The sequence below is a fragment of the Delftia sp. WSY_12 genome (assembly GCF_043104645.1).
GTDB classification, from domain to species: Bacteria; Pseudomonadota; Gammaproteobacteria; order Burkholderiales; family Burkholderiaceae_C; genus Comamonas; species Comamonas tsuruhatensis.
The window spans coordinates 57,209-114,879 of the sequence record NZ_JBICKW010000006.1; the positions used below are offsets into that span (position 1 = coordinate 57,209).

47 protein-coding genes and 1 pseudogene (2 of these 48 running past the window's edge) are annotated in these 57,671 nt (G+C 62.7%); 37 read left to right on the forward strand and 11 right to left on the reverse strand.

What is annotated here, in order from left to right; translation table 11 throughout:
• The 12 genes from tssE to ACF8LI_RS03245 form a co-directional block, all read left to right on the forward strand.
• Positions 1-14, forward strand: partial view of a type VI secretion system baseplate subunit TssE gene (gene tssE / locus ACF8LI_RS03190; RefSeq protein ID WP_016453373.1) — the end only. It extends 541 nt beyond the left edge of the window; only the last 14 of its 555 coding nucleotides appear in the window; the start codon falls outside the window, past its left edge; its stop codon occupies positions 12-14.
• Between the two features lie 23 nt (positions 15-37).
• On the forward strand, positions 38-1,912 hold the full coding sequence (gene tssF, locus ACF8LI_RS03195) for a type VI secretion system baseplate subunit TssF (protein ID WP_016446993.1): 1,875 nt from the start codon (positions 38-40) through the stop codon (positions 1,910-1,912).
• Entirely contained in the window at positions 1,909-3,081 is a 1,173-nt protein-coding gene (gene tssG, locus ACF8LI_RS03200) for a type VI secretion system baseplate subunit TssG (protein WP_392411999.1), read from the forward strand. The genes tssF and tssG overlap by 4 nt, the downstream gene beginning before the upstream one ends.
• 24 nt (positions 3,082-3,105) lie before the next feature.
• On the forward strand, positions 3,106-3,939 hold the full coding sequence (locus tag ACF8LI_RS03205) for a hypothetical protein (RefSeq protein WP_017405318.1): 834 nt from the start codon (positions 3,106-3,108) through the stop codon (positions 3,937-3,939).
• 5 nt (positions 3,940-3,944) lie between these two features.
• Entirely contained in the window at positions 3,945-4,577 is a 633-nt protein-coding gene (locus tag ACF8LI_RS03210; protein ID WP_026062366.1) for a hypothetical protein, read from the forward strand.
• 334 nt (positions 4,578-4,911) lie between these two features.
• Positions 4,912-5,166: a hypothetical protein gene (locus ACF8LI_RS03215; RefSeq protein WP_392453849.1), complete on the forward strand. Its 255-nt coding sequence runs from the start codon at positions 4,912-4,914 to the stop codon at positions 5,164-5,166.
• Positions 5,167-5,216: 50 nt separating this feature from the next.
• Positions 5,217-7,958 (forward strand): type VI secretion system ATPase TssH, encoded by a 2,742-nt coding sequence (gene tssH, locus ACF8LI_RS03220; RefSeq protein ID WP_392412003.1) that lies wholly within the window; start codon positions 5,217-5,219, stop codon positions 7,956-7,958.
• Positions 7,955-10,225 (forward strand): S41 family peptidase, encoded by a 2,271-nt coding sequence (locus ACF8LI_RS03225; RefSeq protein ID WP_392412005.1) that lies wholly within the window; start codon positions 7,955-7,957, stop codon positions 10,223-10,225. Before tssH ends, ACF8LI_RS03225 begins: the two co-directional genes overlap by 4 nt.
• Before the next feature lie 99 nt (positions 10,226-10,324).
• Positions 10,325-11,221, forward strand: a complete 897-nt coding sequence (locus ACF8LI_RS03230; protein ID WP_223275298.1) for a hypothetical protein — start codon at positions 10,325-10,327, stop codon at positions 11,219-11,221.
• Positions 11,222-11,223: 2 nt separating this feature from the next.
• Positions 11,224-12,381, forward strand: a complete 1,158-nt coding sequence (locus ACF8LI_RS03235; protein ID WP_312840962.1) for a hypothetical protein — start codon at positions 11,224-11,226, stop codon at positions 12,379-12,381.
• Between the two features lie 110 nt (positions 12,382-12,491).
• Positions 12,492-14,786, forward strand: a complete 2,295-nt coding sequence (locus tag ACF8LI_RS03240) for a type VI secretion system Vgr family protein (protein ID WP_287169639.1) — start codon at positions 12,492-12,494, stop codon at positions 14,784-14,786.
• 10 nt (positions 14,787-14,796) lie between these two features.
• Positions 14,797-15,246 carry a hypothetical protein gene (locus ACF8LI_RS03245; RefSeq protein ID WP_392412007.1) on the forward strand — a complete coding sequence of 150 codons (450 nt, stop codon included), beginning with the start codon at positions 14,797-14,799 and terminating at the stop codon, positions 15,244-15,246.
• An 8-nt stretch (positions 15,247-15,254) separates the two neighbouring features.
• On the opposite strand, the gene ACF8LI_RS03250 is transcribed toward ACF8LI_RS03245, so the two are convergent.
• A complete protein-coding gene (locus ACF8LI_RS03250; protein WP_061287877.1) occupies positions 15,255-16,247 on the reverse strand; it encodes a DUF2169 domain-containing protein in 993 nt (330 codons plus the stop codon).
• A gap of 74 nt (positions 16,248-16,321) precedes the next feature.
• On the opposite strand from ACF8LI_RS03250, the gene ACF8LI_RS03255 reads away from it, so the two are divergent.
• The 12 genes and pseudogenes from ACF8LI_RS03255 (at position 16,322) to ACF8LI_RS03310 (ending at position 30,006) form a co-directional block, all read left to right on the forward strand.
• The gene (locus ACF8LI_RS03255) at positions 16,322-17,605 is read left to right on the forward strand and encodes a hypothetical protein (RefSeq protein WP_244451633.1); all 1,284 of its coding nucleotides are present in this window, start codon (positions 16,322-16,324) and stop codon (positions 17,603-17,605) included.
• On the forward strand, positions 17,602-18,732 hold the full coding sequence (locus ACF8LI_RS03260) for a 3-oxoacyl-ACP synthase (RefSeq protein ID WP_046239312.1): 1,131 nt from the start codon (positions 17,602-17,604) through the stop codon (positions 18,730-18,732). The genes ACF8LI_RS03255 and ACF8LI_RS03260 overlap by 4 nt, the downstream gene beginning before the upstream one ends.
• Before the next feature lie 8 nt (positions 18,733-18,740).
• Complete coding sequence (locus ACF8LI_RS03265; protein WP_392412010.1) at positions 18,741-23,531, forward strand: RHS repeat-associated core domain-containing protein; 4,791 nt, start codon at positions 18,741-18,743, stop codon at positions 23,529-23,531.
• Entirely contained in the window at positions 23,531-24,058 is a 528-nt protein-coding gene (locus tag ACF8LI_RS03270; protein ID WP_392412011.1) for a hypothetical protein, read from the forward strand. Before ACF8LI_RS03265 ends, ACF8LI_RS03270 begins: the two co-directional genes overlap by 1 nt.
• A gap of 359 nt (positions 24,059-24,417) precedes the next feature.
• Positions 24,418-24,960 (forward strand): RHS repeat-associated core domain-containing protein, encoded by a 543-nt coding sequence (locus tag ACF8LI_RS03275; protein WP_392412013.1) that lies wholly within the window; start codon positions 24,418-24,420, stop codon positions 24,958-24,960.
• Positions 24,932-25,276, forward strand: coding sequence for an AHH domain-containing protein (locus ACF8LI_RS03280; protein WP_392412014.1), 345 nt, complete (start codon positions 24,932-24,934; stop codon positions 25,274-25,276). The genes ACF8LI_RS03275 and ACF8LI_RS03280 overlap by 29 nt, the downstream gene beginning before the upstream one ends.
• A 10-nt stretch (positions 25,277-25,286) precedes the next feature.
• Positions 25,287-25,949 carry a hypothetical protein gene (locus tag ACF8LI_RS03285; RefSeq protein ID WP_392412016.1) on the forward strand — a complete coding sequence of 221 codons (663 nt, stop codon included), beginning with the start codon at positions 25,287-25,289 and terminating at the stop codon, positions 25,947-25,949.
• Between the two features lie 215 nt (positions 25,950-26,164).
• Positions 26,165-26,272, forward strand: a pseudogene (locus tag ACF8LI_RS03290) (hypothetical protein); the annotation flags it as partial.
• Between the two features lie 132 nt (positions 26,273-26,404).
• Positions 26,405-27,673 carry an RHS repeat-associated core domain-containing protein gene (locus ACF8LI_RS03295; protein ID WP_392412018.1) on the forward strand — a complete coding sequence of 423 codons (1,269 nt, stop codon included), beginning with the start codon at positions 26,405-26,407 and terminating at the stop codon, positions 27,671-27,673.
• Position 27,674: 1 nt separating this feature from the next.
• Positions 27,675-28,208: a hypothetical protein gene (locus ACF8LI_RS03300; RefSeq protein WP_288898439.1), complete on the forward strand. Its 534-nt coding sequence runs from the start codon at positions 27,675-27,677 to the stop codon at positions 28,206-28,208.
• 371 nt (positions 28,209-28,579) lie between these two features.
• Positions 28,580-29,176 (forward strand): hypothetical protein, encoded by a 597-nt coding sequence (locus ACF8LI_RS03305; protein ID WP_074931730.1) that lies wholly within the window; start codon positions 28,580-28,582, stop codon positions 29,174-29,176.
• A gap of 116 nt (positions 29,177-29,292) precedes the next feature.
• On the forward strand, positions 29,293-30,006 hold the full coding sequence (locus tag ACF8LI_RS03310; protein WP_016447012.1) for a hypothetical protein: 714 nt from the start codon (positions 29,293-29,295) through the stop codon (positions 30,004-30,006).
• A gap of 116 nt (positions 30,007-30,122) precedes the next feature.
• Here the strand turns inward: ACF8LI_RS03310 and ACF8LI_RS03315 are convergent, their stop codons facing one another.
• From ACF8LI_RS03315 to ACF8LI_RS03325, 3 genes are all read right to left on the reverse strand, one after another.
• Positions 30,123-30,851 (reverse strand): DUF4198 domain-containing protein, encoded by a 729-nt coding sequence (locus ACF8LI_RS03315; RefSeq protein ID WP_016447013.1) that lies wholly within the window; start codon positions 30,849-30,851, stop codon positions 30,123-30,125.
• Positions 30,852-31,045: 194 nt separating this feature from the next.
• Positions 31,046-32,962 carry an AMP-binding protein gene (locus ACF8LI_RS03320; RefSeq protein WP_203400960.1) on the reverse strand — a complete coding sequence of 639 codons (1,917 nt, stop codon included), beginning with the start codon at positions 32,960-32,962 and terminating at the stop codon, positions 31,046-31,048.
• A gap of 4 nt (positions 32,963-32,966) precedes the next feature.
• Complete coding sequence (locus ACF8LI_RS03325; protein ID WP_203400959.1) at positions 32,967-33,983, reverse strand: tripartite tricarboxylate transporter substrate binding protein; 1,017 nt, start codon at positions 33,981-33,983, stop codon at positions 32,967-32,969.
• 123 nt (positions 33,984-34,106) lie between these two features.
• Between ACF8LI_RS03325 and ACF8LI_RS03330 the strand changes: the two genes are divergently transcribed.
• From ACF8LI_RS03330 to ACF8LI_RS03360, 7 genes are all read left to right on the forward strand, one after another.
• The gene (locus ACF8LI_RS03330; protein WP_203400958.1) at positions 34,107-35,057 is read left to right on the forward strand and encodes a LysR family transcriptional regulator; all 951 of its coding nucleotides are present in this window, start codon (positions 34,107-34,109) and stop codon (positions 35,055-35,057) included.
• 55 nt (positions 35,058-35,112) lie between these two features.
• On the forward strand, positions 35,113-35,694 hold the full coding sequence (locus ACF8LI_RS03335) for a TetR/AcrR family transcriptional regulator (protein ID WP_016453354.1): 582 nt from the start codon (positions 35,113-35,115) through the stop codon (positions 35,692-35,694).
• Positions 35,695-35,809: 115 nt separating this feature from the next.
• Positions 35,810-36,910 carry an alkene reductase gene (locus ACF8LI_RS03340; protein WP_016453353.1) on the forward strand — a complete coding sequence of 367 codons (1,101 nt, stop codon included), beginning with the start codon at positions 35,810-35,812 and terminating at the stop codon, positions 36,908-36,910.
• Positions 36,911-37,128: 218 nt separating this feature from the next.
• Entirely contained in the window at positions 37,129-37,761 is a 633-nt protein-coding gene (locus ACF8LI_RS03345) for an NAD-dependent dehydratase (protein ID WP_203400957.1), read from the forward strand.
• A 47-nt stretch (positions 37,762-37,808) separates the two neighbouring features.
• Entirely contained in the window at positions 37,809-38,393 is a 585-nt protein-coding gene (locus ACF8LI_RS03350) for a flavin reductase family protein (RefSeq protein WP_016453351.1), read from the forward strand.
• Between the two features lie 157 nt (positions 38,394-38,550).
• On the forward strand, positions 38,551-39,318 hold the full coding sequence (locus ACF8LI_RS03355; RefSeq protein ID WP_244388188.1) for a hypothetical protein: 768 nt from the start codon (positions 38,551-38,553) through the stop codon (positions 39,316-39,318).
• A 320-nt stretch (positions 39,319-39,638) separates the two neighbouring features.
• Positions 39,639-41,135 carry a hypothetical protein gene (locus ACF8LI_RS03360; RefSeq protein WP_203400956.1) on the forward strand — a complete coding sequence of 499 codons (1,497 nt, stop codon included), beginning with the start codon at positions 39,639-39,641 and terminating at the stop codon, positions 41,133-41,135.
• Between the two features lie 72 nt (positions 41,136-41,207).
• On the opposite strand, the gene ACF8LI_RS03365 is transcribed toward ACF8LI_RS03360, so the two are convergent.
• Together ACF8LI_RS03365 and ACF8LI_RS03370 are read right to left on the reverse strand one after the other, a co-directional pair.
• Positions 41,208-42,329: a helix-turn-helix transcriptional regulator gene (locus ACF8LI_RS03365; protein WP_203400955.1), complete on the reverse strand. Its 1,122-nt coding sequence runs from the start codon at positions 42,327-42,329 to the stop codon at positions 41,208-41,210.
• A gap of 4 nt (positions 42,330-42,333) precedes the next feature.
• Positions 42,334-43,473, reverse strand: a complete 1,140-nt coding sequence (locus ACF8LI_RS03370) for a helix-turn-helix transcriptional regulator (RefSeq protein ID WP_203400954.1) — start codon at positions 43,471-43,473, stop codon at positions 42,334-42,336.
• Between the two features lie 118 nt (positions 43,474-43,591).
• On the opposite strand from ACF8LI_RS03370, the gene ACF8LI_RS03375 reads away from it, so the two are divergent.
• The gene (locus tag ACF8LI_RS03375) at positions 43,592-44,392 is read left to right on the forward strand and encodes a SprT-like domain-containing protein (protein ID WP_046239085.1); all 801 of its coding nucleotides are present in this window, start codon (positions 43,592-43,594) and stop codon (positions 44,390-44,392) included.
• 66 nt (positions 44,393-44,458) lie between these two features.
• Here ACF8LI_RS03375 and ACF8LI_RS03380 read toward each other — a convergent pair whose 3' ends face one another.
• The 5 genes from ACF8LI_RS03380 to ACF8LI_RS03400 form a co-directional block, all read right to left on the reverse strand.
• Positions 44,459-44,896, reverse strand: a complete 438-nt coding sequence (locus tag ACF8LI_RS03380; protein WP_016447025.1) for an OsmC family protein — start codon at positions 44,894-44,896, stop codon at positions 44,459-44,461.
• 158 nt (positions 44,897-45,054) lie between these two features.
• Positions 45,055-46,458 (reverse strand): MFS transporter, encoded by a 1,404-nt coding sequence (locus ACF8LI_RS03385; RefSeq protein ID WP_392412021.1) that lies wholly within the window; start codon positions 46,456-46,458, stop codon positions 45,055-45,057.
• Positions 46,459-46,578: 120 nt separating this feature from the next.
• Complete coding sequence (locus ACF8LI_RS03390) at positions 46,579-47,877, reverse strand: hypothetical protein (RefSeq protein ID WP_203400953.1); 1,299 nt, start codon at positions 47,875-47,877, stop codon at positions 46,579-46,581.
• A complete protein-coding gene (locus ACF8LI_RS03395) occupies positions 47,874-50,291 on the reverse strand; it encodes a hypothetical protein (RefSeq protein WP_392429730.1) in 2,418 nt (805 codons plus the stop codon). The genes ACF8LI_RS03390 and ACF8LI_RS03395 overlap by 4 nt, the downstream gene beginning before the upstream one ends.
• Before the next feature lie 101 nt (positions 50,292-50,392).
• A complete protein-coding gene (locus ACF8LI_RS03400; RefSeq protein ID WP_392412025.1) occupies positions 50,393-51,631 on the reverse strand; it encodes an alpha-xenorhabdolysin family binary toxin subunit A in 1,239 nt (412 codons plus the stop codon).
• 487 nt (positions 51,632-52,118) lie between these two features.
• Between ACF8LI_RS03400 and ACF8LI_RS03405 the strand changes: the two genes are divergently transcribed.
• The 5 genes from ACF8LI_RS03405 to ACF8LI_RS03425 all read left to right on the forward strand — a co-directional run.
• Positions 52,119-53,054, forward strand: a complete 936-nt coding sequence (locus ACF8LI_RS03405; RefSeq protein ID WP_392412033.1) for a restriction endonuclease — start codon at positions 52,119-52,121, stop codon at positions 53,052-53,054.
• Positions 53,055-53,353: 299 nt separating this feature from the next.
• Complete coding sequence (locus ACF8LI_RS03410) at positions 53,354-54,367, forward strand: nucleoid-associated protein (protein ID WP_392412026.1); 1,014 nt, start codon at positions 53,354-53,356, stop codon at positions 54,365-54,367.
• Between the two features lie 2 nt (positions 54,368-54,369).
• Positions 54,370-55,305, forward strand: coding sequence for a hypothetical protein (locus ACF8LI_RS03415; protein WP_392412027.1), 936 nt, complete (start codon positions 54,370-54,372; stop codon positions 55,303-55,305).
• Between the two features lie 2 nt (positions 55,306-55,307).
• A complete protein-coding gene (locus ACF8LI_RS03420; protein ID WP_392412029.1) occupies positions 55,308-56,435 on the forward strand; it encodes a hypothetical protein in 1,128 nt (375 codons plus the stop codon).
• A 579-nt stretch (positions 56,436-57,014) separates the two neighbouring features.
• Positions 57,015-57,671: the 5' portion of a hypothetical protein gene (locus tag ACF8LI_RS03425; protein ID WP_392412031.1), read on the forward strand. The gene runs 387 nt beyond the window's last position; the window shows 657 of its 1,044 coding nt (coding positions 1-657); its start codon is at positions 57,015-57,017; the stop codon falls past the right edge of the window.

The window sequence follows — 57,671 nt, forward strand, 5'->3', positions numbered from 1 at the left end:
ACCTCAGGGCCTGAGCCCGGACGCCGCCACACACACCATGAATCCCCGCCTCGTCGAGTACTACAACCGCGAACTGGCCTATCTGCGCGAGCTGGGCGCCGAGTTCGCTGCCGCCTTTCCCAAGGTCGCGGGCCGTCTTTCGCTGCACGACACCGATGTGGCCGACCCCTATGTGGAGCGCCTGCTGGAGGGCTTCAGCTTTCTGAGCGCACGCATCCAGCTGAAGATGGACGCGGAGTTCCCGCGCCTGTCCCAGCGCATGCTGGAAATGGTCTGCCCCCATTACCTGGCGCCCACGCCATCCATGGTGGTGGTCCAGCTCAAGCCCAGTGCCAAGGAAGGCAACCTGGTCGATGGATTCACCCTGCCCTCGGGCAGCGTGCTGCGCACCCACAAGGTGCAGGAAGAGCAGACCATCTGCGATTTCCGCACCGGCGGGCCGCTGACGCTGTGGCCGCTGGAGATACGCCAGGCCCGCCTGGGCGGCCCGGCGCTGGACCTGCCCCATGCGCTGGTGCCCCAGTTGGGCGAGGCCGGCGGCCACCTGCGGCTGCAGCTGGCCACGCTGGATGCCTCGCAGTGCATGCAGGTGGCGCTGGACCAGCTGTGGGTGTACATCCATGCGGGCGACGTCGTCGCTTCCCATCTGCAGGAGCTCATCCACACGCAGACGCTGGCCATCGTGGTCCACCACCCGCAGGACCCGCGCCAGGTCTGGGACGTGCTCCCGCCCGATGCGCTGCGCGCCGAGGGCCATGACAGCGAACAGGCCCTGATTCCCTATTCGCACCGCGCCTTCCAGGGCCACCGGCTGCTGCACGAGTACTTCGCGTTTCCCGCGCGGCAGCGGTTCTTCTCGATCAACGGCCTGTCGCGCAGCATGCGCCGCATTGCCCACGACGGCGTGGGCATCACGCTGCTGCTGCGCCGCGCCGCGCCCACGCTGGAGCCGCAGATCGACGCGGCCAAGCTGCTGATGCACTGCATTCCGGCCATCAACCTGTTCGAGTACACGGCGGACCGCCTGCACGTGGCCTCCAACGTGCACGAATACCACGTCGTTGCCGACCGCATGCGGCCGCTGGACTTCGAGGTCTACGGCGTGCAGGCCGTCACCGGCCACCACGAAGGCAAGACGCAGGACCGTGAATTTGCGCCGCTGTACGCATCCACTCACGGCCTGCACTCCACCGAGCAGGCCTACTTCACCACGCGGCGCGAGCCCCGGCTGTTTTCCGAACGCAGCCTGCGCAGCGGCCCGCGCACGCAGTACCTGGGCTCGGAAGTCTTCATCTCGCTGGTGGACCAGCGCGAGGCGCCGTTCTCCGACGAGCTCAAGCAGCTGTCCATGCATACCCTGTGCACCAACCGCGACCTGCCCCTGCTCATGCGCGTCAACCAACCGGGCGGCGACTTTGCCCTTCAGGAGTCGGCACCGGTGGACTGGGCCCGCGTCATCGCCGGCCCCAGCGCCCCTATACCGGCCGTGGCCGATGGCGGCCTCACCTGGCGGCTGATCTCCCACCTGAGCCTGAACTACCTGGCCATGACCGACCTGTCCGACGAGGAAGGCGCGGCCACGCTGCAGGAGCTGCTGCGCCTGTACCTGGACCTGGGCAACCACCAGCTGGCCGGACAGATCGCCGCCATCCAGGGCATGCGCATCGAGCCCATCACGCGCCGCCTGCCCCAGCACCGCCAGCTCGTCTACGGGCGCGGCGTGGGCGTGCACCTGAGCGTGGACGAGCCGGCCATGGCCGGTGTCAGCCCCTGGCCCCTGGCCAACATGCTGGAGCGGTTTTTTGCCCGCCACGTGGGCGTCAACAGCTTCACCGAGCTGCAGCTGCACTCTCGCCAGCGCGGCCCCGTCGCGCACTGGGCGCCACGCCCCGGACAACGGCCCGGCATATGAGCAACGCCGCGCACGCTCCCCTTGCCCAGCCGGTGCCCGATCAGGACCCGGAGCTGCCCACCGTGCAGGCGAACGCGTCCGAGGACGCCCGGGCGCGCCTGTTCTGGCAGCGCCTGAGCGCCAGGCCCTACCAGTTCGACCTGATGCACAGCCTGCGCTACCTGCAGGCGCGCCACCCCGGCCTGCCGCGCCTGGGCCAGGCCACGCGCCCCAAGGACGAACCGCTGCGCCTGGGCCAGGACCCGTCGCTGGCCTTCGCGCCCGCCACCATCGCCGAGATCCTGCCCTCGCGCGCCGGCGAGCCCGAGCGCATGACGGTCTGGAACTTCGGCCTCTACGGCCCCAACGGACCGCTGCCCACGCACATCACCGAATACGTGCGCGAGCGCCTGCGCCAGCATGACGACGCCACGCTGGCGCGTTTTTCCGACATCTTTCACCACCGCATGCTGCTGCTGCTGTTTCGCGCCTGGTCGGACGCCCAGCCCACGGCATCGCTGGACCGCCCCGGCGAGGACCCCTTCGGCCGCTACATAGACAGCTTCATCGGCACCGGCCTGCCCAGCCAGCGCGCACGCGACGACGTGCCCGACCACGCCAAGCGCTTCATGGCCGGCCACCTGACCCGCTGGACACGCAATCCCGAAGGCCTGTGCCAGGCCCTGTCGCACTACTTCCAGATCCCCGTGCGGCTGGAAGAGAACTGCCTGCACCACCTGGAGCTGGAACCCGGGCAGCAGACCCGGCTGCAAAGCCGCCCCTGCAACTCGCGCCTGGGCGTGGATGCCGTCGTGGGCTCGCGCGTGCCCGATGCGCAAAGCAAGTTCCGCCTGGTGCTCGGCCCGCTGGGCCTGGAGCAGTACCGGCAACTGCTGCCCCAGGCCGCACTGTTCCAGACCCTGGTGGACTGGGTGCGCAACTACCTGGGCATCGAATACGCCTGGGACTATGTGCTGGTGCTGCGCCGCCAGGAAGTGCCTGCCGCCCGGCTGGGCAGCAGCACCCAGCTGGGCTGGACCACCTGGCTCACGCATGCCGAGCCCGCACAGGACGCGCGCGACTTCCGCCTGGACCCCGAAGCCTGGCTGCGCCAGCGCCGCCAGTCCGTGCGGGGCCGGCGCCCCGGCCCCGGCCCCAGTCCTCGAGCCACTGAATCACCGAACCACTGAATCACCACTTCCCTGTTCGCACACATGCCCACCGTACAGATCAAGTTCCCGCACAACGCACCGGTTCCTTCCACGCTGACGCTGGTCGAAGGCAACCGCCTGCGCGTCAAGATCGAGGCCGTCGCAAAGGCCTACAAGCTGGGTGCCAGGATCGATGCGCCCAGCATTCTTGCGGCCCAGCCCCCCGTACACAACGCCCGCGCCGACAGCTGGCAATTCGACTTCGTGGCGCAGCAGCCCGGGCTCACCAAGCTCAGCATCGTGGCGGTGCAGGGAAGCGGGCTCAGCGTAATGCCCGCAGCCATCACCGTGCAGGTGGAGAAGAGCATTTCGCTGCCTGCAGAGAGCACGACGGAGGGGATGCTGGCAAGGCTGTTCCTGGCGGAGAACACCTCGCCCGCACTCGGTGGCTCAAGCTGGCGAATTGAAGACATTCGGACTTCCATGCAATGGATGCGGCGCGTGATCGAAAACCGCCTCAAGAGCCCGAATCCCGGGGATTTCATGGCACGTGGCGCCACCAGCGAAAAAGACATCGTCATGGCAAACGACCGTGGATCGGTCCAGTTCCACGGGTTCAACCTGTATCCCACGCTGCCATCCGAAATGGCAGGAAACCTTCAAAAGTATCTCCAGAACGCCAACAACGGCCTTCACCCGCAGCGCAAGGCCTATCTGGATTTTGTGCAGGCCGCCATCGACATCGCCCAGGCGCCAGTGCCCCCGGACCCCACATCCACAGGGCTCTTCGGTTGGAAAACCACTGAAGCCCCCCAGCCAGGCCCCGAATTCCGCGAACACAAGACCCTGTCCGGCAACACGTTCTACACCCATACCCGCTTGCGCAAGAAGGACTGAAGCCCATGCCTGAACTTCAACAAGCCCTCCAGCGACTGGGCTCCCCCAGCCACCACGGCCATTGCGCAATGCCTGCCCTTGCCAAGCCGGCCAGCGTCTCGGTCGGTCTCGCACGGGCAGCGTGCCTGACCCTCCTCGCAGTCGCAAGTTGGCACGCTGTCGCTGCAGCACCGGCAGACACAGCCGATGCCGCACCAAAACACGCCGCGGCCGCCGACTTCTCGCGCCCGGCCTCTCACCACGTGGCATCGGTTGCGGCCCTTCGCAACTATCTGCAAGCCAAGGACGAAGCCAACAACACCCGGAAAGCCCAGAGCAGGCAGCACTTTTGCTTCGTGCAGCAGCACAACCGCACCGTAACCCCTGCGCGCTCATCGGTCTGGATGGTCTGGCTGGAAGGCGGCCAGATCGCCAATCTGGGGCAGCGCCGCTTCACCGCCAAACCATCGCCGGATGAAGCGCAATGGGACGGAGATGCCTTGGCCGAAGCCAAGGCCATCCACCTCGCGACCGACGTTCGTGAAACGGCGCAGGAAACGACCGGCAGCAGCATCCTCGTCGAGCGTGCCTGGGTGGACCTGCTGCTGGCGCAGTGCAAGGCCAAGGGCCGCACCATCAAAGTGGCTCCTGCCCGATAGCCGAATGCCGCATCTCCACCAATCCTGGTTGCCGCCCAGCCGGATGTGCCGGATGGCCTGTCTGGTGGCTGCGCTGGCCCTGCCCGCAACAGTCCTGGCTCAGGCCAATGCTGCGGCAGACAACGGCAGCCCTGCGCCAGCAACCTCCCAGGGTCTCCCTCCTGACGACTTCTCACGTCCCGTCAAGGCCAGCATCCCTTCGCCTGCCGTACTGCGCGCCTACCTTCGACTCAAGCTGCAGTACGCAGACACCTCCTTGGCGGGAAGGCGTCAGCACTTTTGCTTTGTCCAGCAGCGCTCCGCGCCGCCCGAAGATCCAAGCCCCTTCGTCTGGATGATCTGGCAAGACGGCGGCGAGATTCTCAGCCTGGGCTCGCTGTTGGCCCCGGCACATGCAACGCCGCAGGAGGCCGAGGAGCACGGCGAAGGCATGGCGCGCAACAAATCCATCCGCCTGGCCACTGGCGTCCGTGAAACGGCGCAGGAAATCACCGGCAGCAGCTTCCTCGTCGAACGCGCCTGGGTCGACCGGCTGCTGGCGCAGTGCCAGGCCAAGGGCCACAAGGTCGAAGTCCGCCCCCGCCGCTAGCCGGCATGCCCGGCCCCCATTCATCCACTCTTTTTCCGCACCCAAGACCCATGACAGAAATCAGCCGCCAATCCCTCTTCGGCAAGCTCAACCCGCTGCTGTTCAAGTCGCTGGAAGGCGCCACCGTGTTCTGCAAGCTGCGCGGCAATCCCTATGTGGAGCTGGTGCACTGGCTGCACCAGCTGCTGCAGGAAAACGATTGCGACCTGATCCGCATCCTGCGCCACTTCGACATCGCCTCCGACCGCCTGGCCGCCGATGTGCTGCGCCGCCTGGACCAGCTGCCGCGCGGCGCCACCTCGATCAGCGACTTCTCCGAGCACATAGAGACCGCCATCGAGCGCGGCTGGGTCTATGCCACGCTGATGTTCAACGACAGCCAGATCCGCAGCGCCTATCTGCTGTCGGGCATGGTGCGCACGCGCTCGCTGGCCAATGAGCTGCGCTCCATCTCGCGCGAATTCGACAAGATCTCCGAGCCCGCGCTCAGCGATGCCTTCGCCCGCCTGCTGCCCGACTCGCCCGAGGCACGCATGCGCGCGGCCGATGGCAGCGGGCTGGAAGGCACGCCAGGCGAAGCCAGCCAGGCCACGGGCACCGCGCCCGGCCAGGGCGGCGCGCTGCAGCAATACACCGTGGACCTGACGGCCCGCGCCAAGGCGGGCGAACTGGACCCCGTCACCGGCCGCGACGACGAAGTGCGCCAGATGGTGGACATCCTGCTGCGCCGCCGCCAGAACAACCCCATCCTGGTGGGCGAGGCCGGCGTGGGCAAGACCGCCGTGGTCGAAGGCCTGGCCCTGCGCATCGCCCAGGGCGACGTGCCACCGCCGCTGCAGGGCGTGGAGTTGCGCGTGCTGGACGTGGGCCTGCTGCAGGCCGGCGCCAGCATGAAGGGCGAGTTCGAGAACCGCCTGCGCGGCCTGCTGGACGCCGTGCAGTCCAGCACCACGCCCATCGTGCTCTTCATCGACGAAGTCCACACCCTGGTGGGCGCGGGCGGCCAGGCCGGCACGGGCGATGCCGCCAACCTGCTCAAGCCCGCCCTGGCGCGCGGCACGCTGCGCACCATCGGCGCCACCACCTGGGCCGAGTACAAGAAATACATCGAAAAAGACCCGGCCCTGACCCGCCGCTTCCAGCTGGTGCAGGTGCACGAGCCCGACGAGCCCCGCGCCGTGGACATGCTGCGCGGCGTGGCCGCCAAGCTGGAAAACCACCACCAGGTGCGCATTGCCGCAGACGCGGTGGCCGCGGCCGTCAGCCTGTCGCACCGCTACATTCCCTCGCGCCAGCTGCCCGACAAGGCCGTCAGCCTGCTGGACACGGCCTGCTCGCGCGTGGCCATGGCCCTGCATGCCACGCCCGCCCAGCTGGAAGCCGTGCAGCGCCGCATCGAGGCCCTGGGCGTGGAGCAGGAAGTGCTGCTGCGCGAGGCCGCCCTCGGCCTGCCCACGGCCGAGCGCCTGCAGGCGCTGGAAACCGACCTGGCCAGCCTGCGCGAGCGCCAGGCCACGCTGGCCGAGCGCTTTGGCCAGGAAAGCGCGCTGGCCCGCCGCATCCTGGAAACCGAGGCCGCCCTCATGGGCCTGAAGCCGCCCGTCTTCTCCACCGGTGCCGCCGCAGCCCCGTCCGCTGCGGCACAGGAAACGGCCGCCGAAGCCACCGCAACCGAACCTGCCGAGCCCCCCAGCGTGGCCACGCTGGAAGCGCTGCGCCGCCAGCTCGCCGAGCTGCAGGGCGATGCCCCGCTGCTGCAGCCCGTGGTCGATGCCGGCGTGGTCGCCGCCGTCGTGGCCGAGTGGACCGGCATTCCCGTGGGCCGCATGGTGCGTGACGAGGTGCAGTCCGTGCTCTCGCTGGCCGACACGCTGGAGAAGCGCGTCATCGGCCAGCGCCACGGCCTGGAGGCCATCACGCGCCGCATCCAGACCTCCCGCGCGCGGCTGGACGATCCGGGCAAGCCCATCGGCGTGTTCCTGCTGGCCGGTCCCTCGGGCGTGGGCAAGACCGAGACGGCGCTGTCCCTGGCCGAAGCCCTGTATGGCGGCGAGCAGAACCTCATCACCATCAACATGAGCGAGTTCCAGGAGGCGCACACCGTCTCCACCCTCAAGGGCGCGCCGCCCGGCTACGTGGGCTACGGCGAAGGCGGCGTGCTCACCGAGGCCGTGCGCCGCCGCCCCTACAGCGTGGTCCTGCTCGACGAAATCGAAAAGGCCCACTCCGACGTGCACGAGATGTTCTTCCAGGTCTTCGACAAAGGCTGGATGGAAGACGGCGAGGGCCGCTACATCGACTTCAAGAACACCGTCATCATCCTGACCTCCAACGTGGGCTCGGACCTGATCGCCAACATGTGCCGCGACCCGGACCTGGCGCCCACGCCCGAAGGCCTGGCCCAGGCCGTGCGCCAGCCGCTGCTGCAGACCTTCCCTGCCGCGCTGCTGGGCCGCCTGACGGTGGTGCCCTACTACCCCATCTCCGACGCCATGCTGGAGCAGATCATCCGGCTGCAGATGCTGCGCATCCAGCGGCGCATCGAGGAACGCCACGGCGCGCAGTTCAGCTTCGATGAAGCAGCCGTGGACCTGGTGCGCCGCCGCTGCAGCGAGGTCGAATCGGGCGCGCGCATGGTGGACGGCATCCTCACCCAGAACCTGCTGCCGCGCATGGCTGCCCACTTCCTGCAGGCCACCGTGCAAGGCCAGGAACTGCAAAGCCTGCATGCCGGCGCCAGCGGCGACGACTTCACGCTGGACGTGCGCACCCGCGCTGCGGAGCCGGCATGAGAAGGCACCGCCTGCCACGCGCCGCCACGGCAGTGATCGCAGCAGCTCTGCTGGCCGCCCCGGCTGCGCAGGCGCTGGACCTGGGCGCCATCGGCCAGGCCGCCGACACCGTGCAGCGGGCCTCGGGCGCCGCCACAGCCGGCCAGCAGGCGCTGGAGGCCGGCCGCAGCGCAGCCAGCACGGCCACCAACGCGGCCACCGGTGCCGCCAGCGAGGCCCGTGCCTGGTGGGAACGCAACCAGGCCCAGCCCGAGGCGGCACAGTCGCCGCCCTCCGGCGCCGCCCCCGTGCAGGACGACCAGGGCGGCCCACGCCGCGTCATGGCCGTGCTGGGCGACGCCTGGACGGACAGCGCCCGGCGCGGCCAGGCCGTGGTCGCGCTCATGGACCAGGGGCCGTACCTCGTGCAGCGCCAGGCCGCCCATGTGGCGCCGGCCAAGTCGCAATGGCTGGCCCTGCCGCGCGGCGACAGCACCGGCGTGGCCATCGAACTGCCCGGCGACCCCGACGGCACGACCTATGACCTGTCCACCGGCCGTGCCCGCCCCGGGGGCCGGGGCGTGCGCATCTTCGCCCTGTCCGTCCACGCCGACGTGCCCCAGCGCGCGGGCCGGCGCAGCCTCGACGCCATAGAGCAGCACGCCATGCTGCGCGCCAGCTCGGTGCGCACCGAATGGCCGCGCCAAAGCGGCGACATCCTGGAGCCCACGGGCGGCAAGCTGCTGGTCTGGGCCAGCGATGCCACGCAGCGCTTCCCTTCCGGCTTTGGCGCCGACGGACGCCTGTTCACCGCCGACGATCCCATGGTCACCCTGCCGCGCGGCTACACCGTGGTCACGCTGGAGCCGCAGGGCCTGCGCTTCGACCGTGCCCGGGAAATCGCCCTGGCCTTCCATGCCGTCCAGCCCGCGCAGGACATCGACCTGTCCCGCCTGGGCGCAGGCGATGCGGCCCAGGCCCTCATCGGCCTCATTGCCGAGCGCCACCCGCTGGCCGCTGCCAGCGGCTTTGATGCCGGCAAGCTGCGTGCCGACTACGGCCAGCGCCTGCAGACCGCCGCCGAGCGCGGCGACAGCGCCGCGCAGGCCCAGGCCCTGGCAGAAATGGGCCAGCGCCTGGGCGATGGCCAGTACCGCGTTCTGCTGCCCGGCGGCCAGGCCTGGCCTGCCCGCACAGACCGGGGCCTGTCCCCGCAGCTGCTGGCACGCGGCAGCGTCAACCTGCCCATGCCGCGCACCTGGCTGCGCGAGGACGGCCGCATCGCCATCACCGGCGTGGCGCCAGGCTCTGCCGCCGCCAAGGCGGGCCTGCAGCCCGGCAGCGACATCCTCGCCATCGAAGGGGAAAGCCCGACCCGCTACCTGGACCGCATTGCCCCCGCCTCGCTGCGCGCCGATGCCGACGCCCGCCGCGCCGACCTGCTGGCGCTGGACCTGGGCACGCCCGCCACGCTGAGCCTGCGCACCGCAGCCGGCGCGCCCCCGGCCAGCCAGGAACAGACCCTGCGCCTGGACACCGCCCCCGCCGCAACCACGGCCCTGCCTGCGGCCGAGCCCGCCCTCGCCTCCTTCCTGCTGCGCAGCGCCCAGGGCGGCAACCTGGCCTACATCGCCCTCGACAGCTTTGCCGACGGCGCCACCGGCCAGCTCAGCCGCTGGGAGGGCGCCCTGGCCGCAGCCACCCAGGCCAGGGTCACGGGCCTGGTCATCGACCTGCGCGCCCACCGGGGCGACGACGCCTACCAGCTGCTGCCCCACATGCTGGCCTCGCTCTACACACGCGACAAGCCGCTGCGCATGCAGGACGCCGCCCAGCGACTGTTCGACCCCGCCGCCCGCGTCTGGCGCAGCCGTGGCGGCCTGGGCCTGCCGGCCCAGCTGCCGCTGGCCGCCTCGGGCACGCCCTTCACGGCACCCGTTGCTGTGCTTACGGGGCCCGGCTGCTCGGGCCCCTGCGAACTGTTCGCTGCCTGGCTGCAGCACAGCCAACGTGCCGACATCGTCGCCACCAGCGCCACGGCTGGCGCCACCGGCCCCGCCACGCGCGTGCACCTGCCGGCCGGCTTCATCGTGCAAGTCCCCCTGCTCGCAGAAACCGGCCCCTCTGGCGGCAACAACCCCGCCGCACAGGCCCAAGGCGTGACCCCGCGCCTGCGCGTGCCCGTGGACGCGGCCTTCACCGCCTCCATCCAGGCCGGCGGCGACCCGCTGCTGGACGCCGCCGTGCTCCACCTGGAACGCGCCCGCGCTGTGCAGGCATCGCGCTAGGACCAGCCATCCATCGTCTTACGGAGACCCCTGAACATGCCACTTGCCATTACCAGCCAGCCCGCAGGACCGCAGTTCGCCATCACGGCCGATGCCCAAATGCCCACCATCACGGTGACTGCCGTCCTGCAGAACGAAGCGCTGCCTGCAGGGAGCACGCCCATCTTCGAATGGTCGGCCACGCTGACGTTCGAAGGCGGCACACCGCCTACCAACACCGCGTATGGAAGTGGCCGAAGCACTGCACACAGCCCTCTGCCACCGCAGACCAGCGCCAGCCCGAGCTGGCGCATCCCGTTCACCGAAGTCCGTGGAGGCCTGCTGACCGTGCAGGTCACGATGCGGGCGGCCGGTGTGGAGCGCCGGGCGCGCGCCACCTGGACCATCGTCGGCACCAATCCCACGAGCACCGCCATCCGTGCCTTTGCCAACAGCATTGGCGCCGACAGGATCGTGTTTCGAAAAAAAATGCGGCAGGAAAGCTCGCTGCAACAATTCCGCACTCCCGGCAATTGGCCGAAATACAGCAGCGATGGCCTGGGTGGCGTGGGCCTGTGCCAACTCACCCGACCGGCACCGACCGCCAATCAGACCTGGAACTGGAAGGACAACGTGCGCGGCGGCTGGAAGCTCTTCCTGGAAAAGGAGGCCTTCGCAAGGGCATATCCTGGCAAGCAGCGCAAGGGCGAGCGGTTCAAAGGTCTGGTCAGAGCCTGGAACCAGGCCCGAACCGCACAAGGATTGCCAGCCATTCCCGTGGAACTGCCGGACTACACGGCCGAGCAGCTCGAACTCGACACCCTGCGCGGCTTCAACGGCTATGCCAACAATCTGCATGAGTACCGCATACGCATGCAAGGCGATCAACTGTGGGTGACGGTCAGCGCCGACGGCAATACGGCCCGCGCCGAATGGGAAAGGATTCCCGCCGCCGAGCGCGGCGCCGTGGGCGATCGCAACTATGTCGACAACGTGCTTGCCCGCGAGGACTTCTAGCCATGCCCTGGAGTGCTACTTCCCGCCGCTTCGCGACCATTGGCGTAATGCTGGCCAGCGCTTTGCTGTCGGTCGCATGCACGCGCAATGCGGATGACAGCCCTGCCGTCTCGTCCGGGCAGGCGAAGCCGGCCAGCTTCGCCTCGTCGAACGACCAGGACCCGTACCGCTATCTCTATACCGTTTACTGCAACGGCACCGTTGATCGCCTGGACCTCGTCCAACGATCCAAAGTGGGCAGTTTCCAGCTGTCCGAGCGCAGCGGCAGCCCCCCTGCCGTTGCGGCGCTTGCACAGCCGGGAGTGCGCCCCGGCGGTTGCCTGGCCCGCTCCGTGGCCACGGACGATGCGCAGGATCGCACTGCCGCAATGGTCCACATCGTTGCCAGCAGCCATGTGGATCCCGATGCCGACGGCCGCAAGCCGTATCAGTTGCTGACATTCGAGCTGCCCCAATGGACACTGCAGCAGACCCGCAACCTGGGCAGCCTGGATGCACCGCCCCGTCTGACCATCTCCGCCAACGCAAGCCTGACCGTGCAGCCCCGGGACGAGGACCCGGCTGCAGCCATGGCCGCGCAGGTTCAGTCCTGGGCGGGAGCCGATGCGATGACCTGGGCCAATGCCATCGAATGGTCAGCAGGCAATGTGCTGTTGACCTATGCCTTGCCCGATCAGCGCGGCACGGGCGCAGCGCTGGCGCTGCGCACGGGTGCGCGCATCGTGCGCCTGGCCGAATTCCGCCATGGCTCCGGCGACATCCCCCCGGACCTGCGTTTGGCGCCGGGCGGCCAGTTCGTGCTGGCCACCATGAAGCGATCCGTCCCCCTTGGCGAGGGCCTCAGCAAGGTCGAAGCCACCGGAGAGCTACGGCTGTATGGCGCTGACGGCCGCCAGCTCAGCGTTCTGAACCTGGAAAGCCTGGCAGGCAGCGTGCTTGCACTGAGCCAGTCCGGCAAGCTGGACCTGGACCAACCGCGCACCGACAACGACTGGTTCAACGTGGCCTTGACGCCTGGCGGCCTGGCTGTTTTCACCGACCGGCGCGGCAACTACCAGTTCATCGCGCTGGGGCACACCTTTCGCCCCGATCCCGTCATCGATCCAGCCCTGGATGACGCAGACGGCGCCCGTCCAGGGCTGGTGTACGCAGCCCGATAGCAGCAAAGGCACCTCTCCACCCGATCCACCGCCGGCGCACGCAGGTCCGCCCACCCGGACCTGACGCCCCCGCCCCTTGTCTACATCCAAGCACCGCGAGAACCGACACCATGACACGCAGAGTCACCATCAACACCCCCCTGGCAGACCAGCTGCAGCTGCGCCGGCTGCAGGGGCGCGAGGAAATCAGCCATCTGTTCGCCCTGGAGATCGACCTGCTCAGCGAGGACGACAGCATCGACCCCAAGGCCCTGCTGGGCAAGGGCGCCACCGTGGTGGTGGAGACCCAGGACGGCGGCAAGCGCTACATCGACGGCCTGGTCACGGCCTTCGGCATGCGCGGCCAGGACGAGCACCGCAACTTCCTGTACCGCGCACGCCTGTCGCCCTGGCTGTGGCTGGCCACGCGCCGCAGCGACTTCCGCATCTTCCAGAACAAGACGGTGCCGGACATCATCAACGAGGTCCTGGGCATCTACGGCCACCCCATGCAGCAGCGCCTGACGCGCTCCTACCGCACCTGGGAGTACTGCGTGCAGTACAACGAGACGGACTTCCAGTTCGTCTCGCGCCTCATGGAGCACGAGGGCATCTGCTACTACCACCAGCACAGCGCGGGCCAGCATGTGCTGACATTGGGCGACGATGTCATCGCCTCGCACGACCCGCTGCAGGGCGGCGCCGTCATCCCCTTCCACCCGCCGGGCAAGGCCGCCGTGGCGCGCGAGGAATGCATACACGCCTGGGAACTGCACCAGCGCGTCAAGCCTGGCCGGCACTACAACGACGACTACGACTTCAAGAAGCCCCGCGCCGAGCTGTCCAACATGCGCCGCAACCCGCCCGGCCACGCGCACGACGCCTACGAGATCTACGAATGGCCGGGCGGCTACACCGAGACCGGCGACGGCGAGGACTACATCCGCGTGCGCCTGCAGCAAAGCCTCACGCGCCAGAGCACGGTGCAGGGCCGCTCCAACCACCGCGCCATGGCGCCGGGCTACACCTTCACGCTGGACAACTATCCGCGCGGCGACCAGAACCAGACCTACCTGGTCACGGCGGTCGACTATGCCTTCGAGGAGAACCCGCGCGTCAGCGACGGCGGCAGCGGCGAAGGCTCGGTGCAGAAATTCGTGCTCCAGGCCCAGCCCACCAGCCTTCCCTTCAAGCCCCAGCGCATCACCGCCAAACCACGTACCACGGGCCCGCAGACCGCCGTCGTCGTGGGCCCCGCAGGCGAAGAGATCTGGTGCGACCAGTACGGCCGCGTCAAGGTGCAGTTCCACTGGGATCGCATCGGCGGCATGAACGAGAACTCCAGCTGCTGGATGCGCGTGGCCACCAGCTGGGCCGGGCCGGGCTTTGGCGCCGTGCACATCCCGCGCATCGGCATGGAAGTCATCGTGGACTTCCTCAACGGGGATCCTGACCACCCCATCGTCATGGGCTGCGTCTACAACGCCTCCAACATGCCGCCCTGGGCACTGCCGGCCAACGCCACGCAATCGGGCATCAAGACCCGGTCGAGCAAGGGCGGCGCCCCAGGCGCGGGCATGAAGAACGGCCAGGGCGACGCCAACGCCATCCGCTTCGAGGACAAGGCTGGGCAAGAGCAGCTTTGGCTGCACGCGCAGAAGGACCAGCTCACCGAAGTCGAGAACGACGAGGACAAATGGGTGGGCAACGACCGGCGCAAGACCATCGACCGGGACGAGACCAACGTCATCCACCGCGACCGCACCGAGACCGTGGACCGTGACGAGACCATCACCGTGCACAACAACCGCACGGAGCGGGTGGACCACAACGAGAAGATCAGCATCGGCGACAACCGCAATGAAGACGTTGGCATCGACGAGAACATCTCCATCGGCAAGAACCGCAGCAAGACCATAGGCCGCAACGAGAAGGACAAGATCGGCAACAACTGGTCGATCAAGGTGGGCAGCTTCAAGACAGAGACCATCGGACTGGCCTACATGCAGAACGTGGGCCTGGCCAAGATGGTGAACATCGGCGCCGCCTACAACGTCAACGTGGGCGCGGCCATGGTGGTGAATGTGGGGCTGAGCCAGAGCACGACGGTGCTCATGAACCGCAGTGTTTCAGTGGGTCAGAACCAGTCCACCAGCGTGGGCAAGAACCGCACCGACGACACGGCCGACAACCATACGGCGACGGTCGGCAAGAACTCCGCCACCACCGTGGGCGAGGTGCAGACGATCACGGTAGGCAAGGAAATGGCCATCACCGTGGGTGACGCCATCGAAATCAAGTGCGGCAAGGCCGTGTTGCGCATGACCAGCGACGGCACCGTGCAGGTCAACGGACAGACGATCTCCATCAGCGGCAGCTCCAAGGTGACCGTTTCCTCCCCTGACAGCCACATCAACCCCGCTTGAAGGAAATCCCATGGCAATCGCACAAAAACGCCTTCCTGCCAAGCCATCCGACGTCGATGAGGCGCAACGCCTGCCGTCCAACGTACAGCTCCTGGCCGGGCAGGTCGTCGAGGTACTGGGGCAAGACCTCTATCTGGTGGCGTACACGCACGATCCCGCACTTTCGGTGCAAGCGCCTGCGGGCGTGCTGCTGCCGGTTCTGGTTCCGGGAGATGAGGTTTTGCTGGCAATCCAGCCGACGGGGCGTGCCACGATCACCGCAGTGCTCTCACCCGCACCCACGGCGCCATGGGGACAAAGGAGCATCCACCTACAGTCGCAGGACTGCATCACGCTGGCCTGCGGGCAGGCCACGCTGAAACTCACGGCCCAGGGGCTTGCTCGCCTGGTGGCATTAACGATTGAGCAAGATGCGCGGGATCTGCTTGATCTGGACGCGGCCGAAGTCCGCATCAATTGAAGGCTGGCTCAGAGATGGATCTGAACACTTTCAAGACCACTGAGCACATGCGCGGCAAGCGTGTGTCGCCATATGAGGATCAGGTGCCCATGCTCGGGCTCGATGATCAGCGTGTCGAATTCCGGGCGTGCAGTGCCACGTTCACCGCGGAGCACCCAGCTCAGTTGCGGCCGGATCGCAGGCACGACGGTAGTGCCCATGCCCTGCGCGCTCAGGTTCATCCAGGCGATCTTCGTTCCTGGCTGCACCTGCTCGCGCCTGAACTGCATCCGGGGATGGGCGCAATTCCACGCGGCGGGATCAAACGAAGCCGGCATGCGCGTGAGAAGGCCTGGCGATGCGTCAACCTCCTTGCCCGTATAGCTGCCCCAGAGGGCGCGACGCGGCAACCAACTACGGCCTATGCAGCCGAAGCCGGCCGGCGAAACCCGGTCGACTGCAGAGCGAACCGGATCGTCAGGCCATTCGAGCTGATGCATGGGCTCGCCCTCCCGGGGCAGTCCTGCACTGAAGCCTGCTCCGATCGGATTGGCTCCGTGGAATACCTCCGGCTTTTCGGCATCCGCTCCCCCGAAGGCAAGGTTATAGGTAACAGGGACTTTCAAGGCGGGCTCCACCTCCTGTGCCAGGGGCAGCACTCCCAGGCGTCGGCGCCAGACCCGCTTGCCAAAGACTCTTATGACGCGGCTTTCACCGCCCACGGCCAGACCCGCATCGAAGTGGGCAGCGGGCTTGCCACCAGGAGCGTAGGCATAGCCGTTGAACAGCACATCCACCCGAGACTTGAGCGGAGCGATATCGGCCTCGTGGCGTACCACACCCATGGGTCCCTCCGCGCCAAAGAACTCATCGCCGCGAAACACAGGTACTGCATTGCCCTGGGCCACCGCGCGCCCTTCGAAATCCAGCGTGGCCTTGATCACCACGGTGGAGCACAGGGTGCCGTCGGCGCCATGTCCCGGCAGTATTTCCGCAGCAAACGGCGTCAGATTGTCCAGCATCGCTTGGGTTCCTCCTGGGGCGCATTGTCCCCCATGCATTCTCTTTCCGAGGGGGCTGCCAGGCTCTTTTCATCATGACCGTCATCGACCTTCCCATTCCCAGAGCCATCGACATTCCTGTGTCGGCCCAGCCGGCAGTGCGCATGGCCCGGACCCTGGTAACCCAGTACTGGCGCCGCTCCCATTTGCTCCAGCGTCCCGCGTCGCGCCCCGACGCATTTGCCGTGTTCGACGACAGCATCGTGCAGGCGCTGAGCGGCCTGAAGCAGCACCTGATGCACGCACCCGAGCTGGACCATGCCTGCCAGCACGCAATCGAAACAGCTGGCGCTGAAATCCTGGATGAGCCCTCCCGCATCTTCGCGCTGGCCTGCCTGCAAGCCCTGCACCTGCAACGCAAGCACATTCACGATGGGCTGGAGCGAACGCTGGGAGCCCATCTCCAGGCCCAGCCGAACGCGGTATTCAACGCCATGCGGTTTTGCTTCGACAACACCGTCGCCGAATACTTCACCTGGCTGCTCTCCCAGGGACAGCACAGGCAGAGCGCGCCATTGGCACAGTTGCTCCAGCGCCTCGCAATTTCCCGGCCGGCTGTCAGCGACGAATTCGCACAAGCCATCTCTGCATGGACATCCGGTCTGCCGGGCGGCCTGGCGGCCCTGTGTGATTGGCGATGCACCGGGCGTGGCGATGAAACCAAGGCCATCGCAGCCACGCAACAAGACAGCGATGCGCAGGCCGCCTTGCTGGCGCTGGCGCTCATGGGCAGCCGGCAGGAAACGCCTGTGGCACGCACTCTTTTGGCCCGGATGCCGCATTCCACCGTGGCCTTGGCCCTGCTGGCCGCCAGGGATGGACATGCGCTGGCAAGCGCCTTGCGGGAAGGCCGGCATCCCCAAATGCCCTGGGGCCTGCAGGTATATGCGGCCTCACTTGTGGGAGACGTTCCCCTGCTTCGCCAGCTCGCTGCCCATACGGCCTGGGACGACGAAGAGGCATGCCGCACCCTGGCTGACGCCACGGCCCTGCTCACAGGAGAACCCGCCGACATTGCCTTTGACTTGGGTCACGAGGCATCGGGCCGCTCCGCCACCATCGACGCCGCTTTGGCCGCACTTCCTCTGTCAGGGCCGGCCCTGCGTCTCGGACGCCCCCGCACGCAAGTGGTTCTGCAGGAGGCCGTGGCCATGGTAGGCGCGCCCTTGCGCCACCTGCTCTATCTGGAGCACCTCTCACGCGTGGGCGCAGCGCTGTGGATCGAGGCCGACGATCTGGCCGTCGTTCAGGCCCTGGCCTGCAGCACGGCCTCCGTGATCGAACGTGCGGCATTCAACATCGGCAGGGCACAACCATGAACCCTCTCGTCATCGCGGCCACTGGTGCATGCACCCCCATCGGGACCCGGGCCTGGCAGACCGGCTGCGGCTTCTTTGCTCGCCAGTCGAGCTTTACCCGGCAGGCCATCACCGGTCAGGCCGAGCACCGTGCCACCGTATCCCGGGTGCAAGCCATTGATGCAGCCTGCAAAGGAACGGAACGCCTGATCCGGCTCGCAGCCCCTGCCCTGCACGAAGCGTTGCGCGGCCAGCCGGCGCCTGCCGCAGGCTGGCCGCTGCAGCGGCCCATCCCCCTCTTCGTGGCACTGCCCGACTCCTTGCCTGAACTGCCGGGCTGGATAGACGCCGGCCGATTCGCACTGGAGCTTCCCCGCGCACTGGACCTCGCCGCAGAGTTCCTGCCCATCAAGGTCTACCCGGGCGGCGCAGTGGCAGGCGCCGATGCGCTGTCGCAGGCCTATCGTTTCATGCACGACAACCCCTCGGTGCCCGAAGTGATCATCGGCGGAGTGGACAGCTTCGTGGACACGGAGATCGCGGACGTGCTCTACCAGCGTCGCTGGGCCAAGGTCAACGGCGTCTGCGAAGGCTTCATTGCCTCGGAAGGCGCAGCATTTGTACGGCTGTCCCGCAAGCCGGCCACTGCAGATTTCGTCACGGTCTATCCACCATTCTTTGCAGACGAGCCACGCTCACGCCTGGACAGCGACACCCTGCCCGATGGCCGCGCACTGATCGAGGCCAGCCACGGTGCGCTGAAGGCAGCGCACATGCCGGTCAACGCCCTGCACTCCTATTGGTCCGACATGGATGGCTCGGCATGGCGGGGCGCAGAGCTGGCCAGCCTCTCCGCGGCGCTGGCGTCACAGGGCGGCCTGCCGCAAGCCCAGGACCCGGCAGCATTGCTTGGTCAAATGGGCGCGGCCTGGGCGCCTCTCATGCTCAGCCTGTTCCATGAGATGCGCCAGTGGCTGACGCACCCCGTCATGCCGTCGCCCCTGGCAGGCCACGCAGGCCTGCTCACGGTCACCGGGCTGAACACCCGCGTGGCCGCCTGGAGCGCCACCTGGAATCGCCATGCCCGCACGGCAGGAAGATCTTCCGCAGCCGGGCGGCGCCAATCCTCCATTTCCCAAGAGTCCTGAGTCCATCCATGGCCACCTACGTCAACGACCGCCGAGCCATACACGAAGGCCGCAATCCGGCCATGATTCCTGGCCCGATCAACCCCGTCTTTCCCAAGCCCCAGGGACCACCGGTTCCCATCCTCAACATGGCCCATGGCCCGGGCCTGAAGAACGGCACGGCCACGCTCAAGATCGATGGGCACCCCGTGGCCGTTGCCGGCAGCCGCTTCGAGTCCATACCCGCCACGCCCGACAAGCTCGGTGGTATCGCGGGCGTGCGTTCTGGCGTTGTCGGCGGCGCGGCCGAGCCCACCAGCTACAGCAGCGATACCAAGTTCGAGAGCCGGGGCAGCGTGCGGTCCTTCGACACGACCAAAAGCAACGCCATGGTCATCAATCCTGGCTGGGCCATGCGCCTTGCCATGAAGGCGCTGCCCGGGCCGTATGACCAATTGGCGCAGAAGGTGATCGAAAAGCTGCCGGGCGCCTTCTCCAGCCAGCTGTCGGCCCTTGGAGAAAGCCTGACCGATCCCAGCGCGCTGATCGGACCCGCCCTCAAGCTCGTGGGCAAGCTCATTCCCGGCGTCAACCTCGTCGTCGGAGGGGCCGCCATGGCCCAGGCGGCCGAGCAAGTCGCCGAACTCGCCCAGGAAATCCAGGAGCTGCTGACACCGCCGCTGACCGACGAAAAAATCGACCAGATCGCCGAAGTGATCGCCGATGGCGTGGCCGCCATCACCATCGGCTTTGTCCTGGGCAAGATCGCCCAGCGCGCCAAATCGCGCCGCAACCCCGTGGCAAAGCGCGCGGACAACAGCGTCAATCCCAACACGCAGGGCAACATCATCGATAACGCCTCCAAGGGAAGCATTGCCACGCCACCGACCTGCGAGCTGGGCACATGCCATCCCGTGATCTTTGCCACAGGCACCAAGATCCTGCGCGACACGGATTTCGAATTGCCCGGCCCCATGGCCCTGACCTGGCAGCGGTACTACCGCTCCAGCGACCGCCGCCCCGGCTGGCTCGGATGGGGATGGAGCACGCCCCTGTCCACCGAACTGGTGCTGGTCCACGATGCGGTGCACTACTACGACGCCCGCGGGCGCCGCATACAGCTGCCCGTGATTGCCGCCGGGACCAGCCACTTCGACCCGCGCGAAAAAATCACCGTCACCCACCACCAGCAAGGAGGCTGGAGCGTTGAAAGCGCCGATGGCACCCGGCACCTGTTCGCCCCCCCGGCCACCGGTCAATGGCGTCTGCCACTGGTGCACCTGGTGGACCGCAATGGCAACACCATCAGCCTTCACTACCCGGCCTACACCGCCACAGGCATCGATGGCCGCGCGCCCCGCCCGCTGGGACTGACCGACAGCGCTGGCCGCAAGCTGCGCTTCACCTGGAGTGAAGACCAGGGACCCTCCGGCCCGCTCCTGCAGGAGATCCACCTGGAATCCCGTGTGATCGACGGCGTGGAACAGGTCGGCGGCCTGCTGGCACGCTATGCCTATGGAACGGATGGCAACGTCCCGGATGACGCCCACGCCAACCTCCAGTCCGCCACGGATGCCATGGGCGGCGTGGCGCACTATCGCTATCGCCAGCACCTGATGGTGGCCTACAGCAGCCGCACCGGCTTCACCTACCACCAGGAATGGAGCCGGCTTGACGCGGGCGGCCGCGTCGTGCGGACCTGGACCGACGAGCCCGGCACGCTGGACACCCGCTTCGACTACGACCTGGGCCGCCGCACCACCCATGTCACCGACGCCCTGGGCCGGCGCAGCAGTTACGAATACAACGCCCGGCATGAGGTCATCGCCATCGTCGAACCCGGGCCGGATGGCCAGCCCGTCCGATCCGAGACGCGCATGGACGCCGCCGGCAACCCGCAACAGGCGCGGGACGCCATGGGCCGCATCACCCGCTGGCAATTCGACGGCCAGGGCAACCTGCTGGCCGTCACGGACGCATCAGGTGCCACCACCCGCCTCAAATACAACCAGCTCAACCTGCCCGAAGAAGTCACCGACGCGCTGGGCCATGTCTGGCGGCAGGCCTACGACGCCCAGGGTAACCTGGTCGAGCGCCTGGACCCGCTTGGCCACGCCACGCGCTGGAAATACGACACGCGCGGCCTGCCCGTCGCCATAGAAGACGCGCTGGGCAAAACCCGCCATCTGCAGTGGGACGAAGCCGGACAGCTCGTGGCCTACACCGACTGCTCGGGCCAGGTCACGCGATATGCGTGGGACATCCTGGGCAACCTCGTGGCCTCCACCGACGCCCTGGGCCAGACCACCCGCTACCTTCACGACGCGCTTGGACGCCTGCGCCGGATGTGGGGCGCCGATGGTTCCGAACATCACTATGCCTACGACCCCCAGAGCAACCTGCTTTCCTACACCGACCCGCAAGGCGCCATCACCCGCTACACCTACAACGGCCTGGACCAGCCCGTGGAGCGCCGCGATGCGCTGGGCGGCACGCTGCGCTACCGCTATGACGCCGTGGGCAGGCTCATCGCCCTGCAGAACGAAAACGGCGCCGTCACCAGCTTCACCTACGACGCCGCAGACAACCTGATCGAGGAAACCGGTTTTGACGGCCGCATACAGCGCTACCGCTACAACGCCGCCAGCGAACTGACCGAACTGCACGAGCGCGATGCCCACCTGCCCCCGGATACGCCCTACGATCCACGGCCCGACGCAGCCCTGCCCAAGCGCACGCTGTTTCGCAGGGATGTGCTGGGCCGCCTTGTCGCCAAGATCCACGTGGGCAGCGACGCGGCAGGTAATGGAGACGGAGGAACCACCACCTATGGCTACGACCTGCTGGGCCGCATGCTGCATGCCAGCAACTCCGATGCGCACGTGCGCTTCGCCTACGACGCTCTATCGCGGCTGGTGGAAGAGACCCAGGTGCACATGGCGCCCAGTGCAGACGAGCAAGCGCTGGCGACCTACAGCTATCGGCACGCCTACGACGCGCTGAGCAACCGCACGGACTGCTGGCTGCCCGGTGGCCGCCACGTCCAATGGCTCTATTACGGCTCGGGCCACCTGCACCAGATCCTCGCCGACGGCCAGGTGCTCAGCGACATCGAACGCGACGCCCTGCACCAGGAAATCGAACGCACCCAAGGCACGCTGACCAGCCGCTATGGCTGGGACCCCATGGGCCGCCTCACCTCGCACAAGGTCAGCCAGCAAGGCGCACTCCAGGGTCAGCCCGGCAGGCCTTCACCCCAGGCCCTCTGGGACCGGGACACTCCCCTGCCCTCCGGCCAGCGCATCGCCCGCCTGTACCAGTACGACCCCACAGGCAACCTCGTCGCCACGCGCGACGGCCTGCGCGGCGACAGCCAGTACCGCTACGACGCCCTGGGCCGCATCCTTGCCGCCCAGAAAAATGCTGCAGGTGGATTGCCCACCTCGGGCCGGAACCTGGAAACCTTCGCATTCGACCCCGCAGGCAACCTGCTCAACCCCAATCGCGGCGGAGACCTCAGCAGCGGCGGCACCAGCAACGAACGCGAACAGGTGCCCACCAACCGGCTCACCGTCTACCAGGACCTGCGCTTCCAGTACGACCTGCACGGCAACATCGTGGAACGCCGCATCGGCTGGCACACCGTGCAGCGCTTTCGCTACAGCGCCGAGCACCAGATGCTCGAATCCACGGTCACGCGCTACCACGACAGGCCCGAACCGAAGATCGCCGGATCGAATGCGCAGCCAGAGCCTGCCGCCACCGTCCAGACCACGCGCTACCGCTACGACGCGCTGGGCCGGCGCATCGACAAGCACGATGCCTTCGGGCGCACCACCTTCCTCTACGACGGCGACCTGCTCGCCGGGGAAATCCGTGGCTCACGCCTGAGCGAATACCTCTACGAGCCCGACAGCTTCGTGCCCCTGGCCAAGCTGGAGTCGGAATGGAAGAGCGAGGAAAACCGCAACGCACAGGCAGAAGCGGACAAAGCCAGCTTTGCCACCTACTACTACCACTGCGACCAGATCGGCGCCCCCCAGGAGCTCACCGACGAAACCGGCCACATCGTCTGGGCCGCCAGCTACAAGGTCTGGGGCCAGACCCAGCAGTTGCAGTACCTGCGCACCGGCACGGACGATGCAGCGGTGTTCACCCACGACCAGCGCCCGCTGGCCCTGGCCGCCCAGGGTGAGGTACAAAGCCTTGCGCTGGTGGAGCAACCGCTACGGTTCCAGGGACAGTACTTTGACGGCGAGACGGGGCTGCACTACAACCGGTTCAGGTATTACGATCCTGTGGTTGGGAGGTTTGTGCATCAGGATCCGATTGGGTTGTTTGGCGGTGAAAATTTCTATGCATACGGTGTCAATCCAACTGAATGGATTGACCCAAATGGTTTAAGCACTCATAGAAATAGAATGAATAAGGCCGCAGGGTTGGCACCCAAACATCAAACTCATCACAAAATTCCACAAGCATTGTTCAAAAAACGCCCAATATTAAAGTGCATAGATCAAGATTCTCTTGAAAATCTTATTAATCTACCTAAATATGCCGGAAAATTTGACGGTAAAAAAGGAAAATATTATGGCAAATCAACTCACAGAGGAAGTCACAACGAATATAGTGATGCGCTGCTAGATGCCATTGATAGAGAAATATCTTCTGCCGGCGGCTGTCCAAAGAAACTATCCAAAAGACTTGGTGATATGCAAAAACTTCTGCACAAAGAATTGAAGAAGGGCACTCCAATAAGAAAATCTGAAGGATCTAATTTCAAGTTGTGGGATGATATATTAAAGAAAGGCGGTTTCTAATGATTTCAGAAAATGATTTCCCCATTAATGTCCAAGAGATTTTTCAACTCATGAAAGATGGGCCATTACTTCAAACAACAGATAGAATTTCAGAAGAGCGAATATTAGATATTCATAAAGCGATGTATATGCAGCAAGATGAAGACATAAAAAAACCTTATCGCTTCATCATTGACATTACCGAAGATGCATCCGGAGAAATAGAGTCCCCGCCTTTTGATGAGAAAAGGAAAAAATTAATAGAATTAATTGGAAACACCAATTATTTTGACCATCTCAGGGAATATTTCTCAAAACATGCCATTAGCGAAATTTTGGATCCCCAAGAAATCACTGACATATCAGAAGCCATTTATGAAGATCTGATATTATGTGCGAAAGCGAGATTGATGATGCCTAACTCTCATCCATATTTCGAAAAAATGCTAGATGTTTATATAAGGCAAGGATTCCCGTGCGCATGGATTGGTGGTAAAAATTGGAAGAAGGGAGATTTTGTAGTTTACTCACGAGAAGTATTAGTGTAATAAAATCTATCAAAATGATCAGACTGATACGCGGGGCTGCTGCCTGATTAAATCAGGCAACGCAGCCTGTCACACGGCTACGACGAACTGAGCAACCGCACGGACTGCTGGCTGCCCGGGGGCCGACACGTCCAATGGCTGTACTACGGCTCGGGCCACCTGCACCAGATCCTCGCCGACGGCCAGGTGCTCAGTGACATCGAACGCGACGCCCTGCACCAGGAAATCGAACGCACCCAAGGCACGCTGACCAGCCGCTATGGGCCTCCTCACCTCCCACAAGGTCAGCCAGCAAGGCGCACTCCAAGGCCAGCCCGGCAGGCCTTCACCTCAGACCCTCTTGGAGTCGGAATGGTGGGATGAAGAACACCGTAACGGAAGCAGCTCAGGCCAGCTTTGCCACCTACTATTACCAATGCGACCAGGTCGGAGCCCCCCAGGAACTCACTGACGAAACCTGCCGCATCGTCTGGGCTGCCAGCTACAAGTTCTGGGGCCAGACCCAGCAGTTGCAGTATCTGCGCACCGGCACGGACGATGCGGCGGTGTTCACCCACGACCAGCGCCCGGTGGCCCTGGCCGCCCAGGGTGAGATACAAAGCCTGGCGCTGGTGGAGCAACCGCTACGGTTCCAGGGACAGTACTTTGACGGCGAGACGGGGCTGCACTACAACCGGTTCAGGTATTACGATCCTGTGGTTGGGAGGTTTGTGCATCAGGATCCGATTGGGTTGGAGGGGGGGTCCAATTTTTATATATTTGCCGTAAACCCACAAATATGGGCGGACATACTTGGCTTAACAGCAGCAAAATTGGGACGAAACCTTAGAAACTCTGGTCGCCCACTTCAACCAGGTCAAACCCCGCATCATATTGTTCAGGAAAATTGCAAAAAAAAATAGGCACGTCCAGAATTCCAGAGATATTTTAGGCCGAAATAATATTGGAATAGACAGCGCATCCAATGGCGCCAGATTATGGGGAACAAATCCATCTCAGACTGCGATGGCCAACCATCCAGGCAAAGCGGCGAGCATCAGCACGGGAAACTATCATGCCGGGCCTCACGTGCACAGTGATATGAACGATAAACTGATATACCAGATACTGAAAGGTGTTGAAAAGCGAGGAGGCAATGTTGAGGCTGCCCTAGAGGATATAGGGCGACGACTTGAAAATGGTAGTTGGAAAGCAGCCTTTTCCTGCTGTTGCTTATAAGGAAATTTAAATGATAAATGAACGCGCAGATATAAAGAAAATCCTAGATACATTATTGATCAATTTTAAAGACGCATCTAATAATATTTCACAAAATGCACATATTGAATCATTTCCAAAAGTCGATGAATGGCGTTATTCAAAAGGTGATTTTTTTAATCCGATTCCTTATCGTTCAGAAATAGACGGGTTCAATTCACCAAAGCTTCTGAAGAAAAAATATGATTCTCCTTTTGAAGCCATCGAAAAAGGCAATTTCTCAACAGCATTTAATAATAATCATCCAACAATAATCATTGCCCCGAAGGAAAAGTCTTGCAACTTCATATCCACAAGTTTATATGGGGAATATTTATCATCAGATATCGCCAATGTACATCACATTGATCTTCCATATAAAGATTCTGTAAAGAATCTTCCACGACTTAATGGTTACGGGTATTCATCCAAAGAAAAAGACGGAAGCTTAGTCAGTATAATTGTTGGAAGAAATAATAATTATTCCATAAATATAATAGAAGCCATTGATAATCTGCCATCTAAAGAAACAGCCTATGCATCAGGATGGGCAGATGATATAGAATACCATTATCACCACGATAATAATGGTCTTTTCAAGATAACGACCCATGCAAAAAATGGTGGCCTTGCAGAAATATGGAGCAGATCTTAATTATATTTTATTGAAAAAGTAATTTTATTTTCAGTAAAATATGTCGCCACAATGAAATTTTGAAATATATTTCACATTAAAGAATAGCTTTCATTTTACAATAAAAATGACCTTATTTTTATTCTTCAGAAGAATTACATAAATCCCTGGCCATGCACTGTTATTTCAGTGCATAAATGAATTGACAAGCTCGGTCCGGCCAGCGCATCGCCCGCCTGTACCAGTACGACCCCACAGGCAACCTCGTCGCCACGCGCGACGGCCTGCGCGGCGACAGCCAGTACCGCTACGACGCCCTAGGCCGCATCCTTGCCGCCCAGAAAAATGCTGCCGGCGGATCGCCCACCTCGGGCCGGAACCTGGAAACCTTCGCATTCGACCCCGCAGGCAACCTGCTCAACCCCAACCGTGGTGGAGACCTCAGCAGCGGCGGCACCAGCAACGAACGCGAACAGGTGCCCACCAACCGGCTCGCCGTCTACCAGGACCTGCGCTTCCAGTACGACCTGCACGGCAACATCGTGGAGCGCCGCATCGGCTGGCACACCGTGCAGCGCTTTCGCTACAGCGCCGAGCACCAGATGCTCGAATCCACGGTCACGCGCTACCACGACAGGCCTGGCCCGAAGATCGCCGGCTCGAACGCGCAGCGAGAGCCTGCCGCCACCGTCCAGACCACGCGCTACCGCTACGACGCGCTGGGCCGGCGCATCGACAAGCACGATGCCTTCGGGCGCACCACCTTCCTCTACGACGGCGACCTGCTCGCCGGGGAAATCCGTGGCTCACGCCTGAGCGAATACCTCTACGAGCCCGACAGCTTCGTGCCCCTGGCCAAGCTGGAATCGGAATGGAGGAACGAGGAAAACCGCAACGCACAGGCAGAAGCGGACCAAGCCAGCTTCGCCACCTACTACTACCACTGCGACCAGATCGGCGCCCCCCAGGAGCTCACCGACGAAGCCGGCCGCATCGTCTGGGCCGCCAGCTACAAGGTCTGGGGGCAGACCCAGCAGCTGCAGTACCTGCGCACCGGCACGGACGATGCGGCGGTGTTCACCCACGACCAGCGCCCGCTGGCCCTGGCCGCCCAGGGTGAGGTACAAAGCCTTGCGCTGGTGGAGCAACCGCTACGGTTTCAGGGACAGTACTTTGACGGCGAGACGGGGCTGCACTACAACCGGTTCAGGTACTACGATCCTGTGGTGGGGAGGTTTATGCATCAGGATCCGATTGGGCTGGAGGGGGGAGAAAATTTATATCACTATGGAGCGAATCCTTTGGATTGGATTGATCCTGAAGGACTCAGTACCCACCGTAATCGAATGAATAAGAAAGTGGGGCAGCATACAAGTCATCAAACTCACCACATGATCCCCAAAGAGGTTTTCAAGAAATTCCCTATACTAAATTGTATAGACAAAGATCATTTGCATAATTTAATTAATCTTCCAACAGAAAGAGGGCGTTACAAAGGACAAAAAGGAAAGTACTTTGGAAGATCAACGCATAATACAAACCATACGCTATATTCTCTAGCAATCGAAGATTCCGTTATGAGAGCAGCTCAAAAAGCAGGAAGCTGCCCCAAAAAGCTCTCACAAATGCTTGGAGAGATGCAAAGAACCATAAGAAAGGAACTAAGAAAAGGAACGCCTATGATAAACAAAGAGGGAGCTAACTTCTCTCAATGGGATAATATCTTACGAAACTCTGGATTTTAACATGATTGATATAAATTCATTTCCTGCAAAAGTTGTTGAAGTTCTAAATTATATAAAGCAAGGTTCCATTATGGAGCGAGAGTACATCCCCAATGGAGATGATAAAAATGTTGCTACAGATATAAAAAAAATATTGACCGAGTATCTTGATCAAGATATCAGTCCACCACATTTCCCATTGGTTGAAATAACTCAGGATGCCTCCTCAGAAATTCCGTACCCAATGGATGAGCCACTTCGAACGTTAAGGCGTTCTTTAATAGAATTTGCTGAGCAAGAAAATTTTTATAAACTTATCGCTCCAAGAATATTGGCGATTAAAGAATTCAGCAAAGATCAAGCCAAGCTTATAGCCGATGCAATCAGCAATGATCTGCTTCTTTGTGCATCATCAAGATTATTAATGACTGAGTCGCATCCATATTTCGAAAACATGTTCAGCATATATAAAAGACAAGGTTTTCCCTACGGTTGGTTAGGCCAAGAAGACTGGAAATCAGGAGAATTTCTTATTTTTTCCAGGCCAACCGCCTGATGTGGTGCTAGCATCTCTAGGATAATCTATATCCAGATAGCACTGCTGACTTCAATAATATTAGTCAACTAGGCAGCGCATAAATGAAAGCTCAAGATCCATTGGTTATGAACGACTTGGCTTATTACTAGCTATGGCTGGAACCCAATAGGCCGCCTTACCTCCCATAAGGTCAGCCCGGCAGGCCTTCACCCCAGGCCCTCTGGGACCGGGATACTCCCCTGCCCTCCGGCCAGCGCATCGCCCGCCTGTACCAGTACGACCCCACAGGCAACCTCGTCGCCACGCGCGACGGCCTGCGCGGCGACAGCCAGTACCGTTACGACGCCCTGGGCCGCATCCTTGCCGCCCAGAAAAATGCTGCAGGTGGATTGCCCACCTCGGGCCGGAACCTGGAAACCTTCGCATTCGACCCCGCAGGCAACCTGCTCAACCCCAACCGTGGTGGAGACCTCAGCAGCGGCGGCACCAGCAACGAACGCGAACAGGTGCCCACCAACCGGCTCGCTGTCTACCAAGACCTGCGTTTCCAGTACGACCTGCACGGCAACATCGTGGAGCGCCGCATCGGCTGGCACACCGTGCAGCGCTTTCGCTACAGCGCCGAGCACCAGATTGAAGAGCATGTGGAGCTGTGCGATGGGCTGGAGCGGCCTGATTTCTCCAGCGGGGACGCAGTTCCCCAGCGCGATCTGTCCGGTGATGTGTGCCTGACGCAGTTTGGCGATGGGCAGCTCAACCGCGCGGCCTCCAATCCCTGGGGAGTGGCGGCGTTGGCGGTTGCCACGTTCACCCGGCTGCAGGCCAGTCCGCACGAGTGGCGCATCCGTGGCGGTGCGGCGGCGTTCTATCCGTTTCAGCATCCCATGCAGCAGGCCATGCTGCTGACGGAGCTTCAGCTGCCGCTGGCCAACATGCCCGGGCAGATGGCGGGTCTGCGTCTGTGCCTCGATGTGCCAGCCATATAAGGGCATATAGGGCCATATGGGCCATATGGGGGAAATCCGTGCACAGCCGTTGTTGTGGCGCTCCTGGCACAACAATGTTCTGGTGGCGTCATTTTTCGGCTTTAGGATGGCGGGCCATGCGCAATTCCCACTCCCTTTGGACGGCGGCAGCCCTGGGCCTGGCAGCCTGTCTCGACACCAGCCCGGCCCATGCAGCCCGGCCCATGATCACGGATGATGCCCGCATCGTCGATGCCAAGTCCTGCCAGCTGGAAAGCTGGGTCAAGTCCAAGAAGGACAGCACGGAGTTCTGGGCCCAGCCGGCCTGCAATTTCACGGGCAATCTGGAGCTGACGCTGGGCGCGGCACGCACGCGAGAGGACGGCAGCAGCCGGACCACGGATGTGGTGATCCAGGGCAAGACCCTGTTCAAGGAACTGCAGCCCAATGGCTGGGGCTGGGGCCTGGCCGTGGGCAATGCCCGGCATCCGAATGACGAGGGCCAGGGCCGGGGGGATCTGTACGCCTATGTGCCCGTCACGTTCTCGCTGCGCGATGACCGGCTGTTCTTCCACACCAACGTGGGCTGGCTGCGCACGGCGCAGACGCATCGCAACCTCATGACCTGGGGCCTGGCCACCGAGGCCCAATTGAGCCAGAGCACCTGGCTGATTGCCGAGACATTCGGCCAGAACCAGGGCAAGCCCTTCTACCAGATGGGCCTGCGCTACTGGCTGGTTCCCAATCATGTGCAGGTCGATGCCACCTACGGCAACCGCGCGGGCAGCAGCACGCAGGAGCGGTGGTTTTCCATCGGCTTGCGGCTGCTGTCGTCACCGTTCCTGCCCTGAGCACTGCCTGGTGGCTGGCGTCGCGCCCGTATGCCTGCAGGCCCGGACGCCATGGAAACCGGTGCCCCGCACCGGCCGGTGCGGACCGTGCAGGACCGCAGTGCCTGCCGCAGTGCCTATTTGTTGGGCTTGGCTGCAGGGCCGGCCGGGATGGCGGCGACGCCATCAGGCTTGACGTAGGTGACCGAGGTCACATAGTGCACGCCGTCGTATTTTTCTGCACCGTTCGGGCCGGTGCGCTCGCCGCCGCTGCGCTCGTCGTGCGTGGCTTCGGCCACGTAGGTGCCCTTCCAGGGCATGTCGAACTGCACCAGGCCCTGCTCGTCGGCATGGGCTTCCTTGCTCCAGCCCGATTGCACGGTCAGCACCACCTTGGCCTTGGGCAGGGGCTGGCCCTTGTAGATAACCTTGAATTCGCCGGCCTTGCCCGAGGGCACCACATCCAGCGTCAGGCGCGGGGCCTGGGCGGCAAAGCCGGTGATCAGGCGCGCGGCCGGGTGGTACCAGTTGCGCAGTTCCTGCTCGCCCTTCTTGCTGGTGTACAGCGGGTAGCCGGCATCCTCGGCCACGATGCTTTCGCCCTGGCCGGCCTTGAAGGGTAGCGCAAAGCCGGTGCCGGTCTTGCGGCCGTCGGCCGCCTTCTCGCCCTGGGCAGACACCAGGGTGGCCACGGGCTTGCCGAACTTGTCGAGCAGGCCCGGCGATGTCTCGCGCAGGTTGTCGCCGAATTCGCCAAAGCGGATCACGGCGGTTTCGCCGGCCGGCTGTTCCAGCCAGATCTGGTGGGCCTGGCTGGCGCCGCTGGCGGCCAGGAGTGCGGAGACAAGAATCCAGTGTTTTTTCATTGCAGCTTCCTCAAAGGACAAAAAAACAGCCATCGGCGCCACAACGGGCCGACGGCATGAACGTGCTTGGGCAGTGGGGTGCGGCCGCATGGCGCCGCATTGATTATTGAATGCGAATGGTTTGCATTCTATGCGCATTGCGCACCGCCCCGGCGCAGTTCACCAGGTGGCTGCAATGGGGTCCGGCCCAGCGTTCAGGCGGCATCCTCGATGCGCACCGGCTCGCCCGTGAAGGCCAGCGCCTTGGCGGCCTGCTCCCAAGGGCTCCGGTCAGCCGCTCTGGCCGGGCGCAGCACAAAGCCCTCGCCTTCCGCATGCGTGGTGCTGTCGGCGGGCGGCAGCGGCAGGCCCATGCGCTCATGCGCCTGGGCCACCAGGGTGCGGGCGTAGATTTCCGCAGCCCTGCTGCGCAGGCGCGGCTTGTAGACCTTGCCCACGTTGGTGGTGGGGAGCGCATCGATGATGCGCACATAGCGCGGGCGCGCAGGCGCTTCGTCCACGCCGGCTGCGGCAAAGGCCAGCAGTTCGGTCTCATCGGCCTGGGCGCCGGGGTGGAGCGCGACAAAGGCCACAGGCACCTCGCCCGCATAGGCATCGGGTGCGCCCACGGCGGCGCAGGCCTTGACGGCGGGATGGCGCTCCAGCGCCTGCTCTATCACCTGCGGATCGATGTTGTGGCCGCTGCGGATGATCACGTCCTTGGAGCGCCCGCGCAGCCGCAGCAGGCCATCGTCGCCGACCGAGCCCAGGTCCCCCGTGATCAGCCAGCCGTCATCGGTGAGGTAGCTGGACGGCTCGATGCCGCCCAGGTACCCGGAAAACAGATTGGGCGACTGGAACACCACCATGCCGGTTTCGCCGGCCGCCGCTTCCTGGTCCGATGGCCTGCCGTCCGGCCCCATGCGGCGCACGGCCAGGCGCGCAAACGGCAGGCGCAGGCCCACATGTCCGGCCGCCGCGTGCAGGCCGGGCGGCGTGATGGTGGAGATGCCCGTCATCTCGGTCATGCCCAGGCTCTCGTGCACATGGAAGCCGCTGTGCGCCTTGAAGCGCGCCGCCACCTCGGGCGACAGCGGCGCGGCGCCCGTGCGGAAGTAGCGGATGGAGGACACATCGGCCCCCTGCAGCGGCACCTCCACCAGCGCGGCCAGCACCGTGGGCACGGCCGACATCACCGTGGGCTTCCACTGTGCCGCCATGCGCCAGAAGCCGGCAATCACGGCCTTGTTGCGAAACAGACCGGTGGTCGGAATGATGACGTGGGCCCCGGCCGAGAAGCAGGCCAGCGAGCCCGGCAGCACGCCCGCCACATGGAACAGCGGGTAGCCGTTGATGGTGCGGTCGGCCGTGTTCAGGCCCTGCATCTGCACGCTGGCCCAGGCGGTGTAGACCTGGGCGCCATGCGTTTGCACGGCGATCTTGGGCGCACCCGTGGTGCCCCCGGTATGAAAGTAGGCCGCCACGTCGCCGGCCTGGGGCTGGCGCCCGCTCACCAGCCGGTCGGAGGGCTGGGCGGCCAGGGCGGCGTTCAGATCGCTGGCGGGCCAGCGCTGTCCATCCCCCTGGGGAACCCGGCCTTCATGCGAGACCCAGAGCACATGCGCCAGATCCGCATCCAGCGCCGTGGCTTTCTCGCGGATGCCGGCATCGTCCTCGTCCGCCCAGGCGATCAGAAAGCGCGCGCCCGTGGTCCGCATCAGGGCAGAGATCTTCTCGGCACTCAACAGCGGATTGATGGGCTGCACGATGCCCGCCGCCTCGCCGCCCCACAGCGCAAAGTGGTACTCCATGCAGCCGGGCAGCAGGATGGCCACCGTGTCGCTGGCGCCCATGCCCAGCGCATGCAGGGCGTTGGCCGTCTGGTGGATCTTGCCCAGCAGTTCGGCATAGCTCAGGTGCCGGGCATCATCCACGCTGCCGGCCTGGGGCAGAAAGCTCAGCGCCCTGCCCTGGCCGTGCTCACGCGCGGAGTTGCAAAACAGGTCGTAGACCGTTTGCGCCGTGATCAGCCCGGCCATGGGCTGGCTTTCGATGGCCTCCACATCGGCCAGGGAACGCACGGCCCGCAGGGGCCGGAACATGGATTGCGCAGGAATAGGACTCATGGCCATGGGCTCACTCCGCGCCCAGGCCGTTGGTGCGCACCACCTCGCCCCAGCGCGTGTAGTCGCTGCGGATCAGGCCCTCGGTGTCCTGGGGGTTGAGGTAGGCGGCCGTCACGCCGATCTTCTCGAAACGGTCGCGCACCTCGTCGGTGGCCAGCAGCTGGCGCGAGGTGGCGCTGAGTTTGTCGATGATGGCGCGCGGTGTGTCCCTGGGTGCCACCAGGCCGCCCCAGGACGACGCCTCATAGCCGCCAAAGCCCTGCTCGGCCATGGTCTGCACGCCGTCCAGCGCCTTCACGCGCTGCGTCGTTCCCACGGCCAGTGCCCTCAGCCGCCCGCTGCGGATATGGGGCAGCGCAGACACCATGTCCGCATAGATCACCGGCACCACGCCGCCCAGCGTGTCGTTCATGGCTGGCGCGCTGCCCTTGTAGGCCACGTGCTGCATGGTGTGCAGCCTGGCGGATTTCATCAGTTCCATGCTCAGGTGGCCCGAGCTGCCCGCGCCGGAGCTGGTGTAGTCCAGCGTGGCGGGCTGCGCCTTGGCGTACTGGAACAGCGATTTGAGGTCCGTCACCTTGGGCAAGGACTGCGCATTGACCGCAATCACATTGGGCAAGTCATAGATCTTGGTGACCGGGGCGAAATCCGTGGCCGGGTGGAACTTGACGTTCTTGAAGAAATGCGGCGCCATGATGGTGGGCGTGACCATCATCATCAGCGTATAGCCGTCAGGCGCTGCCGTGCGGAACTGGCCCGCCGCCACCGCGCCCGATGCGCCGGGCTTGTTCTCTATCACCACGGGCTGGCCCAGCTGGCGCGCCAGCGCCTCGGCGTAGACGCGCGCCGCGCCATCGGTGGGCCCGCCCGGCGGGAAGGGAACGACCAGGCGAATCGGCCTGTCGGGCCAGGCGCCGGTATCGGTATTGGCCTGCGCCGCGCCGCACAGCGATGCGAACGCAGCCACGCCGATGGCGCCCAGCGCCATGCCCTTGGCCAACGCCTGTCTTTTTGTGATGCCTGCCATCTTGTCTCCTTGAATGTTTATGTGTTCTGGCTGGCCCATTCTGCCCAGCGCACCCTCTTTGACAATGGCGGCGGCGGTTGACATCATGTCAAACAATATTGACACCCCCTTGGACTGCAGCGCATGGATCTCCTGGCATTCAACATCCTTGTCCAGATCATCGAGCACGGAAACCTGAGCCAGGCGGCAAAGTTCTTGAACATGTCACGGGCCAACGTGAGCTACCACCTGGCCCGGCTGGAGAAGTCCCTGGGCGCGTCGCTGCTGCGCAGAACGCCCCAGGGCGTGGAGGCCACCGAGGTCGGCCAGCGCATCTACCGCCATGCCCGCAACATCCTCAACGAGACCGAACTGGTGCGCGAGCTGGCCCAAAGCAGCACGGACGACATCTCGGGAAAGATCGGGCTGAGCGTGCCCACCGGCTACGGCCACCTGGTCATGGCGCCGTGGCTGATCGAGTTCAAGCGCGCCCATCCGCAGGTGGTGCTGGACATCCGCCTGGAGAACTTCATCGACAACCTGCTCAAGGACAGCGTGGACATCGCCATCCGCGTCATGTCCGATCCGCCGCCCATGCTGGTGGCGCGCGACATGGGGCCGGTGCGCTACAGCCTGTGCGCCTCCAGCGACTGGCTGCGCAGCCACCGCCTGCCGGAGACCCCGTCCGAGCTGTCGCGTACGCCGCTCATCACATCGGGCGGAGAAAGCGGCAAGGTGCGCCTGCAGATTGCGCGGAACGGCCAGCCGCTGGAGGAGCTGGACATCACGCCCACGCTGATGTCGCGCAGCTACCCTTTCCTGTGCGACTGCATCACCTCCGGCCTGGGCGTGGGGCTGGTGCCCGACTACATGGTGCGCCGCCAGGTGGAAGATGGCCGCGTCGTGCTGGCCATGCAGGACTACGAATTCAGCATCAACCAGGGCCGCATGTTCATGCTGTACATGCCCAACCGCTTCCAGTCCGGCGCCGCCCGGGCCTTGATCGACTTTCTGAGCGACAGGATGGGCCTTGCGCGCATCATCCGGCCGGGTGACTTGCCCGACACGGCGCAGGCCTTGCGACCGCTGGAATGACGCTGGAACAAAGTTTGTAGACGACTGGTCGGTTTTTGCGTTAGACTTCGATCCCATGAAGAAACCCGCACAGGAAACACGCCAGCACATCCTTGATGTGGCCAAGGCGTTGATGACCCAGAAAGGCTATACGGCCGTCGGCCTGGCCGAAGTCGTCGCGGCCGCGGGCGTGCCCAAGGGCTCCTTCTACTACTACTTCAAGTCCAAGGAAGAGTTCGGCCAGGCCCTGCTGCAGGAGTACTTCGACGAGTACCTGGCCAAGATCGATGCGCTCATGGAGACGCCCGACCCGGCCATCTCCCGGCTGATGACCTACTTCCGCCATTGGACACGGAAACAATGCTCGGCCCATGCAGGAGGCCAGTGCCTGGTGGTCAAGCTGGGCCCCGAGGTCTGCGACCTGTCCGACGACATGCGCTCGGTGCTGCGCACCGGCACCGACGCCATCATCACCCGCCTGACCGACTGCGTGCGCGCAGGCCAGGCCGACGGCTCCATCACCTCCACCATGGATGCCCCCACGCTGGCCGAATCGCTGTACCAGCTGTGGCTGGGTGCCTCCCTGCTGTCCAAGCTGGGCCGGCATGAGGAGCCCTTTGCCGCAGCCCTTGTTTCCACGAAGCGGCTGCTGGGCTGAGCAGGCCTGGCCGCCGCTTTTTATTTGTCTTGTTTGTAGACGACTGGTCAACTTGAAACCTCTCACCCTTCGCCCATCCCTCCTCCTTTTTGTTCAACCACCACCACTGCACACCATGACCGACCACAGCCTTCACACCGATCTGTTCTCTCCCACCCAACTGGGCGGCCTGTCGCTCGCCAACCGCTTCGTCATGGCCCCGCTGACCCGCAGCCGCGCCGGTGACGACGGCGTGCCCACCGAACTGCACGCCACCTACTACGCCCAGCGTGCCAGCGCAGGCCTGTTGATCAGCGAAGCCGTCAACATCTCGGCCCAGGGCCGCGGCTACAACCTGACCCCCGGCATCTGGACCGAGGAGCAGGTCGCCGGCTGGAAGAAGGTCACCGACGCCGTACATGCGGCCGGCGGCAAGATCGTGGCCCAGCTGTGGCACGTGGGCCGCTACTCGCACGTGGACCTGCAGCCCGGTGGCGTGGCCCCTGTCGCCCCCTCTGCCATCAAGGCCGAAGGCGTCACCTTCACGCCCAACGGCGTGGCCGAGGTGTCCATGCCCCGCGCCCTGGAAACCAGCGAAATCCCCGGCATCGTCGAGCAATACCGCCATGCGGCCGAATGCGCCAAGCGTGCAGGCTTTGACGGCGTGGAAGTGCACTCGGCCAACGGCTACCTGCTCGACCAGTTCCTGCGCGACTCCACCAACCACCGCAGCGACGCCTACGGCGGCAGCATCGAAAACCGCGCCCGCCTGACGCTGGAAGTCACCGACACCGTGGCCAAGGTCTGGGGCGCCGACCGCGTGGGCATCCGCCTGTCGCCCGTCACGCCCAACGCCGGCAACACACCGCTGGACAGCGACGTGATGGCCCTCTACGGCTACCTCATCCCCCAGCTCAACCGCTTCGGCCTGGCCTACCTGCACGTCGTGGAAGGCGCCACCGGCGGCTCGCGCGAACTGCCGCCCGGCGTGGACCTGGACGCGCTGCGCAAGCTCTTTGACGGCGCCTACATGGGCAACAACGGCTATGACCTGGAACTGGCCATGGACCGCCGCGCCAAGGGCTTGGTCGATACCGTGGCCATCGGTCGCCCCTTCATCGCCAACCCCGATCTGGTGGCCCGCCTGCGCCACGGCAAGGAGCTGGCCGTGGCCCCGCACGAGGCCTACTACGGCGGCGGCGCCCAGGGCTACATCGACTGGCCTGCATTGGCGTAACTCCCCCTGAGCGGCTTACGCCGCTTCCCCCGTTGCACGGCGCCCTCTCTCGCTTCGCGGGAGGGGGCGTCCGGGCAGCCGGCGACACCCTCGGTGCGGGGCGGCGCGGCCGGCGTAGGCCCTTCCTCGGTGTCCCTTGCCTTGGGCTGCACCAGTTTTATGCGCCACGCCATCTACGGCACACTGGCTGATCCGTGTCCCCATCGAAAGACCAAGCCATGCAACTGCTGATCGTAGGCGCCACGGGGCTGGTGGGCAGCCAGGTGCTGCAACAGGCCCTGGCCGACAGCCGCATCACCCGCGTCGTGGCCCCGGTACGCCGGGCGCTGCCGGCGCATCCCAGGCTGCTCGCCCCCATCGTCGATTTCGAGCACCTGCCCGAAGGCGCCGACTGGTGGCGGGCCGATGCCCTGGTCTGCACCCTGGGCACCACCATCAAGAAAGCCGGCAGCCAGCCGGCTTTTCAGCGCGTGGACCATGACTATCCGCTGCTGGCCGCACAGCTGGCGCGGCGCCACGGCACGCCCACCTATGTGCTGAACTCGGCCATGGGCGCCGACGCCGGCTCGCGCATCTTCTACAACCGCGTCAAGGGCGAGCTGGAGCGCGACCTGCAAAGCCAGGGCTTCGCATCGCTCACCTTCGTGCGCCCCGGCCTGATCAGCGGCCCGCGCACCGAGCACCGCGCGGGCGAGCGCGCCATGGTCGGCGTTCTTGGCGCCCTGGGCCCGCTGCTGCCCCGGCGCTGGCGGCTCAACCCCGCGCACTGCATCGCCCATGCCTTGATAGAGGCAGCTGTCAACGCCAGGCCCGGTGTCCATATCGTGGGTTCCGAGGCGCTGGCCGAATGAGCCCGGCGCCTGCACGCGCAAAAACAGAACCCTTCAGGAACCATTGCATGAACCCGCATATTGCCCCGGTCGATCTCGCCAAGTCCTACCGACTGATCAACCACGGCCCCACCGTCCTGGTCTCGGCACGCCACGGCGGCGTGGACAACGTCATGGCCGCAGCCTGGTGCTGCGCGCTGGACTTTGCGCCCCCGAAGCTCACCGTGGTGCTGGACAAGGCCACGGCCACGCGCGCCTTGGTCGAGCACAGCGGCATGTTCGTGATCCAGGTGCCCACGGCCGCCCAGTTGCAGCTCACGCACCAGGTCGGCACGCTCAGCCTGTCCACCGATGCCGGCAAGCTCGCCACCAGCGGCGTTCAGTTGTTCGGCATGGACGGGTTCGACCTGCCCTTCGTGGACGGCTGCGCCGGCTGGCTGGCCTGCAGGCTGATCCCGGAACCCCACAACCAGCAGGCCTACGACCTGTTCATCGGCGAGATCGTGGGCGCCTGGTCCGACACCCGCGTGTTCAGCGGCGGCCACTGGCACTTCGAGGACGCCGACCCCGCGCTGCGCAGCCTGCACTACGTGGCGGGTGGGCAGTTCTATGCGATTGGGCAGGCGTTGAGGGTGCAGGAAAGCAAGGAATAGTTTCTTTTCCATTTCAGAAATCTGGCAGTACTTCTACTGCAATGCTTGCTGCGTCCTGAAGATCAATACCGCATCTGCGGTATATTTTCACTGGGACTAACAATCCATTATTCCTTCCCGTGGGTGTTATTTTTCACATCAACTGAAGGGAATCAAAATGGAATGGAACTCAACAAGAAACCAGTGGACGCGTCAGCTTGTCTTTTCCTTGATCGCGTGTCCCATCGCGGTCTTGATGACAGGGTGCAGTGGTGCAGAGGAAGTCTTGGATGCCATCGCAGTCGCCACAGGAGATGGTGGCAAGCGTGTCAAGCTCACCGGTCCTATCATGGGCGATCAGCGCATGATCTGCATTGATAGTCCACCAAGCGTGGCACCGGCCGAATTGCAAAGAGAAATTGACAAATACCTGTTCAAGTCCATCCGTTGGGATAGTGGCACACCCGACAAGAAAACGACTGTCAACAAGGAAATCGAGGACAACCGGTCATGCAGCTATCGGATATCACCTTACGAAACCATTTCCTGGGACCAGTTCGTTTCTGACGCCATCAATCAGCAATTGGCAGATTGGGGGAATTTCAGCGCAAATACAAATATGGCAGGCCAAAAATATATCGATGTCTGCATGAAAGACAATGAATGCGAGGATGGAGATATTCTAGCCATCACATTGAATGAAAGGGAAGTTGCTCGTTCCGAACTTTTCAACCAGCCAAGTTGTTTTGAGGTGCCCGTCAGCTCAGGAGTCAGCTATCTTGGCATACGGGCCATCAATGGCAGCGGCAACAAGGGAGCGTGCTCCTATGCGGATCGAAATACAGGGGAAGTGACGGTAAGCGGGGCCACAGGCGCGGGACGCACGCAGCTCTATAGCGTGCGTGGCGGCCAGGGCTCCTATGGATCACTCACCATCGTCAATTAGTTTTCGCATCCTGGAAGAGGATATGACCGCATATTGACCAGCTCAATAGAAAATTCGTTCGATGAACTCCTGGGTGCTGCAACAGTCCTGCGGGCTTTGATGTTTACAAAGGGCCAATCGCAAAATAAAGCGAATAGTGCCTGCAGCTCCTGAAAACTCCGCTCAAAAAATATTTCATCCCAGAGCCAGTGCCGAAGCCATCCCGCAAATGCGGTATGGCCTTGCGCACCATGGCTGGGAAGACTGCTGTCTAGGCGGATGAGGGAAACCATCGAATCCTTGCGCCGCCCATTCCCAATCGTTTGAAAGGCAGATACCCAATGACCAAGCAGACCCCCAAATTGCGCCCCACACTCATCGCCGGTGCCGTGCTCGCGCTTACGGCTTGCGGAGGTGGCAGTGGCGGTGGCGGAGACAACGAAGTGACGCCACCGGTTGCACCACCAACACAAACGACCCAGGAGTTGGTGCAGAAGTACATGGATGCCAGACAGGCGCTGACCGCCACCCAGTTGCCCGCCAAAGGCACCGAGCGCTTTGCGCATCTCGACGACTGCTACCTGGGCAACGGCAGCAGCAAGGAGCGCCTGATCACCCATTGGGATGAAAACCAGACCCAGGTCCAGGCCTCCAATGCCTACCAGATTGGGCGGAGCTTCGAAAATCTGCAAATCCTGGCAGAGCGCAAAGCCACCAATGCCGACGGATCCGCACGGCATGAGGTGGAAATCAGCTACGACGAAAAATTCACGGACGGGACCAGCACAAGGGACCAGCGTGAAACGCTGATCGCAGGAAGCAGCAGCGGCACCTGCGCCACTCCCCGCAATGCAGCCGAGATGCGCAGCCTGGGCAATCAGCGCGTGGTAAGCGTGGGACTGGTGTCGCGCAACCGCGCCAATGTGATACGCCAGCTGTCCGACGGCGAACCGTCCTCCAGTCCGTTCCACTTGCGGCGCGAGGTGCAGTTTGGCATTTCCGATCCTGCTCGGCTGGCAACTTACGCCATTGTCAGTTGGCCGTCGGCGCAGGCAGGCGGCGCGCGCAACTCGCTCAAGCTGCTGTCGCCACGCATCATGCGCGATGCACCCGAAATGCAAGGCGTGCGGGGCAACGCCAGCTATGCGGACACCAACAACTTCCGGCAGTGTCGATCGAACGCCAGCAACGACGTGGCCAACGCCGGCACGGCAGATTGCACCAACGCGCAACTGGGTGTGGCCAACGACTCGTGGGGCTCCACCGTGCGCAGCGGGTTCGATGCTGCCGCCATGGCAGACGGTGACAACCGTTTCGCAGCGCTGGGCCTGGCAGCGGGAACCGAGGTGCGTTTCGATATCCATGCCGACGATGGCTGGAAAGCCGTCAACGGACAGCAAGGCAAAACACCCATCGCCACCTATCAGGTCACGCTGAAGAGCGGGTCTTATCCGTTTGCGCAGATACCTGTCAATGCCTATCCCCAGTTCAACACCATCTCGCCCTCAGAGGGCGAGATCGTGGCCGGCTTCAAGGCCGGCGGCGGCAGCGCGCAGGTTGTCTGGTCGGCTGCGCAACCGCCAGCGGGCAGCATGCCCATGGCACTTTCAGTACTCAGTTCCTACCGGCAGGGCGCTGCGGCGGGGTCTGCCTCCGGCCTGCCCACGGTACGCACGCCCAACCTGACCGTGCCTGTGCCCAAAGGAGCCACCTCGGCCACCATACCTTTTGGAGGCAAGCCGGACGGTGCATCGGCCACGAACTATGCCGAGTTCCTCCTCGTCTACGCTGACCGCAACGGCAGGGAGATGTACTACAACCTGCAATACACCCCCTGAAGCAAGGGCTGCGTGACCAGCGCCCAATCCATCGCCCAGCCCGCAAGGCGCTGCGCGATGGGCAGGGACTGTTCACACCATTCCCCACCCCTGCAGCAGTTGCACCAATTCCACCTGCCGATGGCAGCCCGTCTTGCGCATCAGGTTCTTCATGTGGGTGCGCGCCGTATGCCAACTGCATCCTTCCATCAAGGCATAGTCCTTCACGGTCTTTCCGCCTGCCAGAAGCAACAGAAGGCGGGTCTCGCTGGGTGACAGGCCCAGCATCTCGCCCACCAGGCCTTGATTCTGCAAAACCATGGAGCCGGGCAACGTCAGAAAGATCAGGGCCAGGGGCTGTTGCCACGGCGCGGCAAACGCATGGTTGGCCGCCAGAGGCAACGCAGTCAGCCTGAGCAGGGACTGGCTGGACCGGCTGCCTTGGAGCACCAAGGCAGCCGCCTTTGCGGGATTGGCGCAAGCGGCGGAGACCAAGCCTTGCAAGCGTGCATGCGCCTCGCCCGAAGTGCATCGCAGCCCGCCGTGCACACATTGCAACGTGCCGAATGTTGCGAGCAGGCGCTCTGCCGCCGGATTGGAATGCTGCAGCCGGCACCGAGCATCCACGACGAGCAGTGCCTGCGCCAGCGCATCCAGTGCCGCGAGTCCCCATGCTGCCTGGCCGCATAGCTGGCCCATGCGCGCGCGCAAGCGGCCGGCCCGCTCGATGTGCGGCATCAAATGCTCTAGGAATGCCTTGTCCTGTGCACCATAGACGCCGGCATCCCTGGGGCGCATGAAACTGATGAAATCACGCGCATTGCCTTCCACGCGAACGGCGACAGCGGCGGTATGCCGCAGTCCCAGCGGAACCAGCCAATCCGTATAGACGCTGTTCTGTGACGCCTGCCTGGCACTGATGTGCTCATGGTCCAGCATGACCTGGGCCACGGGCAGCCGCTGCACGGTTGCCATCCGCAGGTCGTTGTGCGCGTGGTGTGTCTCGTACTCCTGCATCAAGCCGTGATGCAGACCGAAGCTTTCCAGATTGCTTGCGCTTTGCGGAACGGCTGCCTCGCCAGCATTCAGCGTGAAATAGTGAAAGACGCCCGCCTGCAATTGCGCGCACATTCCCGCGAGCGCCTCGCTCCAGGCCTGGGGAGCGAGCACCCCCTCATACAGCTGACCGGCGATGGCATCAATGCGTTGTTGCACGGACTCACCTCGGCTGCAGGGATTGCAGCAGCCCCACCAATTCCACCTGCCGGTGGCAACCTGTCTTGCGCATCAGGTTCTTCATGTGGGTGCGCGCCGTATGCCAACTGCACCCCTCTATCCGGGCGTAGTCCTTGACGGTCCTGCCCGTGGCAAGCAGCACCGCCAGACGCGCTTCCGAGGGCGACAAACCCAGCGCTTCCTGCACGAGTCCGGGACTCGGGCCAGAAAATGGCGTACCGGCATCCGCCATTACCAGCAAAGCCATGGGCCGCTGGCGGAACGCAGCGGCATGGCTGGGCTTGAGCGGCAGGACCGTCACCATCAACCGCAACGCAGAGCCTGCCGTCAGGCACAGCGCCCCGGCCAGGCCCTGTGCATGATGGCCGCAAGCCTGGGCCACAAGATGCAGCAGTTGCGCCTGGGCCTGCCCGTCAACGCAGCGCAGCAGGCCGTGGCGCACAGACAAGGCTTCGCAAAAAGCTGCCAGCAGGCAGTCGGCCGAGGGGTTGCAGTAGTGGATGCGGCAATTTGAATCCACAAGTGCAATGCCTTGCGGCAAGTTGTCCAGGGCTGTGAATCCCAAAGCCGCCTGCCGCGCCAGTCCGCCCATGTGCATGCGCAGGCGGGCGGCACGCGCCAGATAGGGCATCCACTGCTGCATGAAGACCCGCTCCTGTACGCCATAGGTTCCACGGTCCGTGGGACGCATGAAACCCAGGAAGTCCTGCGTCCCCCCCTCGTCGCGCACCTTGACACCCAGCGTGTTGCGAAGTCCGTGGGGCGCCAGCACATCGACGTAGACCGCATTGCGCGACATCTCCCATGCGCTGAAGTGCTCATGGTCGAGCATGAACTGGCCCTGGGGCAGGCTCGCCACGACGGACATGCGCAGGTCCTCGCCAACGTAGTGGGTTTCGTATTCACGCAATTTATCGGCATCGATGCCCGCCAGGTCGTGGTTGTGCACGCTCTCGACCACCCCGCCACCAGTGCTGCCCAGCGTGAAGAAATGGAAAACGGACGCGCCCAGCGCCTGCCGCATGGCGTCCAGCGCAGACTGCCAATCCTCAGCGGAAAGTACTCCGTCGTACAGCAGTCCCGGTATATGGCAACTGGCACCCTGTCGATCAATAAATTTCATGGAAATGAATTATTGATTCTTTATGGCTATTTTCAATCAGACAGCTCTGAATTTCGATACCGGTCTTGCCAAGTCGATTTGGGGCAATGTTCACATGGTTGTATTGCACAATCCATCAATGCCCGCCGCCCCCGTCCGCTCCGCACCCACGCGCGAAACCTATTCCGAACTGCAGCAGGCCTACGAGCACTTCAACCAGCGCCTTTTTGACGATGCCCTGCCCCACTGCCTGATCACGCTGCAGCGCGAGAAACGCACCTGCGGTTATTTCTCTGCCGCGCGCTTTGCCTCGCTGGACGGCAGCACCACCGACGAGATCGCGCTCAACCCCGCCTACTTCGCGGCGGTGCCCATCATCGAGACGCTGCAGACCCTGGTGCATGAGATGACGCACCTGTGGCAGCACCACTTCGGCAAGCCGGGCCGTGCGCGGTATCACAACGAGGAATGGGCGGACAAGCTGGAATCGCTGGGCCTCATGCCCTCGTCCACGGGCCGGCCCGGCGGGCGGCGCACGGGCGACATGATGGCCGACTACGCCGTGGCGGGCGGCCCCTTCCTGGCGGCCTGCGATGCCTTGCTGACCACGCGCTTCCAGCTGAGCTGGTACGACCGCTTCCCGGCCATCGAGCATGTGGTCACGGGCCAGTGGAGCATGGCCACGCAGCTCCAGGGCATGCAGGGCACCCAGCCGCCCATGTCATCCGTGCCCGCCCTGGCCGAAGCCGTGCGGCCCGTGGGCACCTCGGTGGCGGTGCCGGGCTCCACCACCGGCGAGACCACCGTGCAGCCCGTCAACAAGTCCCTGCGCGTCAAGTACCGGTGCGGCGGTTGCGCGGCGCCTGTCAATGTCTGGGGCAAGCCGGGGCTGAACCTGATCTGCGGCGATTGCGGCAAAGGCTTCACAGCCCAGGATTGAGCACTCGGCAAGCCAGAGTGCTTCACCTGCCCCGCCCCACCTCCCGGCACAAGCGCCTGTGCGGACTCAATGCAGCAGCGTGGCCACCAGGGTCACCTCGGGCACGCCTGCCAGTGCCTTGGACAGCGGGCACTGGGACTTGGCCTCCTGCGCGATCTTCTGGAACTGCGCATCGTCGATACCAGGCACCTTGGCCTGCAGCGTGAGCGCGATGCGGTCGATCTTGAAGCCCTCGCCATCCTTGGCAAGCCGGACCTTGGCCGTGGTGTCCAGCATCTCGGTGGCGATGCCCGCCTTCTCGCAGGCAAAGGCAAAGGCCATCGTGAAACACGCCGCATGCGCGGCGCCCACGATCTCCTCGGGATTCGTTCCCTTGCGGTCATCCCCGAAGCGGCTGCCAAACCCGTAGGGATGGTCCTTGAGCGCGCCGGTCTCCGTGCTGATGCGGCCCTGGCCGGTCTTGCCTGCACCTTCCCAATGGACGGAAGCGGTTTTCTCGGACATGTGTTTCTCCTGTGCGTTGGTTGGACAAGCCGCCATCACAGCACATGCGCCACAGAGCAAGGCGTGGTCCCGGGGCGCGCCAGCCCCTGCGCGCACGTCCTACAGAGCCAGGCTTAAACACTCATCCAACGATCTTTGTGATGGCAAAGCCGGCCTCCTCACCCCACAAACACCTGCCGCGTATCCGTTCGCCCCACGATCACCGCCGCCAGCACCGCCGCCCCGGCCGCAACCCCAAAATTCGCCAGATAGGCCGCTTGGGCCGAAGTCTCCAGCAAGGCCGCGAACAGCGATCCGCCAATGGCCAGGGTGGCCGCCACGGCAATGGCCTCGCACAGCTGCAGGGCCGAGCTGTTGGCGCCCTGCTCGCCGGGCGCGGACATGGACAGCGTGAGCACCGACAGGCTTGCCGACAGCAGGCCCATGCCCAGCCCCGACACGATCCAGCCCGCCACCGCCACCCACACGGGCACGGCCGGCCAGGCCACGGATGCCGTCAGCAGCACGCCCGCCAGCACCGCGCTGGTGCCCACGCGCAGGAAGCGGTGACGGCTCCAGCCGTTGCGGCTGTGTCCCTGGTACCAGGAGGCCGAACACCAGCCCAGCGCACCCGCGCTCAGCACCAGCCCCGCCATGGGCGCTGACAGCCCGTGCTCGCGCGCCAGCACCAGCGGCAGGAACGCCTCGGCCCCGAAGAATGCTGCAAACACCAGCCCCCGTAGGGCGATCACGCTGGGCAGCCCGCGCCCGGCGCGCAGCGTGCCGGCCGGCAAGAGCTTCCAGGTGCAGACCAGCGACAAGGCCGCGGCCACCGCCACCGCCCCCAAGGCGCCCGCCGATTGCCTTTGCCCGCCCACATACAGAAGGCAGATGCCCGTGGCCGCGCCCAGAGCCCACAGCCCGCGCCGCACACCGCCCTGCATGCCCTGGCCATGGCCGCCCAGGCCCTGGAGCGACGGGCGCAGCATCGCCCCGGCCGGCAAGGCCAGCAGGGGCACGCCCAGGAACACCCAGCGCCAGCCCAGGTGCTCCACCACCAGGCCGCTCAACGCCGGCCCTACCAGCGCGGGCACCACCCAGGCCGTGGCAAACGCCGCAAAAATGCGCCGCCGCAGTGCCTCGGGATACCGCCGGCCCACCAGCACATACAGCGCCACCGACATGCCACCGGCCCCCAGCCCCTGAACCAGCCGCCCCGCCAGAAACACCGGCATGGAAGGCGCAAAGCCCGCCAGCAGCAACCCCGCCACAAAACACGCCATGCCAGACCACAGCGGCGCCGCCGGCCCGCGCGCGTCGCACCAGCCGCCGGCCACCGTCATGCCCACCACGCTGGTGGCCAGGGTCACGCCAAAGGCAACCGCGTACAGCGGCACCCCATCGAGCGCGCGGGCCACCGCTGGCATGGCGGTGGCCACGGCCAGGGCCTCAAAGGCAATCAAGGCCACCAGCGAGACGATGCCGATCGTCGTCAGGCGGTAGGGGGAGGACAGGATGGACCAGCTCTCGGCGGTCGTCGGCCGGACCTGATCGTCCAGCGTGAGGGAATCTTGATGGGGCATGGATGCTTCTTGGTTGCAGGGTCTGCGCCGGCCATGGCGCAGTGCCATGGCGACGAGAAGCCTGGAGCATGCAACCTCAAGTGCGGTTGAGATCAAGGGGGTCCTGCCCCCAAGCGCCTCTTACCGATCAATCACACGCCAATACTGGCCAGAGGAGCGGCTGGTGGCCGGCAGCATGACGGCAATGCCATGGTTATTGGCCGTATCCAGCACGACGGCATCCGACAGGAAGCGGTTGTAGAGATGGAACTGACCCGGCAGGTCACTGGGCGCACAGCGCCATTGCTGGCCGCTGAAGCGTGGCGAGTCTCCCGCCGACGCCGTCATCTTCAGTTCAAGATGCGGTTTCCCCGCCACGCTGGTGACATCGAGCGCCATGGTGCCCGGTCCGAACGCCGCATTCTGGACCAGCCAGTAGCCCTTGCCGGTGCGCAGGAACCTCCATCTGTCGGCGCCCACAATCATGGCCGGGAAGGAAATCTGCCATGGCTTGACGTTGTACAGCCCCGGGGGCGACACAAGGCCCGTGCCCTGCAGCAGCGCTACCGCGTTGCGCCTTTCGCTCCAATACAGGTTCTGCAGCCCGACCCATTGGCGGTCCTTGAGCATGGGGCATTGGTCGTACAGGTAGTCGCCCGTCTCGTAGCGCCCAAATTCCGCATTGCTGAGCCGCTGGGCCGAGAGCGCGTGCGCCTCGGCGTAGATCCGCGCCAGTTCCCGCATGGCGGCCGTCATGGCGATCAAGGGCGCAGACGAGCCGCGCACCGGCCTCACCGGCAAGATGCGGCGAGCATTTGCAAGGTCGGAGGCCACGGCCCGCCAGCGCAACGCCAGGGTGCTGAATTCCGTTGCCATCGCCTGCGGCGCGGGCCCAAGGCGGACCACCGCGTTTGCCGGTGGCGGTTGCCTGGCATGGTGCGCGGCGGCCACGCGAAGCAGCGAGGCATGACTTTCCAGCTGCGCCACGACGGGTGCAGCCGCCGCTATGGCCGCATCCATCTCCGTCTCGACGGCTGCGACACCCGCATTCCATCGGGCCTCGTCCAGCGGCGCGTCGGGAGCCAGCGAAACGGCATCCAGCTGGTCGCACAGCTGCTGCAAACGCCCGACGGCCTGCCCCAGCTTTTGCACCGTATCGGCCAGCCCGTCGATACGGGCACGCAGCGTGCCCCAAGCGGCCGATGCTGCCTTCAGCGCAGGGAACGACTGCATGCTCTCCAGGCTCCTTACCAGCGTCATGCGGCCGCTGGCATCGTCCAGATCCAGCCCGGTCAGGAACGAGAACTCGGCGATATCGGTCCATACCTGCCGTGCGACTGGCTCACGCGCGGGCTCGGCTTCGACGCGGCAGCTCGCTGCCATGGCGCCACCGCAGCACAGCGCCGTGGCAGCGGCGGGCAGCCACAGAAGCCGGCTCATCTGGCGGCAGTGCCGGCCATCAGCAGGCGCAGGGCCCGAGGCGCTGCCGGCATCCGTCGGGGCTCCAACACTTCGATCAGCCACGTCGTGAACGGCGTCGGGCAGACATCTCCCAGGTGCTGCGAGAACTCGATCTGGTCGCCGGCGTAGGTGAAGTTGATCTTCAGGGGCGAGCAGAAAAGCCTCTCGTCCCCGTTGCCCGTGCTGTCGTGAAAGTCGCTGCCGGTCACCATGTCGATATTGATGCGCTGGGCCGAGACATCGGCAAACTCCAGCCAGGCCTGCACCGACGAAAGGCGGATGCGGCGGTAGCTGGCCAGTGCCGGATGGCTGGTGGCAATGGACAGGCTGATGGGCTGCCCATGCGCCAGCTGCTGCAGCAGCGCGGCGTCAGTGACCCGCAATTCCCGCCGCAGATCCCCTTGGGTCCTCGCATTGGCCGCCTGCGCGCTGGCGTGGTCTGCCAGCAGGGTGGCGTGTGCATCTGCCATGGCAGCGGCCGTGCCCGGCATCGAAAGACGGTGGCCGGGCTGCTTGCCTGTCTCGTAGGCCTGTGCGGCACGGACCCCGAAGCAGTCCACGAAGAAGCCGCGGCGCACACTTTCTGCCCTGAGGGTGATTTCCCCCTGCAGCCGCGAGCTGCGCTCCAGCTCTGTCAGCGCCTGCTGCTCCAGCGCCTGCAGGCGCTTGCGCTTGCCGATCACCGCAACGTACTCCAGCTTCAGCGTGGCAAGCTCACGGGCAATGGCATTCTTGGATGCGCTTTGCTCAGCCAGCAGGCGGCCATAGACGGCCACTTTCTGCACCTGTGTCTTGAGGGTGTTGGCAGCGTTGCGCACGGCCGCCTCGGTGCCTTCCGTGGCAAGCACCAGATCCAGCCGGTTGACTGCATCGTTCTCCAGCACCGTCCAGGCGGCCTTGGCTTCATTGGCATCCGGCATGAGCGCAAGTGCACGCATGGTGTCGCCCAGTTCCCGGGAAATCCCCTCGACATCCAGCCCGCCCAGCGGCCCACGGATCACCGGCAGCACCGCATTCAATGCGCCCTTGGCGGGATCCACCAGATTCTTGAGCGTGCTGGAGTTGTGCCTGGCCCATTGCAGCGGAATGGCAAACGACTGGCCCAGCGCCTTCAGCGCCTTGAGCGGGCCGTCTATGCTGCCGCCAAGCGTCTTGGCCTGCCCGTACAAGTCCTTCAGGCCGAGCACGCCTTTCTGACCGGTCTCGGTCAACGCCTTCGGATCGGGCGGCACGCCCACGCACAGGGCGGCCACACTGCCCGCGACTGCGATGACGCCAAAGGCGATTTCCAGGCTCATCTTCACGGTGCGCACGATCTGGGCAACGTCGCTCTCCAGCTTCAGCCGCATGGCGGCAAGTTCCGCTTCAAGCTCCTCCTGGCGCACCGTGCGTGCGGCGCGGTCAAGGGCCTCGATCTGCTGAATCAACCGCTGCTCCAGCTCGGTGCAACGTGCCTCCAGCGTCTTGAGGTCCAAGGTGTCCCGGTCGGCAAACGCCTGCGCGACGCTGCCCACGGCACCTGCCAGCTCGCCGCTGGCGCGCAGGCTGCGCAGGTGGGCCTCCATGGCCGCCATCACCTCCTGCCGGGCCTTGGCCAGCGACAGGTAGCTTCCGGCGCTCAGATCGGGAATCGGCCTGGCCAGCCCGTCAACGCCCATGACCGGCAGCAGACGGTGCAGCGAACCCGCCGCCTGGATCAACTCGCCAAACCCGGACTCGACCCCTGACCAGCGCGTGATCCAGGCCAGCGCCTCATGGCACAACGCCAGTTCGGCCGCGCTGTGGTCGCTATGGCCGGGCCTGCCCGCCATGCCGGCGCTCAGGGCAAACAGCGCGGCCAGCACCCTGTGCATCGGCTCGCCATGCTCCAGCAGGCCGGGCGGCACGGGGGTGTGCTTCACCACAGCCCGGTTGTCCTGCCACAGGAAATTGCTGAACCGCGGCCGCGCCACCGTGTCCCAGGCCCCCTCCAGCGCATAAGGGGTGTCGCGCGTGGGGCCGCCGTACAGCGTGAACCGGCCCTCCACGGCTTCCACAAAAATGCGCACCCTGCTGAGCTCGTTGCCCTCGTCATGCAGCATGCGCAGCACCGTCGTGCCTTCGGAAACAATGCGGCGGGCAACCACCGTCAGCCGCCGCACCGCGCCGTCAAGCCGCCTGTCGAACCCCTCGGGCACCACCACGGTATCGGCATGGATGTCCAGCGCCTGCAGGCCAGCCGCGTCGGCCTCGTCCAGCGACACCTTCAGGTCCACCACCAGATCGGCCACGGTGCCGAGGGGATTGAAACTGCCGTCCGGCGCGCGGCCACCGCTGCAGACCAGCGGCCCTGGCGGCAGCAGGCCCTCGGCACGGTAGCGATCGATCAGGGTTCGCAATTCAATGGGAGACATCGCGGCAGTGAGCGCGGGAGTCATTGCTGAAGTCATGGCGGGTGGTTCCAGGTAAGGCACTGCACCTGTGCAGCGGTGGGACAAAGGCCGGAGCAGATCGCTCAGGCTGCCTTCTTGCTGGCAAGCTCCACCAGTTGGTCCACGCTCTGCGCCTTCTTCGGCGTGCCGCCAAAACGGCGGAAATGGTCTGCCTGTCCGGCGACACGCGCCCAGCCCTTCTTTGCCGTGCCCAGCACCACCGTCAGGCTGAACCAGTTTTCCCCTTGCAGGGACTTGCGGCCGGTGGTGCTCAAGACCTTGTGCATGTTGCCCAGATCGGCAGAAATCGCGCGCCATGCATCGCCCAGCGTCTTGAGCTTGGGACCCAGGTCTTCAATGCTCTTGCTGATGCTGTCAAAGCGATCATTGCTGCGGTTGTAGTAGCCGATGAAGCGCTCGTTCGTCGCCATCGTGGCCTGGATGGTTCTCACCTCATCCACCTTCTCGGCAATCTTCCCTCGCGTGACCGCCAGGTCCGCACCCACGCCGATATCCACCCCCGCCAGAATCAGCGGCCCGAAAAGCGGAATCGCCAGATAGGCCGGAGACGTGGACAGCACGATGACTTCATTCTTTTCCTTGCGGCGCAGGGCCCTCAAGTCGTTCTCCAGCTTCTCCACGGCGGCCTTCAGCTTCTGGTTGGCAGCACCCTCGGCGCCCAGAGTGGTCGTGAACTTCTGCTTTTGTCCATTGAACGCGGTCTTGCAGGCATTCAGGCGCATCAGTATTCCGTTGCCGTTGTCCAGAATGGAGTTCTGAAGCGCAAAGGCACGCACCGAACGCGCATTGGCGTCTTCAATCAACTGCTCCAGCGCGCTGCTGAAATTGCGCTTGATCTGCTCCGAACGCCCGCTGGGCGTATCGCTTTCCCAAACCTTGACCAGGGCCTTCCATTTCGCTTCCACCGCCGGCTCCGCCGATGGGGTGGGCGCTCCCTCCAGATCAAAACGGTCCACCAGCTCGATCAGCCGCTCATAGGTGGTTGCCGCCACATCGTTGTACTGAACGATATCGTCGGCAAGGGTCAGCATCTTGTCCTGCACATCGGCCTTGAACTTCTGGCCGACACCCTTGAGCGTGACGAACAGCTCCACCGCTTCGGAAAACTCCGGCCTGAAAGCATCCTGCTTCTGCATGCCCAGCATGGCGCGCATCAGCTCCGTGGTGGTCGGGTTGTCGGTGACTGCAGACTCGAAGAACGTCGTCAGCCCGATCCAGTCCTCTGAACTGAGAACGGAGATTCCCTTGTAGATATCGGCAGACGGTGTGAATGCATTCGTTGAATTTGCAGGGTCGGACATGGCGAAGGCTCCTGATGGTGAAAGGCCGGATCCGGCCTCGAATCGGCGTGCAAACAAGCGGCGGCGTTGAAGAAATGACCGCACCGCAGTCATCGCCCGCCCTCCTTTTGCGCTCCAGTCGCCCGGATGCTAGGGAGCCAACATGGCCCTGTATGTCCCCCAATCAAGTGACACAAATTCATACAGCACTGGGTATAAGGACAGCAGCCGGATTGCTCTCTTACACCCCAAGGAGCCTGTCCCCTGCGCGACCCATGGCAATGAGCACGATCGATCCATTGCCCCAAATGACAAGGCAAGGAATTTCGCAGACCAGGCATACACCACCTGCTATGCAATCAATAGCGCATTGCACGCATTCATTGCCATCCAGAAGACATCGTGAATGTCAATTTCTCTTGATTTCACCGCACCCATTGACACAGGAATTCGCCTCACCCATAAATGTTGCAAAATGTTCGGCAATTTGAACGATGGAGGAGCGGGAGTGGCAAGAAAACGAAAGACCAGCACGGCAGAAGACCTCATGGATCTGATCGCCATGCTGCCCTGGTGGGCAGGCATTGCATTGGCACTCGCCAGCTACATGGTGCTGCACTCCATTGCCATCCGTCCCCTGCCTGCAGCACAAAGCCCGCAGCAAATCGGCCAATTGGCCACCACGGCCATATGGCAGGGCCTGGCTACCGGTGGCCAGTACATCTTGCCCCTCATCTGCCTGGCCGGCGCGGCCATTTCCGCTGTGCGCAAGCGCCGCCGCAGCCGATTGTTCGAAACCACCTCGGCTAGCTCAAGCGCGGATGCGCTGAACAACATGTCATGGCGAGAGTTTGAAACACTGGTGGGTGAGGGATTTCGGCGGCGCGGCTACAGCGTCAAGGAAACCGGTGGCGGCGGGCCTGATGGCGGCGTGGACCTGGTCCTCTCGAAGGATGGCGAAAAGACACTGGTGCAATGCAAGCAGTGGAAAGCCTTCAAGGTGGGCGTTTCCACGGTGCGCGAGCTATATGGAGTCATGGCTGCTGATGGTGCTGCTGCCGGCTTTGTGGTGACCTCTGGCCGCTTCACTCAGGAAGCTGTGGCCTTTGCTGCGGGGAGGAATATCCACCTCATGGACGGCGCCGCGCTCATGAAATTGCTGAAGGAAGCAAAGGCCCAGACAGGAGCGGCTTCAGCCATCAAGACTCGGACTTCTGCCCCTTTGGCGAGCCCCGTGCCCGTATCCGGGCTCATCAAGACGGAACCCGCTTTTGACACAGTGCAACCGGCTGCCGCCTCAATACCCGGCTGCCCTCAATGCGGGAAAGCCATGGTTCAGCGGGTTGCCAAGCGAGGGCCTGCGGCTGGGAAGGCGTTTTGGGGGTGCTCGGGGTTTGGTGCGGGGTGTCGAGGGACTCGGGAGATGGTTGGGGAGGGGAGTTAATTTTTTTTCGATCGCCTGCTTCGATCCGTTGCGTTCTCGCAAGGTCAAAAGCCAGCGCCTTCCTTCTGCGCTTGCTGTTAGTCAGCGTATCGGCCACGAAGGTTCGTTCTCGGTCAGAGCTGCAGGGCTATACAGCTATCTTTTTGAAGGAAAGCGCGAAACGGAGAAGAAGGGGTCAACGAATGAAAAGCTATGAACGTGCTACCGTGGAATTTCAGCAGGAAAATAGTAGTTAATGGAGTGTTACATTTGTTTTGTACTGCGCGGTAGTCGCAGCAAAAATCAGGAGGAAGGCCGAGATGTTTGATATCAGCTCAGCACGAGTCGTGCGCTGCGTAGTTCACCAGGTCGGAAATCGACTTAGAGAAGAAGGTTGCGAGCTGTCACAAAAAGAAGTTCGAGGCACATCTGAGTTGCACGGCACGCTGCTTAGACACTATCTCGCCCCACTCGTCAAGACCGGTAAAGAATTTGAACTTTATCACGAATCGGACATAACACTTAATGCTGTTCGTCAGTTCTCCGCCAGAATTTTTTCTGAGAAAGATGACTTCATAAGTCTTAGCCGAAATTTGGCTAAGCAGTTATACGCAGCCTCCACACATCCAAGTGTCGCAGCAGGTGAATTTATTGCAATACTTTTCCATGATGTGAGAATCGATGGCGAATCAAAATTAGCGTTAGGCCTATACAAGATTGAGCAGCGCGAGACCTTCTTAGATGTGGAGCGAACCAGCAACTCTATTAATCTAATTGAACTAAGCGGAATATCCGTCTCGAATATTCAAAAAGGGGCTGTTATTATAGGAGATTCATTCAATATGCTTGTCAAGGAATCCGGCGGCCAACAGACAAAGTATTGGGTGGAGGCGTTTCTAAAAGCGAGGCCAAGACAAACGGAAAAATCAAAGGCTAAACTGGCAGCGCAATTTTTAAAACAGGTTTGCTCCAGAATCGACGGAGAGGCCGGAATGTCACTGCGCCGCGATCTATTAGATGTATTTTCAGAAAATGATACACTGAGATATCGTGATTTCGAAGAGATCTCTGAACGATATTTAGATAGAGATGAGGTAAGTCGCCTCACGCATCAACTAGAAGATCAATCGGGCTTTTCATCGCTCGCAACAAGCGAAATTGATTCGGCCATATTGAATCGCCAGACAAAAAATACGCTGCGCCAGTACCCTTTGGGCGACGGCGTCGGCATAACAATCTCGAATCCCAATGCACGGTTAGATAAATGCTCCATAAGCAAGACAGCACATGGCTATCGGGTAATTATAGATGTCGACATTGAAACTGGAGAATAGCAATGGCAGGGGAGAAATCTAAAAGTTCAGGCGAAAATGGGGAGAAGATCGCTAGAGGCATCTTAGACCGGGTTGGATGGGGGAGTGGCCTCAGAAACGTACCAATCAAATGTAACACCCCCTCGCATAAGAACAACGCGGGAAACCAAAAAACCAGTCATGGCGAAGATCAGATCTTTATTTACAATAACCCATTCCACGATACAAGAACGGATGTGGTTCATGTATCTGTAAAAAATAAGCTGGGCGCATATCCATCATCTGAGGCGACGCTGAAAAGGGAATTCAAAGAGCATCTTGCTGAACTACACGAGGTTATTGAATGTGCGAGGTACAGCGAAGAAATATCACAGGTCATATCAGTTTTTAAGGCGCGCAAACACATATCTCACTCGGGCTTGCTCGTGTGGGTTCACAACGATAACGAAGATATCGACCGAGACATCAAGCCGACATTGTCAAAGATTCGACTCGAACAGGATTCCGATGTACCAATTTACCTGATAGACAGTGGCCGAGCCGGATTTCTGTGGAAAGTGATGGATGATATCAAGCAGCGGAATAAACCCTGGAGTTTTTTTTATCCGATAATTGGGACTGTTACGACAGTAGATGAGGCTCGAACCGGACCTTCCTTGCCACTTGAGTTAATTGCATCCGATGTGATACCAATCGTTTTGCACGACGGCGACAAGACGGAGATGATTCTCTATGCAAACCAAGCGTTTAGTGCCGATGGATATAAAAAGCTGATGGCTTACGGGTTAAGGTTTTGTACTAGCTTGGTTACCACTATCAAGATTGGTATGCCCGATTACAACGCCGCCACAGACAAGAGTCAAGCAGATTTGGCACGACTAGCTTTTTCCGGCCGGACCGAGAAGATAGAACCCTTCTCATTTAACCGCTCCTTCCTTTCGCTTTTGAATGAGGGCTGATTATGAGCACAGCGCAAGCGATTGATCTTAAATCAACCATCGTCTCCGGCTCCGACCTTCGTATTCTTCTTGGAAGCGAGCATGTAAGCTACGGCGATATTTATGCCGCACTGAAGGAAAAAGGTATATTTGTTGGAAATTCAGAAAAATCAATAACGATTCCACTACTTTCGGCAACCCTCTTAACTCCCGACAACTTTACCCGATTAATTGAAAATGGCATCAATCGAGAGTCACTTCCAAAAGTTAAGGTAGCGGGATTAGGTCTTGTTGCCCAGGAATCTGATTGGATAACCCCACTAAAGAAGGATCTGTTCGATGATTCATTTGACATCTTGGGTTCAATGTCTGGAGTGGACTTTGTAACGAATCCAAGAATTATCGTTGATGGCAACAAGATATCCATTCCGTACCAAGTAGTGAGACAAGATTACAGCAAGGACTGGATTCAAAGGGAGCTTAGTTTCGATGCTCAAGTTACTATTGAGCGCCAAGACGGAACATTGAAGCTCGAATTCACATCGACTCACTCTTCGAAGGAGACTGAACAAGTTAATAAAAAAATAACCGCTCGCATTGCAAAAATCCTTCATGGGAAAAATCTTGTGAAGGAAGACGAGCCGCTTTCGGTCACTTTTGGCTCATTGAGTAACGAAGAGCGAGTTCGCTACTTCAAGCGACTTACCGCAGGGCACGCGGGCTGCCTATCTCCAGGTTGTGTAAACGATATTGACATCTGCCTTGATGCAAATGGCCCGGCGCTGCCAGACGATCCACAGATTTCTTGGATGAGCCAGACCGTTAGGCGATTTAACGTTGACGGTGAGCGACTTAACGACATTTTCCTCATCAACGACGAGAAATATTACAAGCACTACTATATCTTGAAGATGGATGTGACTTTTCCCTTTAAGGTTATAGCAAATGAGGGGGAATGCAGAGTCACATTCTCCTTCAGCGGCCCCCGAACAGTCTCACCCAGTTCAGAACTAATATTTGAAGTAGTACGTTGGTCTTACAACGACTCCCCGAATTCTGATGCAAAGAAGCTAATTTCCTCCGAAGTCCTAAATGGAATTAGGTCGGTTATCGAACAAAAGTTCAATCAGGCAATCACGGAACGGACATAGTTAATCTCAACATCGCTTAAGAGCATGTCTACGGCTCGAAGGGCAAGCGCTTGTCGGCAGAAACCTGGGCACAGGTCCGACTGCCCCACTTGCAAATGTCGGAACGACGGAGGCTTCCTTTGATCCCTCCCTCGCGAGCTCACCTTTACAAGAGACCCAAAGCGCATAAAGCCAGAACGGCGCAATAACTGCCGATTGTCATCTCTGCCGCAAACGGCAGAAGTCAGCTTGAGGCCGTTGCAGCTTCAGCGGCTTTTGGCCGGTGAAAGCTCACTGCTACGGGCTGCTACTCGCGCTAAACCACCATCTATATGGATTAACCCACGCGGATATTTAGCAGGGCTGAAAGTTCAGCACCAAGGAGTTCAATGGATTTTTGGTCAACAGCGTCTATAACCTGAAGAAAATATTTCACCGACCTTTAGGTCTATACAATCATCATTCCCCATATAATTTACTGATGAACAAAACCCATTAAGAACACTTATTAGATTCAGGCATGATATGCCTGATCCATTTGTCAAATAAGCGCATAATTATCCGAAAATTTGATATAAATCAAACATTCTTGGAGGCACTATGAAATACGTCATTACCAATAAAAAAGAAATATCATCATCCATCGCCGAATTTCAGAGGCGAATAGCATCGTTGGCCCAGAGTGAACAACGCATGGAGTGGGCCTTCCCAAATGGGGAGAAGGCGAAGTGCATCACTTATTTGCTGACGACTGATCTCGGCGAACTCCTTATCGCAGTTCCTAAGAAATGGAAGGGCCGACAAGCTCATCTGTTTGCTCTTAATCATGAGGGTGGCACGCTCGCGCCAGATGTAGAAATCAACATTCCGGATGGTTTGGCTCGCAGGGTATCAGGTGTTTACGTAAATAGCGGCAAGAACTTATTGATTTGTCATAGAGGAGGATTCACCGCATACCGCGGTAAAATTCCAAAAGAAGTCAGCCTCTCTTACTTTGAAAAGTGGCTCGTTGCAGTAAAAGATGATGATAAGGAAGCAAGACTTATCAGCATAACATCATTAAAATCAAACAGCCTTGCAAACGATATTGCAGAGTTTGTGTCTGCGGTCTCAGAAATGAAGAATCAGTTCAAATCCGGCGAATTTGTTACTGCAGAAAATATACAGAGCTCCAATTGGCGCGACGGAGCTGAGTTTGAAGGGAGCAAATCCTCTGGAGAGGCTCATCCACCAAAGGATTATGAATATCTTCATGGC

What these genes read in the sequence shown, in the direction of transcription:
- tssF (WP_016446993.1), top strand. Translation starts at nt 38, where the DNA reads ATGAATCCCCGCCTCGTCGAGTACTACAACCGCGAACTGGCCTATCTG.
- tssG (WP_392411999.1), top strand. Translation starts at nt 1,909, where the DNA reads ATGAGCAACGCCGCGCACGCTCCCCTTGCCCAGCCGGTGCCCGATCAG.
- ACF8LI_RS03205 (WP_017405318.1), top strand. Translation starts at nt 3,106, where the DNA reads ATGCCCACCGTACAGATCAAGTTCCCGCACAACGCACCGGTTCCTTCC.
- ACF8LI_RS03210 (WP_026062366.1), top strand. Translation starts at nt 3,945, where the DNA reads ATGCCTGAACTTCAACAAGCCCTCCAGCGACTGGGCTCCCCCAGCCAC.
- ACF8LI_RS03215 (WP_392453849.1), top strand. Translation starts at nt 4,912, where the DNA reads ATGATCTGGCAAGACGGCGGCGAGATTCTCAGCCTGGGCTCGCTGTTG.
- tssH (WP_392412003.1), top strand. Translation starts at nt 5,217, where the DNA reads ATGACAGAAATCAGCCGCCAATCCCTCTTCGGCAAGCTCAACCCGCTG.
- ACF8LI_RS03225 (WP_392412005.1), top strand. Translation starts at nt 7,955, where the DNA reads ATGAGAAGGCACCGCCTGCCACGCGCCGCCACGGCAGTGATCGCAGCA.
- ACF8LI_RS03230 (WP_223275298.1), top strand. Translation starts at nt 10,325, where the DNA reads ATGCCCACCATCACGGTGACTGCCGTCCTGCAGAACGAAGCGCTGCCT.
- ACF8LI_RS03235 (WP_312840962.1), top strand. Translation starts at nt 11,224, where the DNA reads ATGCCCTGGAGTGCTACTTCCCGCCGCTTCGCGACCATTGGCGTAATG.
- ACF8LI_RS03240 (WP_287169639.1), top strand. Translation starts at nt 12,492, where the DNA reads ATGACACGCAGAGTCACCATCAACACCCCCCTGGCAGACCAGCTGCAG.
- ACF8LI_RS03245 (WP_392412007.1), top strand. Translation starts at nt 14,797, where the DNA reads ATGGCAATCGCACAAAAACGCCTTCCTGCCAAGCCATCCGACGTCGAT.
- ACF8LI_RS03250 (WP_061287877.1), bottom strand. Translation starts at nt 16,247, where the DNA reads ATGCTGGACAATCTGACGCCGTTTGCTGCGGAAATACTGCCGGGACAT.
- ACF8LI_RS03255 (WP_244451633.1), top strand. Translation starts at nt 16,322, where the DNA reads ATGACCGTCATCGACCTTCCCATTCCCAGAGCCATCGACATTCCTGTG.
- ACF8LI_RS03260 (WP_046239312.1), top strand. Translation starts at nt 17,602, where the DNA reads ATGAACCCTCTCGTCATCGCGGCCACTGGTGCATGCACCCCCATCGGG.
- ACF8LI_RS03265 (WP_392412010.1), top strand. Translation starts at nt 18,741, where the DNA reads ATGGCCACCTACGTCAACGACCGCCGAGCCATACACGAAGGCCGCAAT.
- ACF8LI_RS03270 (WP_392412011.1), top strand. Translation starts at nt 23,531, where the DNA reads ATGATTTCAGAAAATGATTTCCCCATTAATGTCCAAGAGATTTTTCAA.
- ACF8LI_RS03275 (WP_392412013.1), top strand. Translation starts at nt 24,418, where the DNA reads ATGAAGAACACCGTAACGGAAGCAGCTCAGGCCAGCTTTGCCACCTAC.
- ACF8LI_RS03285 (WP_392412016.1), top strand. Translation starts at nt 25,287, where the DNA reads ATGATAAATGAACGCGCAGATATAAAGAAAATCCTAGATACATTATTG.
- ACF8LI_RS03300 (WP_288898439.1), top strand. Translation starts at nt 27,675, where the DNA reads ATGATTGATATAAATTCATTTCCTGCAAAAGTTGTTGAAGTTCTAAAT.
- ACF8LI_RS03310 (WP_016447012.1), top strand. Translation starts at nt 29,293, where the DNA reads ATGCGCAATTCCCACTCCCTTTGGACGGCGGCAGCCCTGGGCCTGGCA.
- ACF8LI_RS03315 (WP_016447013.1), bottom strand. Translation starts at nt 30,851, where the DNA reads ATGAAAAAACACTGGATTCTTGTCTCCGCACTCCTGGCCGCCAGCGGC.
- ACF8LI_RS03320 (WP_203400960.1), bottom strand. Translation starts at nt 32,962, where the DNA reads ATGGCCATGAGTCCTATTCCTGCGCAATCCATGTTCCGGCCCCTGCGG.
- ACF8LI_RS03325 (WP_203400959.1), bottom strand. Translation starts at nt 33,983, where the DNA reads ATGGCAGGCATCACAAAAAGACAGGCGTTGGCCAAGGGCATGGCGCTG.
- ACF8LI_RS03330 (WP_203400958.1), top strand. Translation starts at nt 34,107, where the DNA reads ATGGATCTCCTGGCATTCAACATCCTTGTCCAGATCATCGAGCACGGA.
- ACF8LI_RS03335 (WP_016453354.1), top strand. Translation starts at nt 35,113, where the DNA reads ATGAAGAAACCCGCACAGGAAACACGCCAGCACATCCTTGATGTGGCC.
- ACF8LI_RS03340 (WP_016453353.1), top strand. Translation starts at nt 35,810, where the DNA reads ATGACCGACCACAGCCTTCACACCGATCTGTTCTCTCCCACCCAACTG.
- ACF8LI_RS03345 (WP_203400957.1), top strand. Translation starts at nt 37,129, where the DNA reads ATGCAACTGCTGATCGTAGGCGCCACGGGGCTGGTGGGCAGCCAGGTG.
- ACF8LI_RS03350 (WP_016453351.1), top strand. Translation starts at nt 37,809, where the DNA reads ATGAACCCGCATATTGCCCCGGTCGATCTCGCCAAGTCCTACCGACTG.
- ACF8LI_RS03355 (WP_244388188.1), top strand. Translation starts at nt 38,551, where the DNA reads ATGGAATGGAACTCAACAAGAAACCAGTGGACGCGTCAGCTTGTCTTT.
- ACF8LI_RS03360 (WP_203400956.1), top strand. Translation starts at nt 39,639, where the DNA reads ATGACCAAGCAGACCCCCAAATTGCGCCCCACACTCATCGCCGGTGCC.
- ACF8LI_RS03370 (WP_203400954.1), bottom strand. Translation starts at nt 43,473, where the DNA reads ATGAAATTTATTGATCGACAGGGTGCCAGTTGCCATATACCGGGACTG.
- ACF8LI_RS03375 (WP_046239085.1), top strand. Translation starts at nt 43,592, where the DNA reads ATGCCCGCCGCCCCCGTCCGCTCCGCACCCACGCGCGAAACCTATTCC.
- ACF8LI_RS03380 (WP_016447025.1), bottom strand. Translation starts at nt 44,896, where the DNA reads ATGTCCGAGAAAACCGCTTCCGTCCATTGGGAAGGTGCAGGCAAGACC.
- ACF8LI_RS03385 (WP_392412021.1), bottom strand. Translation starts at nt 46,458, where the DNA reads ATGCCCCATCAAGATTCCCTCACGCTGGACGATCAGGTCCGGCCGACG.
- ACF8LI_RS03390 (WP_203400953.1), bottom strand. Translation starts at nt 47,877, where the DNA reads ATGAGCCGGCTTCTGTGGCTGCCCGCCGCTGCCACGGCGCTGTGCTGC.
- ACF8LI_RS03395 (WP_392429730.1), bottom strand. Translation starts at nt 50,291, where the DNA reads ATGTCTCCCATTGAATTGCGAACCCTGATCGATCGCTACCGTGCCGAG.
- ACF8LI_RS03400 (WP_392412025.1), bottom strand. Translation starts at nt 51,631, where the DNA reads ATGTCCGACCCTGCAAATTCAACGAATGCATTCACACCGTCTGCCGAT.
- ACF8LI_RS03410 (WP_392412026.1), top strand. Translation starts at nt 53,354, where the DNA reads ATGTTTGATATCAGCTCAGCACGAGTCGTGCGCTGCGTAGTTCACCAG.
- ACF8LI_RS03415 (WP_392412027.1), top strand. Translation starts at nt 54,370, where the DNA reads ATGGCAGGGGAGAAATCTAAAAGTTCAGGCGAAAATGGGGAGAAGATC.
- ACF8LI_RS03420 (WP_392412029.1), top strand. Translation starts at nt 55,308, where the DNA reads ATGAGCACAGCGCAAGCGATTGATCTTAAATCAACCATCGTCTCCGGC.